The 55,492-nt window shown below is 71.9% G+C and carries 58 protein-coding genes and 1 pseudogene (1 of these 59 running past the window's edge); 30 read left to right on the top strand and 29 right to left on the bottom strand.

Annotated elements, in window-relative coordinates; genetic code table 11:
* The 5 genes from FH610_RS03195 to FH610_RS03175 form a co-directional block, all read right to left on the bottom strand.
* Positions 1-600, bottom strand: partial view of an RNA polymerase sigma factor gene (locus tag FH610_RS03195; protein ID WP_139572691.1) — the start only. The gene continues 663 nt to the left of window position 1, outside the view; only the first 600 of its 1,263 coding nucleotides appear in the window; it begins with the start codon at positions 598-600; the stop codon falls past the left edge of the window.
* A 78-nt stretch (positions 601-678) separates the two neighbouring features.
* Positions 679-1,050 carry a YciI family protein gene (locus FH610_RS03190; RefSeq protein WP_139572689.1) on the bottom strand — a complete coding sequence of 124 codons (372 nt, stop codon included), beginning with the start codon at positions 1,048-1,050 and terminating at the stop codon, positions 679-681.
* A 48-nt stretch (positions 1,051-1,098) separates the two neighbouring features.
* Positions 1,099-1,761, bottom strand: coding sequence for a DUF998 domain-containing protein (locus tag FH610_RS03185; protein WP_139572687.1), 663 nt, complete (start codon positions 1,759-1,761; stop codon positions 1,099-1,101).
* Positions 1,762-1,968: 207 nt separating this feature from the next.
* Positions 1,969-3,234, bottom strand: coding sequence for a sensor histidine kinase (locus FH610_RS03180; protein WP_161627898.1), 1,266 nt, complete (start codon positions 3,232-3,234; stop codon positions 1,969-1,971).
* 74 nt (positions 3,235-3,308) lie between these two features.
* Positions 3,309-3,965, bottom strand: a complete 657-nt coding sequence (locus tag FH610_RS03175) for a TetR/AcrR family transcriptional regulator (protein ID WP_205825496.1) — start codon at positions 3,963-3,965, stop codon at positions 3,309-3,311.
* A 534-nt stretch (positions 3,966-4,499) separates the two neighbouring features.
* Here FH610_RS03175 and FH610_RS03170 point away from each other — a divergent pair.
* Together FH610_RS03170 and FH610_RS45830 are read left to right on the top strand one after the other, a co-directional pair.
* On the top strand, positions 4,500-5,204 hold the full coding sequence (locus tag FH610_RS03170; protein WP_338104513.1) for a sensor histidine kinase: 705 nt from the start codon (positions 4,500-4,502) through the stop codon (positions 5,202-5,204).
* Between the two features lie 109 nt (positions 5,205-5,313).
* Positions 5,314-5,574, top strand: coding sequence for an SDR family oxidoreductase (locus FH610_RS45830; protein ID WP_240808714.1), 261 nt, complete (start codon positions 5,314-5,316; stop codon positions 5,572-5,574).
* A gap of 98 nt (positions 5,575-5,672) precedes the next feature.
* Here FH610_RS45830 and FH610_RS03160 read toward each other — a convergent pair whose 3' ends face one another.
* Positions 5,673-6,080 carry a nuclear transport factor 2 family protein gene (locus tag FH610_RS03160; protein WP_139572678.1) on the bottom strand — a complete coding sequence of 136 codons (408 nt, stop codon included), beginning with the start codon at positions 6,078-6,080 and terminating at the stop codon, positions 5,673-5,675.
* Between the two features lie 129 nt (positions 6,081-6,209).
* On the opposite strand from FH610_RS03160, the gene FH610_RS03155 reads away from it, so the two are divergent.
* On the top strand, positions 6,210-6,806 hold the full coding sequence (locus tag FH610_RS03155; protein ID WP_139572676.1) for a TetR/AcrR family transcriptional regulator: 597 nt from the start codon (positions 6,210-6,212) through the stop codon (positions 6,804-6,806).
* Positions 6,807-7,021: 215 nt separating this feature from the next.
* Positions 7,022-7,882 (top strand): pentapeptide repeat-containing protein, encoded by an 861-nt coding sequence (locus FH610_RS03150; protein WP_240808725.1) that lies wholly within the window; start codon positions 7,022-7,024, stop codon positions 7,880-7,882.
* A gap of 17 nt (positions 7,883-7,899) precedes the next feature.
* Here FH610_RS03150 and FH610_RS03145 read toward each other — a convergent pair whose 3' ends face one another.
* Positions 7,900-8,274, bottom strand: a complete 375-nt coding sequence (locus FH610_RS03145; RefSeq protein WP_152313691.1) for a hypothetical protein — start codon at positions 8,272-8,274, stop codon at positions 7,900-7,902.
* Positions 8,275-8,293: 19 nt separating this feature from the next.
* Entirely contained in the window at positions 8,294-10,315 is a 2,022-nt protein-coding gene (locus FH610_RS03140) for an AfsR/SARP family transcriptional regulator (protein WP_139572670.1), read from the bottom strand.
* Between the two features lie 124 nt (positions 10,316-10,439).
* On the opposite strand from FH610_RS03140, the gene FH610_RS03135 reads away from it, so the two are divergent.
* Positions 10,440-11,318: an alpha/beta fold hydrolase gene (locus FH610_RS03135; protein ID WP_139572668.1), complete on the top strand. Its 879-nt coding sequence runs from the start codon at positions 10,440-10,442 to the stop codon at positions 11,316-11,318.
* A 163-nt stretch (positions 11,319-11,481) separates the two neighbouring features.
* Here FH610_RS03135 and FH610_RS03130 read toward each other — a convergent pair whose 3' ends face one another.
* Positions 11,482-12,786, bottom strand: coding sequence for a tetratricopeptide repeat protein (locus FH610_RS03130; RefSeq protein WP_161627897.1), 1,305 nt, complete (start codon positions 12,784-12,786; stop codon positions 11,482-11,484).
* 410 nt (positions 12,787-13,196) lie between these two features.
* A complete protein-coding gene (locus FH610_RS03125) occupies positions 13,197-14,753 on the bottom strand; it encodes an alpha/beta fold hydrolase (protein ID WP_161627896.1) in 1,557 nt (518 codons plus the stop codon).
* Positions 14,754-15,030: 277 nt separating this feature from the next.
* Between FH610_RS03125 and FH610_RS03120 the strand changes: the two genes are divergently transcribed.
* Together FH610_RS03120 and FH610_RS03115 are read left to right on the top strand one after the other, a co-directional pair.
* Positions 15,031-15,444, top strand: coding sequence for a YciI family protein (locus tag FH610_RS03120; RefSeq protein ID WP_240808724.1), 414 nt, complete (start codon positions 15,031-15,033; stop codon positions 15,442-15,444).
* Positions 15,441-16,685, top strand: a complete 1,245-nt coding sequence (locus tag FH610_RS03115) for an RNA polymerase sigma factor (RefSeq protein ID WP_139572659.1) — start codon at positions 15,441-15,443, stop codon at positions 16,683-16,685. The genes FH610_RS03120 and FH610_RS03115 overlap by 4 nt, the downstream gene beginning before the upstream one ends.
* 30 nt (positions 16,686-16,715) lie before the next feature.
* On the opposite strand, the gene FH610_RS45075 is transcribed toward FH610_RS03115, so the two are convergent.
* Positions 16,716-16,841 (bottom strand): hypothetical protein, encoded by a 126-nt coding sequence (locus tag FH610_RS45075; RefSeq protein WP_276607619.1) that lies wholly within the window; start codon positions 16,839-16,841, stop codon positions 16,716-16,718.
* A gap of 80 nt (positions 16,842-16,921) precedes the next feature.
* Here FH610_RS45075 and FH610_RS03110 point away from each other — a divergent pair, with 80 nt between their 5' ends.
* From FH610_RS03110 to FH610_RS03100, 3 genes are all read left to right on the top strand, one after another.
* Positions 16,922-18,181: an NAD(P)/FAD-dependent oxidoreductase gene (locus FH610_RS03110; protein WP_139572656.1), complete on the top strand. Its 1,260-nt coding sequence runs from the start codon at positions 16,922-16,924 to the stop codon at positions 18,179-18,181.
* Between the two features lie 62 nt (positions 18,182-18,243).
* Positions 18,244-19,278, top strand: coding sequence for a hypothetical protein (locus FH610_RS03105; RefSeq protein ID WP_139572654.1), 1,035 nt, complete (start codon positions 18,244-18,246; stop codon positions 19,276-19,278).
* A gap of 82 nt (positions 19,279-19,360) precedes the next feature.
* Positions 19,361-20,311 (top strand): sigma-70 family RNA polymerase sigma factor, encoded by a 951-nt coding sequence (locus tag FH610_RS03100; RefSeq protein WP_240808713.1) that lies wholly within the window; start codon positions 19,361-19,363, stop codon positions 20,309-20,311.
* Between the two features lie 36 nt (positions 20,312-20,347).
* On the opposite strand, the gene FH610_RS03095 is transcribed toward FH610_RS03100, so the two are convergent.
* From FH610_RS03095 to FH610_RS03085, 3 genes are all read right to left on the bottom strand, one after another.
* The gene (locus tag FH610_RS03095; protein WP_139572650.1) at positions 20,348-21,055 is read right to left on the bottom strand and encodes a hemerythrin domain-containing protein; all 708 of its coding nucleotides are present in this window, start codon (positions 21,053-21,055) and stop codon (positions 20,348-20,350) included.
* A 149-nt stretch (positions 21,056-21,204) separates the two neighbouring features.
* Entirely contained in the window at positions 21,205-21,591 is a 387-nt protein-coding gene (locus tag FH610_RS03090; RefSeq protein WP_167538663.1) for a VOC family protein, read from the bottom strand.
* Entirely contained in the window at positions 21,588-22,361 is a 774-nt protein-coding gene (locus FH610_RS03085; protein ID WP_139572647.1) for an arsenate reductase/protein-tyrosine-phosphatase family protein, read from the bottom strand. Before FH610_RS03085 ends, FH610_RS03090 begins: the two co-directional genes overlap by 4 nt.
* Positions 22,362-22,474: 113 nt before the next feature.
* On the opposite strand from FH610_RS03085, the gene FH610_RS45070 reads away from it, so the two are divergent.
* The 8 genes from FH610_RS45070 to FH610_RS03050 all read left to right on the top strand — a co-directional run bounded on the left by FH610_RS45070 (position 22,475) and on the right by FH610_RS03050 (position 29,749).
* Positions 22,475-22,603, top strand: a complete 129-nt coding sequence (locus FH610_RS45070) for a hypothetical protein (protein ID WP_276607618.1) — start codon at positions 22,475-22,477, stop codon at positions 22,601-22,603.
* A gap of 21 nt (positions 22,604-22,624) precedes the next feature.
* A complete protein-coding gene (locus tag FH610_RS03080) occupies positions 22,625-23,881 on the top strand; it encodes an APC family permease (RefSeq protein WP_139572788.1) in 1,257 nt (418 codons plus the stop codon).
* A gap of 75 nt (positions 23,882-23,956) precedes the next feature.
* Complete coding sequence (locus FH610_RS03075; RefSeq protein WP_139572645.1) at positions 23,957-24,673, top strand: MerR family transcriptional regulator; 717 nt, start codon at positions 23,957-23,959, stop codon at positions 24,671-24,673.
* 80 nt (positions 24,674-24,753) lie between these two features.
* The gene (locus FH610_RS03070; RefSeq protein ID WP_139572643.1) at positions 24,754-25,146 is read left to right on the top strand and encodes a GntR family transcriptional regulator; all 393 of its coding nucleotides are present in this window, start codon (positions 24,754-24,756) and stop codon (positions 25,144-25,146) included.
* The gene (locus FH610_RS03065; protein ID WP_139572640.1) at positions 25,143-26,033 is read left to right on the top strand and encodes an ABC transporter ATP-binding protein; all 891 of its coding nucleotides are present in this window, start codon (positions 25,143-25,145) and stop codon (positions 26,031-26,033) included. The genes FH610_RS03070 and FH610_RS03065 overlap by 4 nt, the downstream gene beginning before the upstream one ends.
* Complete coding sequence (locus tag FH610_RS03060) at positions 26,030-27,091, top strand: ABC transporter permease (protein WP_139572638.1); 1,062 nt, start codon at positions 26,030-26,032, stop codon at positions 27,089-27,091. Before FH610_RS03065 ends, FH610_RS03060 begins: the two co-directional genes overlap by 4 nt.
* Positions 27,088-28,518, top strand: coding sequence for a S41 family peptidase (locus FH610_RS03055; RefSeq protein WP_139572636.1), 1,431 nt, complete (start codon positions 27,088-27,090; stop codon positions 28,516-28,518). Before FH610_RS03060 ends, FH610_RS03055 begins: the two co-directional genes overlap by 4 nt.
* 46 nt (positions 28,519-28,564) lie before the next feature.
* Positions 28,565-29,749 carry an alpha/beta hydrolase family protein gene (locus FH610_RS03050; protein WP_139572634.1) on the top strand — a complete coding sequence of 395 codons (1,185 nt, stop codon included), beginning with the start codon at positions 28,565-28,567 and terminating at the stop codon, positions 29,747-29,749.
* Between the two features lie 19 nt (positions 29,750-29,768).
* Here FH610_RS03050 and FH610_RS03045 read toward each other — a convergent pair whose 3' ends face one another.
* Positions 29,769-30,725, bottom strand: coding sequence for a phosphotransferase family protein (locus tag FH610_RS03045; RefSeq protein WP_139572633.1), 957 nt, complete (start codon positions 30,723-30,725; stop codon positions 29,769-29,771).
* A 222-nt stretch (positions 30,726-30,947) separates the two neighbouring features.
* Here FH610_RS03045 and FH610_RS45570 point away from each other — a divergent pair, with 222 nt between their 5' ends.
* A complete protein-coding gene (locus FH610_RS45570; protein WP_205825494.1) occupies positions 30,948-31,244 on the top strand; it encodes a transposase family protein in 297 nt (98 codons plus the stop codon).
* 127 nt (positions 31,245-31,371) lie between these two features.
* Here FH610_RS45570 and FH610_RS03035 read toward each other — a convergent pair whose 3' ends face one another.
* From FH610_RS03035 to FH610_RS03025, 3 genes are read right to left on the bottom strand one after another with little or no spacing between them, the layout of a single operon-like run.
* Complete coding sequence (locus tag FH610_RS03035; RefSeq protein WP_139572630.1) at positions 31,372-31,665, bottom strand: DUF1330 domain-containing protein; 294 nt, start codon at positions 31,663-31,665, stop codon at positions 31,372-31,374.
* A gap of 33 nt (positions 31,666-31,698) precedes the next feature.
* On the bottom strand, positions 31,699-33,132 hold the full coding sequence (locus tag FH610_RS03030; protein WP_139572628.1) for an MFS transporter: 1,434 nt from the start codon (positions 33,130-33,132) through the stop codon (positions 31,699-31,701).
* Entirely contained in the window at positions 33,129-33,587 is a 459-nt protein-coding gene (locus tag FH610_RS03025; RefSeq protein ID WP_240808711.1) for a MarR family winged helix-turn-helix transcriptional regulator, read from the bottom strand. The genes FH610_RS03030 and FH610_RS03025 overlap by 4 nt, the downstream gene beginning before the upstream one ends.
* A gap of 394 nt (positions 33,588-33,981) precedes the next feature.
* Between FH610_RS03025 and FH610_RS03020 the strand changes: the two genes are divergently transcribed.
* On the top strand, positions 33,982-34,989 hold the full coding sequence (locus FH610_RS03020) for an RNA polymerase subunit sigma-70 (protein WP_139572626.1): 1,008 nt from the start codon (positions 33,982-33,984) through the stop codon (positions 34,987-34,989).
* 259 nt (positions 34,990-35,248) lie between these two features.
* Here the strand turns inward: FH610_RS03020 and FH610_RS03015 are convergent, their stop codons facing one another.
* The 4 genes from FH610_RS03015 to FH610_RS03000 form a co-directional block, all read right to left on the bottom strand.
* The gene (locus FH610_RS03015; protein WP_139572624.1) at positions 35,249-35,833 is read right to left on the bottom strand and encodes a dihydrofolate reductase family protein; all 585 of its coding nucleotides are present in this window, start codon (positions 35,831-35,833) and stop codon (positions 35,249-35,251) included.
* A gap of 352 nt (positions 35,834-36,185) precedes the next feature.
* Entirely contained in the window at positions 36,186-37,070 is an 885-nt protein-coding gene (locus FH610_RS03010; RefSeq protein ID WP_139572622.1) for a fructosamine kinase family protein, read from the bottom strand.
* A gap of 79 nt (positions 37,071-37,149) precedes the next feature.
* Positions 37,150-37,947 carry a putative protein N(5)-glutamine methyltransferase gene (locus tag FH610_RS03005; RefSeq protein ID WP_205825493.1) on the bottom strand — a complete coding sequence of 266 codons (798 nt, stop codon included), beginning with the start codon at positions 37,945-37,947 and terminating at the stop codon, positions 37,150-37,152.
* Positions 37,948-38,113: 166 nt separating this feature from the next.
* Positions 38,114-39,055: a sigma-70 family RNA polymerase sigma factor gene (locus FH610_RS03000; protein WP_139572621.1), complete on the bottom strand. Its 942-nt coding sequence runs from the start codon at positions 39,053-39,055 to the stop codon at positions 38,114-38,116.
* Positions 39,056-39,119: 64 nt separating this feature from the next.
* Between FH610_RS03000 and FH610_RS02995 the strand changes: the two genes are divergently transcribed.
* Positions 39,120-39,857 carry an FMN-dependent NADH-azoreductase gene (locus FH610_RS02995; protein WP_139572619.1) on the top strand — a complete coding sequence of 246 codons (738 nt, stop codon included), beginning with the start codon at positions 39,120-39,122 and terminating at the stop codon, positions 39,855-39,857.
* Here the strand turns inward: FH610_RS02995 and FH610_RS02990 are convergent.
* The 3 genes from FH610_RS02990 to FH610_RS02980 all read right to left on the bottom strand — a co-directional run bounded on the left by FH610_RS02990 (position 39,854) and on the right by FH610_RS02980 (position 42,237).
* Positions 39,854-40,903, bottom strand: a complete 1,050-nt coding sequence (locus tag FH610_RS02990) for a DUF418 domain-containing protein (RefSeq protein WP_139572617.1) — start codon at positions 40,901-40,903, stop codon at positions 39,854-39,856. The two genes, FH610_RS02995 and FH610_RS02990, sit on opposite strands and share 4 nt — an antisense overlap.
* A gap of 244 nt (positions 40,904-41,147) precedes the next feature.
* Positions 41,148-41,738 carry a DinB family protein gene (locus FH610_RS02985; RefSeq protein ID WP_139572616.1) on the bottom strand — a complete coding sequence of 197 codons (591 nt, stop codon included), beginning with the start codon at positions 41,736-41,738 and terminating at the stop codon, positions 41,148-41,150.
* 190 nt (positions 41,739-41,928) lie between these two features.
* Positions 41,929-42,237, bottom strand: a complete 309-nt coding sequence (locus tag FH610_RS02980; protein WP_139572614.1) for a MiAMP1 family antimicrobial peptide — start codon at positions 42,235-42,237, stop codon at positions 41,929-41,931.
* Between the two features lie 244 nt (positions 42,238-42,481).
* Between FH610_RS02980 and FH610_RS02975 the strand changes: the two genes are divergently transcribed.
* From FH610_RS02975 to FH610_RS02955, 5 genes and pseudogenes are all read left to right on the top strand, one after another.
* The gene (locus FH610_RS02975) at positions 42,482-42,967 is read left to right on the top strand and encodes an FBP domain-containing protein (RefSeq protein WP_139572612.1); all 486 of its coding nucleotides are present in this window, start codon (positions 42,482-42,484) and stop codon (positions 42,965-42,967) included.
* Between the two features lie 373 nt (positions 42,968-43,340).
* The gene (locus FH610_RS02970) at positions 43,341-43,700 is read left to right on the top strand and encodes a membrane-associated sensor domain-containing protein (protein ID WP_139572611.1); all 360 of its coding nucleotides are present in this window, start codon (positions 43,341-43,343) and stop codon (positions 43,698-43,700) included.
* Positions 43,697-43,837: pseudogene (locus FH610_RS02965) on the top strand (ATP-binding cassette domain-containing protein); the annotation flags it as partial. The gene FH610_RS02970 and the pseudogene FH610_RS02965, both read left to right, overlap by 4 nt.
* Before the next feature lie 52 nt (positions 43,838-43,889).
* A complete protein-coding gene (locus FH610_RS02960; protein WP_139572610.1) occupies positions 43,890-45,143 on the top strand; it encodes a sensor histidine kinase in 1,254 nt (417 codons plus the stop codon).
* Positions 45,140-45,790, top strand: coding sequence for a response regulator (locus tag FH610_RS02955; protein ID WP_139572609.1), 651 nt, complete (start codon positions 45,140-45,142; stop codon positions 45,788-45,790). The genes FH610_RS02960 and FH610_RS02955 overlap by 4 nt, the downstream gene beginning before the upstream one ends.
* Before the next feature lie 79 nt (positions 45,791-45,869).
* Here the strand turns inward: FH610_RS02955 and FH610_RS02950 are convergent, their stop codons facing one another.
* Positions 45,870-48,281 carry an ABC transporter permease gene (locus FH610_RS02950; protein WP_139572608.1) on the bottom strand — a complete coding sequence of 804 codons (2,412 nt, stop codon included), beginning with the start codon at positions 48,279-48,281 and terminating at the stop codon, positions 45,870-45,872.
* Positions 48,281-48,985 (bottom strand): ABC transporter ATP-binding protein, encoded by a 705-nt coding sequence (locus tag FH610_RS02945; RefSeq protein WP_139572607.1) that lies wholly within the window; start codon positions 48,983-48,985, stop codon positions 48,281-48,283. Before FH610_RS02945 ends, FH610_RS02950 begins: the two co-directional genes overlap by 1 nt.
* Positions 48,986-49,113: 128 nt before the next feature.
* Between FH610_RS02945 and FH610_RS02940 the strand changes: the two genes are divergently transcribed.
* Genes FH610_RS02940 through FH610_RS02930 form a run of 3 tightly spaced genes read left to right on the top strand, consistent with a single transcriptional unit; the run spans position 49,114 to position 51,780 of the window.
* Positions 49,114-49,788: a response regulator transcription factor gene (locus FH610_RS02940; protein WP_139572606.1), complete on the top strand. Its 675-nt coding sequence runs from the start codon at positions 49,114-49,116 to the stop codon at positions 49,786-49,788.
* A gap of 10 nt (positions 49,789-49,798) precedes the next feature.
* Positions 49,799-50,905, top strand: a complete 1,107-nt coding sequence (locus tag FH610_RS02935; RefSeq protein ID WP_139572605.1) for a sensor histidine kinase — start codon at positions 49,799-49,801, stop codon at positions 50,903-50,905.
* Positions 50,893-51,780, top strand: coding sequence for an aminoglycoside phosphotransferase family protein (locus FH610_RS02930; RefSeq protein WP_139572604.1), 888 nt, complete (start codon positions 50,893-50,895; stop codon positions 51,778-51,780). The genes FH610_RS02935 and FH610_RS02930 overlap by 13 nt, the downstream gene beginning before the upstream one ends.
* A gap of 111 nt (positions 51,781-51,891) precedes the next feature.
* Here FH610_RS02930 and FH610_RS02925 read toward each other — a convergent pair whose 3' ends face one another.
* A complete protein-coding gene (locus FH610_RS02925; protein ID WP_139572603.1) occupies positions 51,892-52,791 on the bottom strand; it encodes a helix-turn-helix domain-containing protein in 900 nt (299 codons plus the stop codon).
* A 242-nt stretch (positions 52,792-53,033) separates the two neighbouring features.
* Here FH610_RS02925 and FH610_RS02920 point away from each other — a divergent pair, with 242 nt between their 5' ends.
* On the top strand, positions 53,034-53,795 hold the full coding sequence (locus FH610_RS02920; protein ID WP_139572602.1) for an SDR family oxidoreductase: 762 nt from the start codon (positions 53,034-53,036) through the stop codon (positions 53,793-53,795).
* A 182-nt stretch (positions 53,796-53,977) separates the two neighbouring features.
* Here FH610_RS02920 and rox read toward each other — a convergent pair whose 3' ends face one another.
* Positions 53,978-55,402, bottom strand: a complete 1,425-nt coding sequence (gene rox, locus FH610_RS02915; protein ID WP_205825521.1) for a rifampin monooxygenase — start codon at positions 55,400-55,402, stop codon at positions 53,978-53,980.
* Between the last annotated feature and the right edge of the window lie 90 nt (positions 55,403-55,492).

The raw sequence follows: 55,492 nt of genomic DNA, 5'->3' as shown, positions 1-55,492 counted from the left end.
GATCAGGTAGACGACTTCCAGCACCGAGGCCAGCCGCTCGGCCAGGTCGTCGGGGGCAGGCATCTCGAACCTGACTCCTTTGGCGGCCAGGGTGCGCTTGGCGCGGACGATCCGCTGCGCCACCGCCGGCTCGGTGGCCAGGAACGCGCGGGCGATCTCCCCGGTGGTCAGGCCGCCGAGCAGGCGCAGCGTGAGCGCGACCCGCGCCTCGGTGGTCAGCGCGGGATGGCAGGCGGTGAAGACGAGCCGCAGCATGTCGTCGCGGATGTGGTCGTCCATGCCGGCGTCCGGGTCCGGCTGCGGCCTGCTCTCGATGTCACGGCCGATCTCCTGGAGCTTGCGCTCGTAGCGGCTGCGCCGCCGCAGGTGGTCGATCGCGCGGTGTTTGGCGGTGGCCATGAGCCAGGCGCCCGGGTTGTCCGGGACGCCCGCCTCCGGCCACTGCTCCAGCGCGATGAGCAGCGCGTCCTGGGCGAGTTCCTCGGCCAGGCCGACGTCGTCGACGAGGCGGGCAAGCCCCGCGACGAGCCTGGCGGACTCGATCCGCCAGACCGCCTCGATCGCGCGGTGCGCCGCGAGCAGCGCCTCGGTGCCGGTCATCGGAGTGCTCAGCTCACAGGGGCTCAGGCCGTCGGATGTCAGGCCGGGGGCCAGGCAGGGGGACGGTCAGGGGGACGGTCAGGCAGGCGGGGCGAAATCCTCGGGGCCGAGCACCTTGACCACCTCGGCCTGGCCCTCCCAGCCCGCCCACAGGTCGCGGTGCAGGCGCATGAAGCGCGCGGTCCACTCGACCGCCTCCTCCTTCGAGCGCACGTCGTACATGGCGTAGCTGATCAGTTCCTTCGACTCGGTGAACGGGCCGTCGGTCACGCTGAGCTCGCCCTCGGCCATGCGCACCCTCGCCGCGGACGCGCTGGGGGCCAGCCCGGCGGTGTCGAGCAACGCCCCGGCGACGGTCGCCTCCTGGCCGAGCTTGGCGATGGCCTCCATGAGGTCGGCCGGCGGCGGGGTGGCGGGCTGGGCGGCCCTGAGCAGAACCATGTAACGCATTGGTCGTCTCCTTCCAGACAATGATTTATCAGGTAAACGCGGGACGGGTCAGGCGTTCCGGTAGGTGTGCACGGCCAGGGCGCTGATCCAGGACCAGCCGAGCACCACGGCGCCGGTGAAGGCGAGGTTGGCCCAGGCCGCGCCCGCGCCGGAGGCCACGGCCAGGAACCCGGCCGCGAACAGCGCGCCGGTCGCCCGCGAACTCCACGCCCAGGCCGCCCGCCCGCGCCGGGCGAAACGGCGGGCGAGGACGAAGCAGGCCGCGACCAGGCAAGCGAACCCGACGCCGCCGGAGGCCAGGTGCGCGAGGCCGTGCCAGCTCACCTCGCCCGCCGGCACGCCGCGGGGGAAGCCGCCGGCCGGGTCGGCCCGGAAGGCCCCGGCCGCCAGCAGGCTCAGACCGTACACCGCCAGCAGTCGGGGGGCCCAGCCGCCGCCGTGGGCCCGGCGCAGGCCCACGGCGAAGGCGATGGTCATCGCCCCGGCCAGCACGAAGTTCGCGATGTGGATCCAGCCGAGGTCGCCGTTGGCGAGCAGGCTCCAGGCGTGCCGGGACAGGTCGAAGCCGTCCCGGGTCAGGGCCTCGGTCAGCGACACCCCGACGTAGACCGGGCCGGCGATCACGCCGTACCCCAGCAGGCTGCGGGTGACGCTGGTCTCACGGTCGCAGGTGCGGGCGGTGGCGCCGGCGTGAACGGTGGCGGTGGTCATGGGGGTTCTCCCTCCGGCCGGGGCCGGTCCTTCACCGGCCCTTCACCCACGCCTCGAACGGGACGCCCCCGGATCGACACGCCTCCGGGATTTTTTTCAAGATTTTTTCCGGCGGTCTTCGCGGGGAGCGCCATGTCCGGCTATGGGCGCGCGTATGGCCTGGTGAGCGGCGTGATGCCAGGGCGGAGCGGTGGCGCCCGCCACCGGTCACCGGTCGTCAGCGGTCTGTCTTGCGGTCGTCCGCTCGGTGCGGACGAGATGCCGCCCGCCGATCGCGTTGCGGTCGAGGAGCGGCAGTCGGAGGACGAACCGCGCTCCGCGGGGGGAGTCCTCGATGCGCAGGGTTCCGCGATGGGCGTGGGCGATGTCGCGGGAGATCGCAAGCCCCAGCCCGGTGCCGCCGGCGTCCCGGCGCCGCCCCTCGTCCAGGCGGGTGAATCGCTCGAAGACCCGCTCACGGTCGGCGGCCGCGATGCCGTTCCCGTCGTCGGTCACTGTGAGGACCGCCTGGCCGTCGGCGGATCCGACGCAGACCGTGACGCCGGTCGCCGCGTGGCGTCGCGCGTTGCTCAGCAGGTTGCCCACCAGCCGGATCAGTTGGATCCGTGAGCCGTGCACCCACACGTCTCCGGTCGTGTGGATCTCCACCGGTGTGCCGCCGGAGTGGGCGTCCGCCTCCTCGGAGACGAGCGCGGCGAGATCGATCGGCTCGCGCGGCGCCGGCTGACCCCCGCGTAGCCTGGCCATCGTCAACAGGTCCTGCACGATCGCCTCCAGGCGGCCCGTGGCCGACAGCGCCCGCTGGATGGTGTCGCGGGGGTCGACGTGATCGGGGTGGAGCAGCGCTTCCTCCAGTTGGACCCGCAGTCCGGCGATCGGTGTCCTGAGCTCGTGGGAGGCGACGGAGGCGAGCCTGCACTGCTGCTCGGCCGGGCGCAGCGCCCGGCCGATGATCCACCACATCAGGCGGCCGCCCAGCAGGACGATGAGGAGTGCGGCCCCGGCGATGAGGTATTCGAGGCGGTGTGACGCGATAAGGGGCGGCTCGACGGTTCCGGCGTAGACGACGGGAGCGTCGGGGGCCGGCGACACCCGGTTGGCCATGAGCAGGACGCACGGCTCGCCCGGGCGGCACTCCACGCGCCGCTGGAGCCGGTCGTCGGGTGCGGGCCTGAACGTGCTCAGCCGTGGCCGCCCCGTCGCGCCCGGGCTGGCCTCCACGACGCTGCCCCGCGCGTCCACCAACTGGACCAGGTCGACGATGCCGGATACGGAGGTAGGACTCGGCAGCGCGCCGCCGCGCACCTGCGCGCTCCACTGGGCGGCGACCTGCTCGGCGTCGAAGAACACCTGGTCCTGGACCCTGTATCGGATCGCCAGGTCCAGGCTCACGCCGCCCAGGACCGTGAGCAGGAGCAACAACATCGTCGCCGCTGTCGTGTAGCGCGCCTGCATCGAGTGCAGAGACGGCATCGGTCTCACCATTCTCCTGCCGCACCCGGTGGACCACCACCAAGGGCAATTGGACGATTTCGTCCACTTTGGGGTTAGGTGTCCGGTTGTGTCAAATTGGCGACAGGGGTCCTGACGTGGGCTTTCACGTGGTCCAGTGCCATGTCGAGGGCGACCAGGAAGGGCTGTTCGTCCTGCATGGTCTCGGCGAGCAGGTAGCCGCCCTGCAGGGCGGCGATGACGGCGACGGCGAGTTCCGCGGGGTCCGCGCCGGGGTCGAGTTCGCCGCTCTCCCGCATCCGGACGAGACCGTCCGCGAGCAATCCCTGCCACCTGCTGAAGATGGCCGCCAGGGACTGGCGGGCGTCGTCGTAGCAGGAGAGTTCGTTGGCCAGGGAGCCGATGGGGCATCTGTAGGGCACGTCGCGCTCCCGATGGCCCGTCACCAGCGAGTCGCGCCACCTCTCGAGATCCCGCATCGAGCGCACCTGGTCGAGCTGCGGCTTCTGGGAGGAGACCATGCGGCGCTCCCGCATCGCGATCACCTCGGTGATCAGTGCGTCCTTGTCCGGGAAGTAGTGATAGAGCTGCGACTTGCTGATGCCGCAGGCGTCCACCACCTGATCGAGGGTCGTCGCCGTCACCCCCTGCCGGAACATGAGGTCCGCGGCGGTCGCGACGATGCGCTCGCGAGTGGCCGCGCCGCGTGCGGTGAGCCTCGGAGAATCCTTCCTCGGCCCTCGAACGGCCATGTGACAACCCATCTTCGGATGTGGGAGCCCGCCGGAGCCATGCCGGAGGAACAGCCTTGACAACTTAGGACATACCACCACAAACTGGACGAAATCGTCCAGTCCTCCGCCGGGATCACCTGACGGCCGCCCGCGCGGTCACGACCACCCCGGTGTGTGGGGAGGCCGACACCACGCCGGGCGACACCGCGCTCGACGGCCCGCGCCCGCGGGCCGCGAACTCGACTCCCCGACAGTACGACCAGTGGTGGGCAGGAGCGCGGTCATGACAGTGATCTTTCGCGGTGGCAACGGGCACGTACGGGCACTCGCCGGCAGCCTGCGGAGGATCCGCGCCGGGCGGGTCGCCGACGCCCTCCTGATCGGGGTCCCGGCGGCCGTGAAGGCGCGGCGAGCGGGGGACGGGTCGCTGCGAGCGGTGGCGTCCATCCGCCTCGAACTGGACGCCATCAACCTCACGGGTGTGAGCACCGGGGTCTCCGAGACAGACGGGGGTGAGGAGGTCGCCCGGCTCGCCCGGGCCGTCAACAGGAGCTGGAACGGCTGCGCGAGGCCGGCGATCGCGCCGAACGCGCCCGGGAACGGCAGCGGCAGTTCGCCTCGGACGCCTCGCACGAGCTGTGCACCCCCATCGCCGCGCTGCGCATGCGGTTGGAGGAGGCGCAGCTGCATCCGGACGAGACCGATCTGGACGACCTCCTCTGCCACACGTTGCATGACCTGGACCGGGTGCAGGCCATCGTCACCGACCTGCTCCTCCTGACCCGGCTGGGGACCGCGCCTCGGAGAGTGGAGCGGGTGAACCTCGCGGCGCTGGTCCGGGCGGAGGCCGCCCGGCAGGTGGACGGGCGCCACATCCACCTCCGGCTCGATCCCGGCGTGATCGTCGACGGCGATCCCGAGCAGATCATCCGGATGCTCGGCAACCTGCTCGACAACGCCCGGCGGCACGCCGCCCGCACGATACGGATCGGCCTGCGCCGCACGAGGGGCGGCGCCGAGCTGACGGTCGCCGACGACGGAGAGGGCATCCCCCTGGCCGACCGCGAGCGGATCTTTCACCGTTTCGTGCGGTTGGACGCCGCCCGCAGCCGGGACAGGGGAGGCGCCGGCCTCGGCCTGGCCGTCGCTCGCGGCATCGCCTCCGCGCATCACAGCAGCCTCCACGTCGAGGAGTCCGTATGGGGCGGAGCGTGCTTCGTCCTGCGGATGCCGCTCTCGCCGGGCCGCCGCACGTGATCCGCCCGGCCCTGGCGTCAGAGCGCGCGCCGTACTCGTCCGGCACGACCGCGGACGATGGCCGCGTACACGAGCGGGGACGGTGAGGCCCCGCGGGTGGGGATTCCCCTTGAGCTGCCGTCCGACCTGCTCGGACCGGCGCTGGAGCAGCTCGCGATGGCCCATCCCGGCACCCGCGTGCAGGCTCGCCATCTGTCCACGGCGGCGCAACTGGCCGCGCTGCGGGCCGGCGAGCTCGCTGGCCGGGCCCGCCGGACGCCCCGCGAGCCCGGAGGAGATCGCCGAGGCCGTCGTGTTCCTGGCCTCGCCGCGGGCGAGCTTCATCCATGGGACGACCCTTCACGTGGACGGCGGCCGCCCGGCCGTGTGACCGGTGTCCCCGTCCGGCGGCCGGCCGCGTCACGGGCCGGCCGCCGGACGGGGAATGCCAGGTGATGCCCGCGGCCGGACCGGCCAATCCGGGACGGGTCAGGCCGCGTACGCCGCGCTGATCGCGTGGCTGTCCTCATGCATGCGATAACCGGTGATCTTGCCGTCGGCGACGGTGAAGTGCAGGGCGAACTCGTTGAGGAACGACCTGCCGGTCGACAGCACGCGGAAGCGGCTGCGGCCGGTCGTCACCGCGTGCCCGCCCTCGACGAGGGTGGTGTCGATCGTGAACTCCTCGGGGGTGAGCTCGGTGCCCAGCAGCGTGAAGAACTCGGCGATCTCGTCCCTGCCGGATCGGGCCCCCGTCCAGGGCACCTCCGGGTCGCCCGGGACGAGGAAGTCCACCCGGTCGGCGAACAGGTCGAGCAGCCCCGGCATGTCACCGGCGGCGAAGCGGGCGAAGAAGGCGTCGACGACCTCGCGGGTGGTCGGGGGTGTGGCGGTCATGCCGTTTTCCGATCTGTCGTGGCGGTGTGGAGCGAGGCCGGCCGGCAAATCTCCAACTGATCGGTTGGAGTATGGCATGGGTGCGACATAAATCCAACTGGTGAGTTGGAGTTGTGTAGGCTGCCCGTCATGGCATGGGACACCGCCAGGACGAAACGGCTGCTGCTGGAGGCGGCGGTCGAGGAGTTCGCCGAGCACGGACCGCAGGGCGCGCGGGTGGACCGCGTCGCCACGCGTGCGGGGGTGAACAAGGAGCGCATCTACCAGTACTTCGGCGGGAAGCGGCAGCTGTTCACCGCCGTCCTGGAGGCCGAGCTGGCCAGGGTCGCGGGCGCCGTCCCGCTCACCGCCGAGCAGATGGCCGACCTGGGCGAGTACGCCGGGCGCGTGTTCGACTACCACTGCGCCCATCCCCACTTCCTGCGCCTGCTCGCCTGGGAGGGGCTGGAGGACGGCCGGACGGGGGTGGCCGCCGAGGACGAGCGGGCCGCCCACTACGCCGACAAGGTCGCCGCCTTCGCCGCCGCGCGTGAGAACGGCCTCCTCACGGCCGAGGTCGAGCCCGCACACCTGGTCTACGCGGTGTACGCGCTGGCGACCTGGTGGTTCACCGCTCCCCAGGTCGTACGCATGATCATGGCCGGCGCCGAAGGCGACAGCCCGGCTGCGCGGCGCGCCGGGCTGGTCCGGATGGTTCGCCGCCTCACCGCTTCCGCTGAGGACTGATCCGGGACGGGAGCTCGCACGCGTGAGCCGCCACCTCCCGGCGGAAGCCGGGCGCCGGGCGCTCGTTCGGTGGGATACGTTCTAGCTGGGCGCCGGGACGGCGAGCGGCCGCGCGCCCATGGAACACGAGGAGATCAGGCACGTTGCCCGACACGCACGACCGCGGGGACACCCGCGGAAAGGCCCCGGCCGACTCCGGCGGCGGACGGACCGACCTGCGGGCCGACTGCGCGAACTGCTTCGGGCTGTGCTGCGTCGCGCTGCCCTTCGCCGCCTCGGCCGACTTCGCGATCAGCAAGGACGCCGGGCGGCCGTGCCCCAACCTGCGGGACGACTTCCGCTGCGGCATCCATTCGCGTCTGCGGGACAGCGGCTTTCCCGGCTGCACCGTCTACGACTGCTTCGGCGCGGGGCAGAAGGTCTCGCAGGTCACCTTCGGGCGCAGCTGGCGGGACGATCCGCGGACCGCGGCGCGGATGTTCGAGGTCTTCCCCGTCGTACGGCATCTGCACGAGCTGCTGTGGTACCTGGACGAGGCGATGTCCCTGCCGGTGACCCGCCCGATCCACGCCGAGCTGCGCGGCGCGTTCGAGGAGACCGAACGCCTGACCATGGGCACTCCCGACGACCTGCTGGGCGTGGACGTCGCCGCCCACCGCGAGAAGGTCAACGTGCTGCTGCTGCGGACGAGCGATCTGGTGCGGGCGTCGACCGGGGGCCGTGCCGCCGACCGCAGAGGAGCCGACCTCATCGGCGCCCGGCTCAGGAAGGCCGACCTGCGCGGAGCCAACCTGAGGGGCGCCTACCTCATCGGCGCGGACCTGCGCGAGGCCGACCTGCGCGGCGCGGACCTCATCGGGGCGGACCTGCGCGGGGCCGACCTCGGCGGCGCCGACCTCACGGGGAGCGTCTTCCTCACCCAGGCCCAGGTGAACGCGGCCAGGGGAGACGACGCCACGAAACTGCCCCCGGCCCTCACCCGTCCGGCGCACTGGTCGGGCCCGGCGGCCCGCCCGGCCGCCGCGGCGGGCCGGGCCGTCGCCCGCCGCCCGCGCCCCCGCCGAGGGGGCGGATAGAGACTCCTTACCGGCGGCTAGGGTGTCCTCCTGTCGCCGGCCGAGGCGGGCGGCGAGCCCGGGGTCTTCTCGCGGATGTGCCAGGTCTCTCCTGGGCACATGGGCCGCCCGTAGGTGTAGCGCTTCCCGGTCTCCGTCGTCGCCGTGAACCGGTCGTCGGGCAGGGGAGTGACCCGGCAGTGGTTTGGCAGCGGAATGGTTTCGGTGGATCGGCCGGGAGGAAGGCTGGCGTACACGCCGCCGTCCCAGGTGACCACAACGTTCTCGCCAGTTTCATTGACGATCAGGAAGATCTCGTCCCGGTAGGGCTGGCACGCGGCCAGGGCGAAGGTCACCAGGACCACCGCCCCGGCCAGCGGCCGAATGCGCAAGCGGCTCGCGCGTGATGCCACGTGTCCTCGTCTCTGCCGGCTACGTGTTCTTGGAGAAGAACGCCGATGGGGTAACCCTGCCTGACGAAGGGCCGAGAGCGGCGGCGAGGTCGTCCAGGTGCGCGGCCACCGGGCCGAGCGTCAGCACGCCGCTGCCCGCCCCGGCCAGCTCGCCCGCGGCGGGCAGCAGCGCGGCGTGGGCGCGTTCCATCGTCGTGCGGTCCCCGAGTGTGCGGGCCGCCCGGGCGGCGAGGCACCACAGGGCCTCCGTCAGCAGGTCGTGCGGCGGCTCGGGCAGGGCGCGCAGCGCTGCGGCCGCCTCGGCGCGGCGGTCGCGCGCCAGCAGAACCAGAGGCCGGGCCCACGGCGCGTACGGCCCCCAATCGGCATGTTCGACGTCGGGCGGGGGCTGCCCGTGCCGCAGGCGCAGGCACAGCAACGCGAGCGGCAGCAGGCCGCGCTCCATGCCGGGCATGCCGGCGCCGTCCAGCCGGGCGGCGGCCTCCCGGTAGGCGGCCTCGGCCTCCTCCGCCGTCGCCCGGCCGGTCGCGTCCAGGCGCAGCGCCCGATACCACGCGGTGAACACCCCCACCAGGGGCCGCTCGTGCCGTACGGCCAGGCGCTCGGCCTCGGCGGCGTGGGCGTCGGCGGTCGTGAAGTCCGCGAGCGCCGACCTGGCCTGCATCCGGATGAGATGCCCGAGCACCTCGAAGGTGACCAGGCCCTGCCGGGCGGACAGCTCCACCAGTTCGGCGCCGATCTCGTCGCGGCGGGCGGCCAGGCCCGTTCGATCGAAGGTCTGCATGAACAGGCCGCTCAATGCGAACGCCAGCAGCGCGGGGTCGTTCAGTCGGCGGGCGATCTCCTCGGCCTGCCGCGCCGCCCGCGGCCCCTGGCCGGAGCGGTCGCCGCGCGACTCCAGCGCGATCGTGGCCAGCAGGCGGGCCCGGGCCGCCTCGTGACCGGCGGCCGCGTGACCGGGGACCAGCGCGGCCAGCGTGCGCCCGGCCGCCGCCACGATGCGCGCCGCCTGCCCGGGGTCGTCGGACCGGGTCCAGATGGCCGGGACGTCGAAGGCGCCGATCACCCTGGCGGTCAGCTCCGCGTCGCCGAGTTCCTCGGCCGCCTCGACGGCGGCCACGCGGTGCTCGCGCGCCGCCCGCAGGCCGCCGCCCCCGGTCACGGCGAGATCGCGCAGCAGTCCTGCCGTCGTCTCAAGGCGGGCCCGCGCCCCGGAGGCGACCGCGCGGTCGTAGGCGGCGGTCGCCTCGGCCCACACCCGGTCGGCCGCGCCGCGCACCGAGGAGTCGAGATGATCGGCCTGGCGCAGGATGTCGGTCTCCAGGCGGCGCAGCCCCGGGCCCGGGTCCACTCCCAGCTCGTCCACCAGCAGTGCCCGCGCCCGGCGCAGCACGGCGAGCGCGTCGCCCTGCCGCCCGCTGCGGTACAGCGCGAGCGCGAGCAGCCGCCAGGCCTCCTCCCGCCAGGGGTGCCCGGCCGCGTGCGCGTCCAGGTCGGGCACCGCCTCGGCCGCCCGTCCCAGGGCCAGCCGCATCTCCGCGTGACGCTCGACCGCGTGCAGCCGGAGCTCGGCCAGGCGGGAGCGCTCGGCGCGGGCCCAGTCCTGGTCGGCGAACTCCGCGTAGGCGGGGCCGCGCCACCACCCCAGCGCCTCCTCCAGCCGTCCGAGCCCGTCTTCGGGGGACAGATCCGCGGCGGCGGCCACCGCGTGTTCGAAGCGCCAGGCGTCCACCGTGTCGGCGCCGGCCCGCAGCGCGTACCCCGGTCCCTCGGTGACCAGCAGCCGTGCGGGGGTGCGGGGCGGCCGGTCGGGTTCCAGGGCGCGGCGCAGCGCCGCGACGAACGTCCGCACGGCCCCGACCGCGCCCGCCGGCGGTTCGTCCCACAGGTCGTCGATCAGGCGGGTGACCGGGACGACGCGGCCGCGGGCGACGATCAGCCGGGCCAGCACCGCGCGGTGCCGCGGCCCCTTCAGGGCGATCGCGCCGCCGGTGCCGTCCCAGGCCGTCACCGGCCCCAGCACTCCGAACGCGATGCCCACCTGCGGCCCCCTTTCCGCGCGTACCCCCAGGTCAAAGCAACTGCCACGGTAGCGCGCTGATCGGATGCTCATTCACGCCCGGCAGCCTGGGGGCATCTGATCCCGTACAGAAAGGGGGCGCGTGATGGCGCCTGTCCTTCCCGGTTTCGACTACCTTCGCGTGCCGGTCGCCGACGGCGTGTCGCTGAACGCGGCCGTCGCCGGGTCGGGGAGCCCGATCGTGCTGCTGCACGGTTTCCCCCAGACCCACCTGATGTGGCGGCACGTCGCCGCCGACCTGGCCGCCGACCACACCGTGATCTGTCCCGACCTGCGCGGCTACGGCGCCAGCGACAAGCCGGCCGAGGCCGGTCGCGAGACCTATTCCAAGCGCACGATGGCCGCCGACGTCGTCGCCGTGGCGCGGGCGCTGGGACATGAGCGGTTCGCGCTGGCCGGCCACGACCGCGGCGCGCTGGTCGCCTTCCGCGCCGGGCTCGACCACCCGGCCTCGATCAGCCACCTGGCGTGCCTCGACGTGCTGCCCACGCTGGACATGTGGGACGTGATGCACGGCGCAGGCGCCGCCGTCGGATTCCACCTGTACCTGATGGCCCAGCCGCCCGGCCTGCCCGAGCGGATGATCGGCGCGAGCGCGGACGCCTTCTTCGGCCACTTCCTCGACGTCTGGACCCTCGACCGCGAGGCGATCCCCGCCGGCGTACGCGCCGCCTACCTGGACGCCTGCCGTGCGGCGGTGCCCTCGATCGTGGCGGACTACCGCGCGTCGGCGGGGATCGACGTGGACCACGACCGGGCGGACCGGGAGGCGGGGAACCGCCTGCGGATGCCGGTGACCGTGCTCCAGCAGGACTGGGGGGCCGCCCTCGGGTACGACGCCGAGGCGCTGTGGGGCGGCTGGGCCCCCGACCTGGTGCACACGACGGTCAAATGCGGGCACTTCATGGCCGAGGAGGACCCGGCCGGCGTCGCCGGGGCCCTGCGCGCCCTCCTCGCCCGCTGATCGAGGCACCGGTACGCCCGCGGGATCGGCCCCACGTCGGTCGCGACGGTCACCGTGGTTGGCGATGATGACGGCGAACGGCGGGATCACCAACGCCACCGCGGACATCACCAGGGCGGCCACGGGCGAGGCCGCTCTCATGACGCTCGCGCGGTCGCGGTGATCAGGTGGCCTTACCGCGGGCGATGTAGAGGTTCATGCCGGTGAAGTCGAGAGTGACGTTGTAGGGCTTGTAGAAGCAGTGGAAGAAGGTGGCCGGCACGTCGAACCCCAAGGGGGCGAGCTCGGCCCCTGGGTGGTTCTCGCAGTAGATCTCCTCGGCGGTGGCGTTGCCGAGGCGGATCTCCTTCGGGTAGCAGGGGTAGGTGACGGCTGGGTGGCTGTGGGCGAAAGTCCCGATCGGGCGGTCGTGGTCGGTGCGGATCCCCAACCGCTTGGCAGTGTCCCCGAACACGACCGCGGCCATCTCGCCCCTTCCGCCGAAGTTCACGCCCACCACCCCTGTGCCGGAGCCGGCGACGCCGGCGATGCTGCCCCTGCTGTGCAGATATTGCTCACGGGCCAGCCACAGCGGCAGGGGTTTGGCACCCGCCCGGATGGCGTCGGCGCGTGCCTTCCTGGCCGTTTCGGGGGTCCGGCGGCGCAGGATCAGCGACCGCCCCGCGTAGTCGAAGGTGGTCAGCAAGTGGTAGAAGACCCACGTGCCGATCAGGCCGTCGCTGTCAGTGTCGACATCCTCGCCCGACTCCGTCGACGACCAGCCCACGGGTACGTTGCGCAGTTCGATGCCGCCCAGCTTGAAGGAGTCCAGCACCCCGTAGTACGCCCATATGGTGTCGTTCTCGTACTCGATCTTCTGACTGGCGACCGGGCTCAGCCCGGCCTCCTTGGCCACCGACGCACGCATGCTCAGATTCGGGGCGCCGGTGTAGAACATGAAGCGCTTCGCCGGCCCGCCGTTGACCGAGGCCTCCACCAGCGGAATCGGGTCCATCTGCTGGAACGGCACACGCGCGATGTCGCCGTGGATCTGATACGGCTCCCCGCTGACCGCCGCGAACCACTTGGCGTAGCTGTCCTCGCCGGCTGCTTGCCAGTGCGGTGCGGACAGGGCGAATTCGTCCTGCCGGATGTAGCAGTCGGCCAGGAAGTAGTTGGCGTCCTTGTCGTCGGGTGCCAGCTCGACGGCCATCTTGAGGTATTTCTCGGCGTCGGGGAACTTGTTGGCCAGTAACGCTACATAGCCGCGCCGCCGGGCCGCGTGCAGGTTCGTGGGGTCTGTCTTCAGAATCTCCTCGTACGCGCGGCCGGCCTGCTCGAACTTCCCGGCCTTGAACAGCGCGTCCGCGTCACCGCTGCCGGCCAGCGCCGTGGCCGCCCCGCCGAACAGCGGCGCCGTCGCGGCCGCACCGGCCAGCACCGCGGCGCCCCGCAACACCGAACGCCGGTCCCATTCTCCGTCATTCACCAACGCCTTCTCCTTTTCGCGATCACCTTCGCCGGAACTCTCATCCAACGGACGGTCACAGCAGCTGCGGCCGGCTCATCGCGCCGTGCTTGACGAGAGCGACGCCGGAGTCGCCGGGGCCACAGCCGCCGACCCCACCCACTGTCGGCCAGCGGTGTCCCCGCCTCGTCCGCGCCGTGTCATGGTCGTGTCACGGCCGCGACCGACGGTGGTCGCCGGCGAGAAGCCACGGCATGCGGAAGGCAACACGCGCACATTCGGCACCAACCGTGGTGCGTAATGAAAGAGCAACGCGCTCTTCCACCCCGGCCACGAGACCGGCTGTACGCCGCGCGGTCACGCTGCAGGTGTTCCGCCCATGACCGCGGAGGGCCCGGCACCCTGTGCCGGGCCGACCCGTTCCGACGGGGTCAGCAGGCGACGTCGGCGGGCGGGAGCGTCCCGGTGGTGAGGAAGGCGTCGACCTGGCCGTTGAGGCAGGCGTCGCCGAAGGCGGGGTACGGCGCGTGGGTGTGCGCGTCGACGGTGACCAGGCGCGAGCCCCGGATGCCCGCCGCCACGGCGCGGCTGTTGGCCACCGGCGCCGCCACGTCCCGCAGCGCGGCGGTGACCAGGACCCCGGGCGTCCGATCGGCCGGCAGCCGCACCGGCTCGTCCTTGATCCGGGGCCAGAAGGCGCACGGCGTGATGTTGGCGTTGGCCGGGCCGAACAGCGGATACCGTGCGCTGTAGGAGGCGAGATCACGCTGGTAGTCGCGGAGGTCACGCGGCCAGGGACCGTCCCCGCACCGGTAGGCCATGTTGGTCGCCGTGTGGTTGTCGGCCGGGACGCCGGGCACCCCCGCGGGCGGCAGCGGGCGGACGGGGAACGGCACGTAGGGCTCCCGCCCGGCGGCGATGTCCGCGAACGCCGCAGCGACCAGCCCGAAGGAGCGCTCGTCGTAGATGCCCGCCACGAGGAGCGTCCCGAGTTCGCCCGACGTCCAGGCGTGACCCGCGACGACGACCGGGGCCGTCGCGGCGCGCCGGATCAGCCCCGAGACGGCGTCGGTGACCTCCCGCGCCGTGCCGCCGAGGCCGTACACGGTGTCCCGCTCGGCCGTCCAGGCGGCGAAGGCGACCGTCCCGGCCTCGAACGCCGGGGTGCGGTCCAGTTCGTACGGCCGCCACGCGTTGTCCGGGTTGACCGGGCTGTCCAGCACGAACCTGTCCACCCTGCCGGGGAACAAGACGGCATAGACCGCCCCGAGCATCCCCGCGTACGATCCGCCGAGGTAGGAGATCTTCTCCTCGCCGAGCGCGGCCCGGATGGCGTCCATGTCCCTGGCGGCGTTCGCCGTGGTGGCGTACGGCAGGGCCCACCCGGCCGCGCGCACGCAGTCGCGGGCGTACGCGCGGGCCTCGGCCGCGTCGGCCGGGAGGCTTCCGGGGGTGGCGGTGCGGACCCAGTAGCCGCCGGGCTCCTCCACCTCCTGGCCGCAGCCGATGGGCGTGCTCCGCTCGACGAATCGGATGTCGAAGCCGATCAGGTCGTAGCGCGCCCGCACCTCGGGGGACAGCAGGGGTGCCAGGCTCGACGGCAGCGGCACGCCCGGCCCGCCGGGGCCGCCTCCGGTGGTGAGCAGCACGCCGTGGCGCCGGGTCGGGTCCGTCGCGGGCAGCCGCGAGATGGCGATCGTGATCGTCCGGCCGCGGGGACGGCGGTGGTCGAGCGGCACGGTGACCTCGGCGCAGCGCAGGGCGGGATCGTCGACCCCCGCGCAGTCGCCCCAGCGCAGATCCCGCGTCGGATGCCGGCGCGGATCCCGCTGTGGGTCCTGCGGGGGATTCTGCTGCGGATTCCGGCCCGAGGAGGGGTCCGCCACGCCCGCCGGCGCTTCCGCCGCCGGCGCCGGGAGCGCCGGCGAGAGCAGCACGATCGATGCCGCGACGGCCGCGATCCGCGCCGCGCCTGCCCAGTTCGTCATGCCGCACACACTGATCAACGGGAGCCGCGCGCGCCAACGGTCCGCCCCAGCGTGCCGTCCGGCGGGGGAGTGCGCGCTGCTCCGGGGCGCGGCCCTCGTGCCCGCGCGTGAAACTTTCCCAGCGTTCCCTCGCTTGACAGGGCCCGCGGCCGCTCCGGCACAGTGGCCGGACGGTCTTTCGTGCTCACGGGTGTGTCCGGATCCGGGGGCCGGCTTCGACGTCCTTGGTGAAGCGGTGCCGACGATGCCCGCCGGAGAGGAACGAACCGTGAAATACATGATCATGCTGTACGGCTCACAGCGGGACTACGACGTCCTGGCGGGACGGCCGGGCCACGGACCCGCCTGGTCGGCCGAGGACGCCGCGGCCATGCACGCGTTCATGACGGAGTGGAACGACGACCTGGTGAAGTCGGGGGAGTTCGTCGACGCCCAGGGCCTGACCGCCCCCGTCCACGCTCGCAGGATCCGGCTGCGTGAGGGCGTCCCCGTCGTCACCGAGGGCCCGTACGCCGAGACCGAGGAGGTCCTGGCGGGCTACACGATCGTCGAGTGCGACAGCTTCGACCGGGCGACACAGATCGCCGCGCGCCTGGCGCACACCCCGCATCCCGAGAACGCGGCCCTGGCGCACGAGTGGTACGTGGACGTGCGTCCGATCGCCGAGTCACAGGCCGAGCTGGAGCTGTGACGACGCCTCGCGGCGAGGCCGAGGACCTGCTGCGCGGCCTGGCGCCGCGGGTCCTCGGCGCGGTCGTGCGACGGTACGGCCACTTCGACACCGCGGAGGACGCCGTGCAGGAGGCGCTGCTCGCCGCCGCCGTCCGCTGGCCGGAGGACGGCCTGCCGGACAACCCGCTGGGCTGGCTCGTCACCGTCGCCGCCCGCAGGCTCACCGACCTGCTGCGCGCCGAGCAGGCCCGGCGCGAACGGGAGGACGCCGCCGGCAGGCGGGCGCTTCCCGAGTGGCGGCTCGCGCCCGTGTCGGACACGTCGACCGCCGGGTCCGACGACACGCTGATCCTGCTGTTCATGTGCTGCCATCCCGCGCTGTCGCCCGCCTCGCAGATCGCCCTCACCCTCCGCGCGGTCGGCGGCCTGACCACCGCGCAGATCGCCCGGGCGTTCCTGGTGCCGGAGGCGACCATGACCCGCCGCATCACCCGGGCCAAGCAACGCGTCAGGGACAGCGGCCTCCCGTTCGGCATGCCCGCGCGAGCCGACCACGACGCGCGCCTCAGCGCCGTCCTCCACGTGCTCTACCTGGTCTTCACCGAGGGGTACGCCGGGGAGGCCGGGCTTCGCCGTGAGGATCTGACCGCCGAGGCGATCCGGCTGGCCCGCATCGTCCACCGGCTGCTGCCGGACGACGGCGAGGCGGCCGGGTTGCTCGCGCTCATGCTGCTCACCGACGCACGCCGCGCCGCGCGCACCGCCCCGGACGGCACGCCGATCCCGATGGCCGAGCAGGACCGGACGCTGTGGGACGCCGCCCGCATCGCCGAGGGCGTGGCGCTGGTCGACGCGGCCCTGGCGCGGGGTGCGCCCGGGCCCTATCAGGTCCAGGCGGCGATCGCCGCCCTGCACGACGAGGCGCGGAGCGCGGACACGACCGACTGGCCGCAGATCGCCGCGCTGTACGAGGTGCTGACGGGGATGTCGGACAACCCCGTGACGCTGCTGAACCACGCGGTCGCGGTGGCGATGAGCCGGGGGCCGCGGGCGGGGCTGGACCTGCTCGACGGGCTGGAGGGCGACGAACGGCTCGCCCGCGACCACCGCCTGCCCGCCGTGCGCGCGCACCTGCTGGAGATGGCCGGACAGCGGGCGGCGGCACGCGAGGCCTACCTGGCGGCGGCCCGGCGGGCGGCGAGCCTGCCGCGCCGGCGCTACCTCAACGCCCGCGCCGCCCACCTGGGTGACGACGGCTGACGAGCCGGCCGGAGTCCCGGCGACACCGTCTCACGACCGGATCGCGGTCGACCGGACTCCCGGCCGGACATGGACGCCCGGCTCGACCTCGACCTTCTGCGCCGCCTCGGCGTCGCGAGCATCGCCGGGCGACGCTCCTCCCGCTCTGTGACCCATGCCACACGCAGTTCCTGTCAGCAATCGGGGCGACGTCCCGCTCAACTCACTGAGAGCAAGCGAACCGACAGGAGCGTCACATGAAGCACCACATCGTCGTCCTCGGCGCCGGCTATGCCGGGGCCTACGTGGCCGGGACCCTGGCCCGCCGGCTGTCCCCGGCGAACACCGAGATCACCGTGGTCAACGCCGTGCCTGACTTCGTTCAGCGAATGCGGCTGCATCAGTTGGCGACCGGTCAGGACATCGAGGCTCCGAAGCTCGCCGACGTCTTCTCGGGCACGGGGATACGGCTGCGCGTGGCCCGCGTCGCCGCCGTCGACCCCGAGCGCCAGGTCGTCGCCGTGGCCGACGCCGACGGCGGCGGCGAACTCGGCTACGACACGCTTTTGTACGCGCTCGGCAGCCACGGTGCCGACCACACTGTCCCCGGCGCGGCCGAGTACGCCTTCGACGTCGCCGCCAGGCCATCGGCACTGCGCCTGCGCGAGCGCCTGGACAGCCTGGACAGCCTGGGCAGGCGGGGCGAAGGCGGGCGTGTGGTGGTCGTCGGCGACGGGTTGACCGGCATCGAGACCGCCACCGAGATCGCCGAATCCCGGCCCGGCCTGTCGGTGGCGCTGGTCGCCCGCGGCGAGCTGGGCGGCCGGCTCTCCGCCGGGGCCCGCAGCCACCTGCGCCATGCCTGCGACCGGCTGGGCATCACCGTCCTGGAGCACACCAGCGTCGAAGCCGTCGAAGCGACGCGGGTGCTGTGCGCCGACGGCACCGCCCTGGCATCCGACGCAACCGTGTGGACGGCCGGATTCGCGGTCGACCCCATCGCCGCCGCCGGCGGGCTGGAGGTCACCGAGAACGGCCGGATCGTCGTCGATCGCACCATGCGGTCGGTCTCGCACCCGAACATCTACGCCGTCGGTGACAGCGCCTACGCCATCGGCGACAACGGACGGCCGCTGCCGATGTCCTGCGCTTCGGCCGGCTACACCGGCCGGCAGGCTGTCGAGGCGATCGTGGGAGGCCTGACCGGCCGCAAGATCGCGATCACCAGGCTGGTTTACACGTACAACCACATCAGTCTCGGGCGGCGGGACGGGATCCTGCAGATGGTCGACGACGAAGGGCGAGCAAAGCCGAAGTACATGGGCGGCCGGAAGCCCGCGCGGATCAAGGCGGGCATCCTCAAGATGTCGCTGTGGGCCACCTCGCACCCGACGTTCGGCATGCCCAAGCGCAAGCACCGCCTGGCCGCCGCGCCGGACGCGACCGCCGAGAAGGCCGGTCGTGTCGAGAAGGCCCGCATCAGCGGCGTCTACTACATCCGCAATCAGGAAAGCTGACCCGCGTCGAGTCCGAAACCCCGCTCACCCGGCGATGAACTCCCCTCTCCGAAGGAGAAGGCATGTCCACTCAGGCCTCGCCCGCAGCCAACGCGTCGCCCTCACCCTGGCCGACGGTGGCCGGGGCAGTCGCCTTGCTCACGGTGAGCATCAGCCTGCTGCTCACCGCCTTCGCCTGGCCGTCGGTACGCTCATCGGTGCATGATGTGCCGATCGCCGTCGCCGGGCCCGCCCCCGCCGTCAAGCAGCTCACCGCCGCACTCGACCAACGGCTTCCCGACGGCTTCGAGGTCACCGAGGCCGCCGACACCGCCGCCGCCGAAAAGCTGATCCGCGACCGCATGGTGTACGGGGCGATCGACCTCAGTTCCGGTACCCCACAGGTCATCACCGCATCCGCCGGAAGCGCCGCCGTCGTCCAGGCCCTGAACAGCATCGCGACCGGCCTCAGCCAGGCACAGGGAACCAGTACGGCGGTCGCCGCCCGCGACCTCGTCCCGCTGCCGGCCGGCGACCCGCGCGGTGCCGGACTGGCCGCCGGAGCCCTGCCGCTGGTCATGGGCGGCCTGCTCGCCGCCGTGCTCTTGACCAGGCTCGTCCGCGGCGCCGTCCGCCGCGTCACCGGAGCGTTCGCCTTCGCCGTCACCGGCGGGCTTGCCGTGGCAGCGATCCTGCAGTTCTGGCTCGGCTCACTCAACGGCTCCTACTGGGCCAACAGCGGCGCCATCGCCCTGACCATCGCGGCCACCTCCCTGAGCATCCTCGGGCTCGAGTCACTGCTCGGGTACGCCGGCCTCGGCCTCGGCGCCGCCACCATGATGCTCATAGGCAACCCCCTGTCGGGCACCGCGACCGCGCCCGAGATGCTGCCCGGCTGGTCCGGCACCCTCGGCCAGCTGCTACCGCCCGGGGCCGGTGGCCGGCTGCTGCGCTCCACCGCCTTCTTCGACGGTCACGGCGCCACCCACTCTGTCACGGTCCTGGCGACCTGGCTCACGCTCGGAATGATGCTGTGCCTGGTCGGCGGCCTGCGCACCCGCCCTACCGGCACCGTCGCAGAGGCTGGCGCACAGCCGGCCACGCACGCGACGGCCTGACCCCCACAGCCCCGCCGGCTCAGGACGTGCCATCGATCGGGCCGTGACGAATCTCTGAAACACCTGCTGGAGGGTGGTCCGCGTGGACAGCACCGCCACTGATCGCTTCGGCACCAGCCGGTTCGAGGCCAGCCGGAGCCGGCTGGCCTCACTGGCCTACCGGCTGCTGGGCTCCGCCGCCGACGCCGAGGACGTCGTGCAGGATGCGTTCCTGCACTGGCAGGCCGCGGACCGGCAACGGATCAAGGTGCCGGAAGCATGGCTGGCCAAGGTCGTCACCAACCTGTGCCTCGACCGGCTCCGCTCGGCGCGAGCCCGCCGCGAGCGCACCGCCGGCGCCTGGCTGCCCGAACCGCTCCTCGACGGCGACCCGATGCTCGGCCCGGCCGACTCGTTCGAGCAGCGCGAATCGGTCTCCCTGGCCGTGCTGACGCTCATGGAGCGCCTGTCGCCCCTCGAGCGGGCCGTCTACGTCCTGCGTGAAGCGTTCTCCCACAGCCACGCCGAGATCGCAGAGATCCTCGACATCACCGAGTTCGCGAGCCAGCAGCACCTCCACCGGGCCCGGCGCCGCATCACCGCCGCGCGCCGCGGCGGCGAAGTCGACCCGGCATCCGCCCGCAGGGTCGTCGAGGAATTCCTCGCCGCTGCCTCCTCGGGCCGCACCGAACGGCTGGTGGCGCTGCTCACCGACGACGCGATCGCGATCTCCGACGGCGCCGGCCTGGCCGAGAAGCTGCTGAGGTACGACACTCCGCAGCGCATCGCCGCCGTCGTACGGGCCGGCCTCAGACCCACACCCGCCAAGCGGCGATTCGCCGGCGGGACGCCCGCCATCCACTACGCGCTCGTCAATGGCGCCTCCGCCATCCTCTTCGTGATCGGCGACCAGGTCATCGGCGCCGTGACGTTCGACATCACGGGCGGCAAGATCGCGACCGTGCGCGGCATCGCCGCCCCCACCCGCCTCGTCCGCCTCGCCGAAGCTTGGCGGCGGCACGGGCCGGACACGCCGCTCATCAGCCAGTGGTGACCCGACGCCGACCGCAGCCAGGCGCAGCCGCCCGCGTCATCCGGCGGGAGTGAAGCGGGACAGGTCGTAGACGCCGAGCGCCTTCTCGATGTCGGCGACCTGGTCGACCACGCCTTCGAAGCCGCGCGGCCCGAAACGCCGGTGCTCCTCGTCTTCGAAGAGCTCGGCCAGGCGGAGGAACTCCTTGGCGGGCACGACCTCACGGAAGGCGGGGAACACCACCGTGTCCTCCCGCGCCTCGTGCGGCTCGTACATGCGGACGAACGCCGCCATGTCGGCGACCAGGGTAGGGGCGGCCCTGGCCCCCCTGGCATGCCGGGTGGCGGTGAGGATGCGCTCGGTCAGCTCGCGTCCTCGGCGGTGCTGCAGCAGCAGGACCGAGACGGTGCCGGTGAGCCTGCCGACCTCGCGTAGCCGGGGGAAGACGTACTTCTCCTCCAGGTGCTCGTGGTAGTCCTCGATGAAGCCGCGGATGATGCGGGTGGCGGCGTTCAGCGGCTGCGTGGGCGCCCGCTCGCCGCCCTCGATCCGCCGGATGCCCTCCCGGTAGACGAGCAGGAGACGCTTCAGCACGCCGTGCTCGCGCATGAGGTCCTCGGGCGGAGTCACCTCCGCCTCCTGTTCAGGGGCGCGCGGCGCGGCCGCCGCCGCGGGGGCCGTGACGGTCGCCGCCCCCGCGAGGGCGGCGGCGGACAGGCCAAGCAGGTCGCGGCGGCGCACCGCCGGTGAGTCACGATCGTCCACGCCTTCTCCGTCCTCGCCCGGTCGTCGGGCGCCGCCCGCGTGCTCGTACGCGATCGGAGACTCCCCCGCACGGCCGGACGCCACGCGGCGGCGCGGGTAAACGCTTCGCCTGGCGATCCGTGTGACGCGACCGGCCTGGCCGGCCGAGGTCAGGACCGATTGGCGGGCTCGAACAGTTCGACGAGGTTGCCGGCGGGGTCGGGGAGCAGGATCTGCCGGCCGCCGGGGCCGGTGACCACCTCGCCGTGGAACGACAGGCCCGCGGCGTGCAGCCGGCCGATCTCGGCGTCCAGATCGTCGACGACCAGCTGAATGCGGTTGCGGCCCGCGCCGCCGGCCTCGGCGGGTGTGGCGCGGGCGCCGGAGCTGGCGGGTCCGGACAGCAGCAGCCGCAGCGGCCCGCGTACCACGTCGGCGAAGGCGGGTGCGGCGCTGCTGTTCAGGGTGAAGCCGAGATGGCTGGTGTAGAAGCCGACGGCCGTCCGGACGTCGTCGACGATGTAGCGGACGCAGGCGTAGTGGTCGGTCACCGTCATGAGTGAGCCTCCGGAGTCTGAGCCAGGACGGGCAGTAGGTAACGGACGCGCGTGTCGATGTCCGCCGCCGCTCGGGCGAGCGCGGCATGGACGTCCTGCTCCGACCGGCCCGCCGCAGCCGGATCGGGGGTGCTCCAGTGGATCCGCCGCGCGTGGTCGCCGAACTCGGGGCAGGCTTCGCGGACCTTGTCGCACAGGGTGATGACGTAATCGAACCGGCGCCCGCGCAGCGTGTCGAGATGGCGGGGCCGCCGGTCGGCGATGTCGATGCCGTACTGCTCACGCAGCACGCGTACGGCGTGCGGGTGCACCCGTGCCGCGGGCCGGCTGCCGGCGCTGGTCACGGTCACGCGACCGGCGGTGTGATGGCGCAGCAGAGCTTCGGCGATCGGTGAGCGGGCGCTGTTTCCCGTGCAGGCGAACAGCACCGAGAGACGGGGCCGGCCCGGCGGAGGCGCCGGCGGCTCGGGGACGCCGCGCAGTGCGGGATGCAGGGCGGCGCCGGCGCTTGCCAGGGCCTGGGCGCAGCGGTCCAGGTTGAGCCGGTAGTAGCTGTCGCGGCCGTCGCGGCTGCTGCGTGTGACGGTGACCAGGTCGCCGTCGCGCAGCAGCCGCAGGTGGTAGGAGACCAGATTCTGCGGCGCCCCGACCAGCGTCATCAGCTCGCGGACCCGCAGGTCGCCCGCCGCGAGCTCGGACAACAGCCGCCAGCGCAGCGTGTGGGCGGCCAGGCGAACGAACGCCGGAAGGGCTTGCTCGGACGACGCCATGACCCGGACAATACATCAAACCCATTTGATGCAACACTGCCGAGGAGGCAGGCTCCGGGGCCGCGGCCTCGTCGTGTGTCCGGAACGGGCGGCGTGAGGTGGAGGGAGTGATCGTGGGGGAGAACGTCGCGGTGGGGACGATTCGTGATCTGTTGCGGGGGCTTGCGGTCTTCGACACCGAACTGCCGGGGTTCGACGTCGACGCCGTGCCGTCCGAACCCGCAGGCCGGGAAGTACGGTGATCGATGTCACTGGAGGTGGACATGGGCACACCGGCCCGCGCTGGGCAGGGACCGCTGGAGCGCCGGCTGGGCCTGTCCGACGCCGTGGTCATCGGGCTGGGTTCGATGATCGGCGCGGGGATCTTCGCCGCCCTGTCGCCGGCGGCGCGGGCGGCCGGGTCCGGACTGCTGCTCGGGCTGGCGGCGGCCGCGGTGGTCGCCTACTGCAACGCGACCTCCTCGGCCCGGCTGGCCGCGCGCTACCCCGCCTCCGGCGGCACCTACGTGTACGGGCGGGAGCGGCTGGGGGACTTCTGGGGCTACCTGGCGGGGTGGGCGTTCGTGGTCGGCAAGATCGCCTCGTGTGCGGCGATGGCGCTGACCGTCGGCTCCTACGTGTGGCCGGAGCAGGCCCACGCGGTGGCGGCGGCGGCCGTGGTGGCGCTGACCGCGGTCAACTACGCGGGGATCCACAAGAGTGCCTGGCTCACCCGGTTCATCGTCGGGGTGGTCCTCGCGGTCCTGGCCGCCGTGGTGGTCGCGGGCCTGACCTCCGGCGCCGCGGACACGGGCCGGCTGGACGTCGGAGCCGACGCCACCGCCGGCGGGGTGTTGCAGGCGGCGGGTCTGCTGTTCTTCGCCTTCGCCGGTTACGCCCGCATCGCCACCCTCGGCGAGGAGGTGCGCGACCCGACGCGGACCATCCCCCGCGCGATTCCGCTCGCGCTCGGGCTCACCCTGGTCGTCTACGCGGCGGTCGCGGTGTCCGCGCTCGCCGTGCTGGGCGGCGCGGCCCTGGGCGACGCTGCCGCACCCCTGGCCGCCGTCGTGCGGGAGGCAGGGCATCCCGGCCTGGCCCCGGTCGTACGGGCGGGCGCCGCGCTCGCCGCGACCGGCTCGCTGCTCGCACTGATCCTCGGGGTGTCCCGCACCACGCTCGCCATGGCACGCGACCGGCACCTGCCGCACGCGCTCGCCGCCGTCCACCCGCGCTTCGCGGTGCCCCACCGCGCCGAGCTGGCCGTCGGCGCGGTCGTGGCGATCCTGGCCGCGACGGCGGACCTGCGCGGCGCGATCGGGTTCTCCTCCTTCGGCGTGCTGGTCTACTACGCCGTCGCCAACGCCGGCGCCTGGACCCTCGGCCGCGATGAGGGACGGCCGCCGCGTGCCGTGCCCGCCGTCGGCCTGGCCGGGTGCCTGATCCTGGCCTTCGCCCTGCCGCTGTCCTCGGTGGTCTCCGGTGCCGCCGTGCTGGCGGCCGGCGCCGCCGTCTACGCCCTGCGCCGGGCCGTCACCTGACGAGCGGCACTTGAGACTCGCAGGCGCTTATCATGAGCGGATGCGACCCGAAGCCTCAAGTCCGGTGAGCCACAGGTGAGTCACAGGGCGCTGCGCCCGGTCGATCTGGCGCGGGAGGCGGGGGTCTCCACCCAGCAGATCCGCAACTACGCCGACGCGGGAATCCTCCCGCCTGCCGAGCGGACGGCCGCCGGCTACCGCAGGTTCGACACGCGGCACCGCGAGGCCCTGCTCGCCTATCGGGCGCTGGCCAAGGGGTACGGGTGGGAGGCCGCCCGAACGATCATGCTGGCCGTCCACGACGGCGACCTGACGGGCGCGCTCGCCCTCGTGGACGCCTGCCACGCCGCGCTGCACCAGCAGCGGCTCGCCCTGCGGGCGACGGGGGAGGCGCTCGAAGCGGTGGCCGGGCAGGATCCCGGCGGCCCGGCCGCGCCGCAGTCCGCCCTGCGCATCGGGGAGGTGGCCGCCCTCCTCGGCGTACGCACCTCGGCGTTGCGGGTGTGGGAGGCCGCCGGGCTGCTGACGCCGCAGCGCGAGCCCGGCACCGGCTACCGGTGGTACGGCCCGGCCGAGGTCCGTGACGCCCGCATGATCCACATGCTGCGGCAGGGACGGTATCCGCTCGCGCGGATCGGAGACGTGCTCGACGGCCTGCGCCGCACCGGCAGCACCGAGGCGCTGCGCGCCGCCCTCGCCGAACGCGGCGCCGCACTCGCCTCCACCGCCGTCGCCATGCTCGAAGGATCGGCGCGCCTGCACGAGTACGTCACCGGCGCCGCCGGGCGCTGACACACCTATCCATTGATCCTTACGACCGCTTAACATCTACATACCTAAAGTGCTAGGAACCTAGATGAATAGAGGTTGTAATGATCGAGTTCTACCTGGACGGCCGGTCCGGCGTCTCGCCGTACCTGCAGCTCGTCCAGCAGGTGCGGCACGCGCTGCGGCTGGGCCTGCTGCGTGAAGGCGATCAGCTTCCGACCGTCAAGGACGTGGTGGCGCAGCTGGCGATCAACCCGAACACGGTGCTCAAGGCCTACCGGGAACTCGAGCACGAGGGCCTGGTGGCGGCCCGGCCGGGAGTCGGGACGTTCGTGACCAGGACGCTGACCGACGCCTCACTGGCCGCGCACGGCCGGCTGCGTCAGGACCTGCGCCGATGGCTGACCAAGGCCCGTCTGGCCGGCCTCGACGACGAAAGCATCGAGGCGCTGTTCATGACCACCTTCCGGACCGCCGCTCAGGAGGACATCGCGTGAGCGCCGTCCTGCAGGCCCGCGACCTGGGCAAGAAGTACGGCAAGCGATGGGCGCTGCGCGAGTGCACCGTCGACATCCCGGCCGGCCACGTCGTGGGGCTGGTGGGCCCCAACGGCGCCGGCAAGACCACCCTGCTCAAGCTGGCCGCCGGCCAGCTGACGCCGACCTCGGGAACCATCGCCGTGCTCGGCGGCCGTCCCACGGGAGACCCGGCGCAGCTGGCCAGGATCGGATTCGTCGCCCAGGACACCCCCGTCTACGCGGGCCTGAGCGTCGCCGACCATCTGCGGCTGGGTGCCCGGCTCAACCCCGGCTGGGACGCCGCGCTCGCGCGAGAACGCGTCGAACGGCTCGGCCTCGATCCCCGGCACCGGGCGGGGAAGCTGTCGGGCGGGCAGCGCGCGCAGCTCGCCCTCACCCTCGGCCTGGCCAAACGGCCCGAGCTGCTGATCTTGGACGAGCCGGTCGCCGCGCTCGACCCGCTGGCCCGCCGCGAGTTCCTGCAGGGCCTGATGGAGGCCGTCGCCGAGCACGAGCTCAGCGTGGTGCTCTCCTCCCACCTGGTCTCCGACCTGGAACGGACCTGCGACTACCTGATCGTGCTGGTCGGCTCGCGCGTGCGGCTCGCGGGGCAGGTGGACGACCTGCTGGCCACCCACCACCGGCTCACCGGCCCGCGCCGCGACCCCGGCCGGCTCCCGGCCGGTCAGCACGTCGTCTCCGCCAGCCACACCGACCGGCAGAGCACGTTCGTCATCCGCACCGGGGACCCGATCCACGACCCCGCCTGGGCCGTCAGCCGGCTCACCCTGGAAGACCTCGTCCTGGCCTACATGGAAGGGCCTGCTCCCGCCCAGGGACGACCGGTCCTGGAGGTGCAGCGATGATCTGGCTGACCTGGCGCCAGTTCCGCGTCGCGGCCGCGACGACGGCCGCCGCGCTCGTCGTGCTCGCCGTCGCCCTGGCACTGACCGGGCCGGAACTGGCCTCCGACTACTCCGCCGGCATCACCGCCTGCACCCGGGACGGCGGCTGCGCGCACTTCTTCGACCGGTTCTTCGACGACTACCAGGCCCCCTTCCAGGCCGCCACCGTCGTCGTGCTGGTTCTACCGGCCCTGATCGGTCTCTTCTGGGGCGCGCCGCTGATCACCCGCGAGCTGGAGGCCGGCACGCATCTGCTGGTGTGGAACCAGAGCATCACCCGCGCCCGCTGGCTGGCCGTCAAGCTCACGGTCACCGGCCTGGCCGCCGCGGCGGCCGCCGGGCTGTGCAGTCTCGCGGTGACCTGGTGGTCCGCCCCTCTCGACAAGTCCGCCGCGCCGGGCTTCACGCTCATGGATCCCCTGGTGTTCGGCGCGCGCGCCATCGTCCCCATGGCCTATGCGGCGTTCGCGTTCGTGCTCGGCGTAACCGCGGGACTGATCGTCAGGCGCACCCTGCCCGCCATGGCCCTCACCCTGGCCGTCTTCGCGGCGGCTCAGATCGTCATGCCGTTGACGGTCCGGCCCCACCTCCTCCCTCCGGTCAGCTCATCCTTCGAGCTCGGCCCGGACAACGTGGACTCGTTCAACAAGTCCGGAGACGAGGCGTTTCCGCAAGTGATCCTGGATGAGGCGATACCCGGTCACACGGGCGCCTGGGTGCTGTCCAGCCGCCTCACCGATCCGTCCGGACACGTGGTCGGCGGCGACGGCGCCCCCGTCACCGTTCGCGTGTCCATGACGTCAGGACCGTGCGCGCCGTCCCAGCAGGCCCAGGATCCGGCACAGGGCTTCGACGCCTGCATCGCCGAGATCAACCGGCTGGGCTACCGGCAGGAGGCGATCTACCAGCCGTTCGAGCGCTTCTGGCCGCTCCAGTGGATCGAGACCGGGATCTACGTCCTCGTCACCGCCGGCCTCGCCGGTCTCTGCTTCTGGTGGATCCGCAGGCGCCTGTCATGACCGCCAAGTCCATGACGGCCGGGCTCGTGCTCTTCCTGGCGGTCGCCTGCACCGCGACGCCGCCGCGCACCCAGCCCGCCGCGACGACCGCCGGCGGATCGTCCGTCTGCACCGAGCCGCAGGGAAATCCCCAACCGGAGACGCCCACCACGATCGACGTCGTCGAGCAGGCGTACTTCTGCATCCTCGCCAACTACTACGGCAGGGCCACGCTGGACGCCCGCGCACTGCTGATCGCGGGATTCGCCGCCTTCACCCGGGAGCTCAACCGGGGCGGGCGCGACCTGCCCGAGGCGACGATGCCGGCGTTGACCGGTGACCGTCACGCCGACTGGGCCGCGTTCGAGGCGGCGTACCGGCGCGTCACCAGCCGGCTGCCGGACGACGCCGGCCTCCAGGGGAAGCTCGCCGCCGCCACCCTGCAGGCCATCGTGGCCGGCCTGGGTGACGACCACGCCCGCTGGACGCACGGCGTCAAGCGGCCGCCGGACTTCTACGACGGCGACCAGTACGGCCTGGGCCTGCGCGCCAGCGTCGGCCCCCAGGTGAGGGTCGACCCCGGAACCGCGCTGCCCCCGCTGTTCATCACCGGCGTCCTGGGCGGACCGGCGAAGGACGCGGGGCTGCGCCCCGGCGACGTCATCGAGTCGATCAACGGATCGGCGCCCTTCGTCGACGGAGAGGTCACCCCGGCCGCCGTCACCGCGCTGTACCCGCAATATCCGGAGGCCAGAGCGGTCCGGCTCCACATCCTGCGGCAGGAAACCGGCCGGCGCCGGACCGTGACGTTGAAGCCGGGGCTGTACCAGCCCGATCCGGCCACCCAGCAAGTGGTGACGACGAAGCTGCTGCGAGACGGCATCGCCTACGTACGGCTGAGCGGTTTCGCGCCCGACGCCGCGGACCGGGTCTTCAGGGCGATCTCCAGGCTGGGTGCGAGCCGCACGCTCACCGGCCTCGTGCTCGACCTGCGGGGCAACGGCGGCGGCAGCCCCGGCGAGGCGATCCGGCTGCTGAGCGGGTTCGCCCACGGCAAGGTCACGGCCTACCAGTGCGCGGCGGACGGCGCGTGCGACCCCATGCGGACCGACGACAGCGTCGCGCTGCTCGGCCTGCCACTGGTGGTGCTCACCGACCGCGGCTGCGCCTCGGCCTGCGAGCACTTCAGCTCCGCCGTCAAGGACCTGCGTCTCGGCCGGCTGGTCGGAACGCGAACCGCGGGCGGCGTCTCGGGCCCGGCGCAGCCGTACCTCCTCGGCGACAACACCACCCTGGCGTTCCCGTCGACGCATCACCTGGCGCCCAGCCGTGAGGTGATCGACCGGGTCGGCGTGGCACCCGACCACTACGTGCCGCTGACCCCGCAGGACGCCGCCGCAGGGCGCGACCCCGCCCTCGACGAGGCCCTGAACCTGCTGCACAAATGACCGGCGCGCACGTGAGCACGTGCCGCATGAAAGGACGGACCGCTTCATGAGTCATGCCGTCAAGGACCTGGCGGTCGCCGGGCTGGTCGTCCTCGCCGCGGCCGCCTGCACCGCGCCGGCCCCGCCCAGGTCCGTCGCCGCCGCGACCTCCCCGTCGGCCGCACCCACCGGCGCCGCGGCCCTGCCCGCGCCCACCGGCCCCCATCCGGTCGGCGCGACCACCCTGTATCTGAAGGACACCTCCCGCCCCGACCCCTGGGTGCCCGAAGTGAGGGCCAGGGAGCTCATGGTCACCCTGTGGTACCCGGCCCGGGCAGGGGAGGGATCGCGGGCCTTCTACATGACCGCCAAGGAGTCCGAGCTCACGCTGAAGGGCAAGAAGGTGACCGGCGTGCCGTACGACGCGCTGAGCCGCGCCCGCACCAACGCCCTCAAGGACGCGAAACCGGCCGGGCGCAAAGGCGGCCTGCCGCTGGTGGTGCTGTCGCCGGGGTTCACCCTGCCCCGGAGCACGCTCACGGCCCTGGCCGAGGAACTGGCCAGCAGGGGGTATGTGGTGGCCGGCGTCGACCACACCTACGAGAACTACGCGACGACGTTCCCGGACGGGCGGGTCGCCGAATGCGTCGCGTGCGACAGCGACACCGACCCCGGCTTCGGCACGAAGGTGGCCGGGGTCCGCGCGGCCGACGTCTCCTTCGTGCTCGACCAGCTGACCGGACCGGACGCGAAGTGGGAGGGATCCTCCCTGATCGACGCGTCCGAGATCGCGATGGCCGGCCAGTCGATCGGCGGTGCCGGCGCCGTGGCGGCCATGCTGAAGGACTCCCGGGTGCGCGCCGGGATCGACATGGACGGCACCACCTATGCCCGGATCCCGAAGAGCGGGCTGTCGCGGCCGTTCCTGTTCATGGGTTCTGCCGGACACCGGCCCGCGGGCCGCGACAACTCCTGGGACCGCGACTGGAAGCTTCTGACCGGCTGGAAGCGCTGGCTCGTCCTGCCCGGAGCCGACCACCAGTCCTTCACCGATGTGCCGCTCCTGGCGGACGCTCTCGGCATCGCCGTCCCGGGCGACCTGTCCCCGGCCCGCTCCATGGAGATCACCCGCACGTACGTCCGCGCGTTCCTCGACCGGCACCTGCGTCACGAGCCGCAATCCCTGCTGGACGAGCCGTCTCCGCGCTACCCCGAGGTGCGGTTCTGCACCCCGGGCGAGAGGTGCCGGTAGCGCGCGGGACGCTCCCGGCCTACAAAGCCCACCAGTGCGCGGCCAGGCAGTCGAGAGTGGGCCGCGGCGGCGCGGGCATCCGGGTCAGATACCAGGCGAGGCTGCTGTAGCGGTGCAGCAGGGCGTAGGCCAGCAGCCTCCTGCTCAGCTCCTCGCCCAGGTCGCACTCGCGGTAGCCGTACGCGAGGAGCAGACGGCGCAGGATCTCCGGCTCTCCGCAGGAGAAGAACAGCCCCACCGAGGCGAACTCGTACTCCCGCGCGCCCCGCATCGCGGGTTCGAAGTCGAACAGGCCCGACAGCCGCCAGCCGTCGCCGTCCCGCACCACCCGCAGATGCTCGCGCATCACCTCCGTGTGCAGCAGGACGGGCGTGGACGGCGGGAGTTCGACGCTGTCGAGGAAGTCGGGGATCTGCGCCAGCCACGCCTCGTCCAGCCCGTCGGCCCGGTGGTGGGCCACGCACGCCTCCCGCCGCGCACGGAGGAAAGCGTCCCAGTCGGGCGGCTTCACGACCGCGCCGACCTCGGGCGAGGACACCGAATGGAGCGCGGCCAGCGTCTCGCCCACGGCGGCGGCGAGTTCCAGCCGGTTGTCGCGAGGGATGCGTGGCCACGCTACGGCGAGGCTCTCACCGCGCAGACGGGTCATCAGGATGTAGCTCCATCCGTCGAGATGCTCCGCCCCCAGGACTCGCGGTGTCGGGATCGGCAGGCGTCCCTCGACGGCCCGCAGGACGGTCAGCTCCGTGTCGTACTCCTCGGGCAGGTAGACCTCGGGGTAGAGCTTGAGCACATGCCGGTCGCCCACCGAGTAGACCGGCAGCGACCCGTCGGCGAAGCGCTCGACGCGTTCGTCACCGAGCCCGAGACTCCTCACCAGGGCGGAGACGGCCGGGGCGAGACGGGACTCGTCTCGCCGGACGGCCATGAACTGCTCCTGGGTCTCGGCCGTCGGCAGCCGCACGTCGGAAAACATGGCCCGACGATAGACGAACACCCGGGAAGCCGATCAACCGGTTATCGGCCGGTGAGGAACAAGTCCGCGAGATCGGTCGTAAGGGCCCTCGTTGTGGGCTGTTCAGGCAGGTCCGCGGTCATGTCGCCGTGATCAGCCAGGGGCTGGAGAGCTACGTGTTGGGCGCGGAGAAGATGTCAGTGACAGCGCCGACTCAATGTCAGTGCCACGCCCTACTCACCGATGCACATCACGGACAACCGCAAGAACTATTCGGGGAAGCACAAGCGCCACGGCCTGCACTTCCTCGCGCTCACCGGCGAACGCGGACGCCTGATCCGGATCTCCGCCGCGAGGCCCGGGCGCACCCACGACCACATCGTCGAGCACCTGAAAGCCGCCGGCCGCGCCCCCGTCGAGCACGGCTTCGCGCACCTGAAGACCTGGCGCATCCTCGCCAAACTCCGCACGAGCCCCGCCCGCGCCACCAACCTGCTGCGCGCCCTGCTCGTCCTGACGAACCTCGAACCCGACCGCTGACAGACGATCAAGACCGAAGACAGCCGCCCACGACCAGCACGAGCACCCACGAACCCCGCCACGCCAGCAGCCGCACCAGCGAAGACCAAGATGGCGGGTCTTCAGTGAAGATCCGACTGGACCTCGGTCAGTCGATGCCTTCGACGATGCGGAAGTCGCGCTCGACACCGTCGGAGAGGGCGGCCAGCGCCTCCTGGTAGGCCGCACTTTCGTACGCCGCGACGGCCTGCTCGAAGCTGTCGAACTCGACCAGGACGGTGCGCTCGGCGAGTCCGGCGTCATGCGCCACGACCCGACCGCCACGGACGAGGGTCCGACCGCCCCCGGCCTTGACGGCCGGACCGGCCAGCTTGTTGTAAGCAGCCAGCTTCTCAGGGTCTGAAATGGTGCGGTAGGCGCTGACCCAGTAGCCCTTGGGCATGGAACCTCCAGTGTTGGAATGAGTGGATCTTACTTACGGGTTGGTCTCGGACGAGCGTCGGCGGGCGAGAGCGAGGCTTGTCAGCGTCGTGATCGCCATGGCGCCGATGCCGACCAGCGCCGCGGTGGTGTAGGCGCTGTCGTCGGGGAAGAGGTGGCCGGGGCCGGTGCCCGCGGCGAGGATCAGGCCGCCGATGGCGCTGCCCAGGGAGTACCCGACGCTGCGGACGACGTAGTTGAAGCTCATGGCGCTCGACGTCTCGCTCTTGGGGGTGACGGCCAGGATGACGCCGGGCATCGCGGCCGAGAAGCCGCCGACGCCGAAGCCGAGCACGCCCATCGCCGCGAACAGTTCGGCCAGGTCTGACCGGGCCGCCGCGAACAGGGCGAACCCGCCGCCGACCACGACGGCGCTGCCGGCCAGGAGCAGGGGGTCGGCGATCCGCGTCCGGACCCGCGGCGTGAGCTTGCCGGCGACGAACCCCAGCACCGAGAACGGGATGAGGACCAGCCCGGCGACGAAGGTCGTCAGCCCGAAGCCGTAGCCGGCGCCGTGCGGCGTCTGCGCGTACCGGGTGATGAGCGTGAGCAGGAGGTACATGCCGATCCCGCCGACGAACATGGCGAGGTTCGCCCCGGCGACCGCCGGGTGCCGCACCGCCCGCACATCGACCAGGGGCGTCGTGCTGCGCAGCTCGATGACGGCCCAGACGCAGAGCAGCACCACCGCGACGACGGCGAGGCCCGCCGCCACGGCGAGGTGCCGGCTCCACAGATTCCGTTCGCCGGCGAGGAACAGCACCAGGAGCAGCGCGGCGGCCAGGACGACCGCGCCTGCCACGTCCACATGGGCGGAGCGGCCTTCGGGGGCTTCGGGCACGGAGCGCCACGCGGTCAGGAGGGCGGCGGCGGTGACGACCAGGCCGAGGCCGTAGGCGGCCCGTACCCCGCCGAGCTCGGCGAGCAGTGCGGCCAGCGGGTAACCGACGCCGGCCCCGATGATCGAGACCACCGAGATCAGGGCGATCACGGCCGCGCTGCGCTCCTCGGGGAGGTGGTCCCGGGCCACGCCCATCATCAGCGCCGTCAGCCCGAGCCCGACGCCCTGGGCCGCCCTGCCGGCCAGCAGCCACGCGAACGGCAGCGGCAGCACGGTGAGCGCGCTGCCGGCGACGACGACCGCCAGCGTGGCGAGGATCGCGGCCCGCCGGTGCGGGCCGGCTCCGAGCCGGCCCAGGACCGGCGTGGCGACGGCGCCGCTGAGCAGCGCGACGGTCAGCGTCCACTGCGCGCTGCCGAGTGAGACGTGGAACGAGGTCGCCACGCTGGTGATGAGCGGCGTCCCGAGGCTGGCGACCGCCGCCACGACCAGAGCGATGAACATCAGGGCGGGGACCAGCAACCGCGCCTCGGAACGCGCCACCGGGAACGCCTTCGCCGCGACCCCGCCGACCGGCTGCCCGGTCACTGCTTCGGCCCTTCGCGGTCCTGGCTTTCGAGCTCTGCCAGATGCTTCAGCGCCGGAAGGGCCGCCACCAGCGCCTCGACCTCGTCGCCGGTGAGTTCGTCGATCAACCGCTCGAACGCGTGGATGCCCGCCTGGCGCCGCGTCCGGACATAGGAGGCGCCGGCCTCGGTCAGGCACACCAGCGTGACCCGCTTGTCGGACGCGTCGCCCCGCCGCTCGACCAGGCCGGACTCCTCCATCACCCGGACCAGGGCGGTCATCGCGGGCTGGGTGACGCCCTCGACCGCGGCCAGATCGGTGATGCGCCGCGGGCCGGTCCGGTCCAGGGTGGCCAGGGTGGCGGCGGACGTCAGGCTCATGTCCCGGGGCAGGCGCCTCGCGGTCCTGGTGGCCAGGCCGTAGAGGGCTGCCCCGATGGCGGCGGACGCGCCAGGAGCGGTGACTTGACGACTCATGCTCGAAGCATAGCATTTTTATATTCACAGTTTATGTAAATGGTCGACGGCGGTCAGCCGCGCGAGCCATCTCTGGGGGCGGTCGTGCCCGACCTCCTGCGCCAAGGCTGGGCCGGAGCTCGGCCGCTCGCGCTGCGCATCCTGCAGGAGGTCTTCGCCCGGCAGCTCACCCCGGCTGAACGCGCAGCCTGGCGCACCGGAGAAGAAAACCGCCCCCAGGCGTCGGCCGCTGGCCGGCCGGGATCGTGTGCCCGACCCGAACACGTCCCCTGGATCGACCCCGACCTCTCCGGCCTGACGAACGGCCGGGTGTCAGCGGCTTCACCGATCAGAAATCCTCCGCCACGTCGTCAGTTCTGGTAGCCCCTCGCCACCGGTGGAAGGATCGACGACCATGACCGACGCCAGACTGCTAGGCGACGACGAGGCCGCGTTCATCGCGGCGGCCCGCTCAAACGACGCAGCACAGTTCGCTCTCATCACGGAGCGCTACCGGCGTGAGCTGCAGGTGCACTGCTACCGGATGCTCGCGAACTACGAGGACGCCCAGGACATGACGCAGGAGACGCTCCTGCGGGTGTGGAACAAGCGGGAGTCGTTCAAGGGCCACGCTGCGCTGCGGACCTGGCTGTACCGGATCGCGACGAACGCCTGCCTCGACTTCCTGGAGAAGCGCAACGACCGCACACCCGTGCCTGCCGAGCTGCCGGGCGCGGGCTCGGAAGTGCGCTACCTGCAGCCCTACCCGGACCGGATGCTCCCGGAGGACCCGCAGGAATCGGTGGTGGCGCGGGAGACGATCGAGCTGGCGTTCATCGTCGCCGTCCAGCACCTGCCGCCGCGGCAGCGGGCGGTGTTCATCATGCGCGACGTCCTCGGCTGGCCGGCGTCGAAGGCCGCCGACGCCCTCGAGCTGACCGTCGCATCGGTGACCAGTGCACTGCAGCGTGCGCGCGTGACGATGCGCGAGCAGCTGCCCGACCGCCGCCTCGACTGGCGGAGCCCTGCCACGTACGAGCTGTCGGATGACGAGCGCGGCGTGGTGAAGTCGTATATGGACGCCCATGAGCGCAACGACCTCGACGGGCTGACGGCCCTGCTGCGCGACGACCTGCGCTTCGCGATGCTGCCCGAGCCGGGCACCTTGATCGTCACGGCCAAGGACGCGGTGGACGGCTGGGTCTCCGGTGGGCTCTTCCAGCGCGGCTACGACGACTGGCGCTGCATCGCCACGACGGTCAACCGCATGCCTGCCGCCGTGCTGTACCTCCGCACCCCCGACGACCCGGAATACCGTTTGTTGAACATCGCGGTCCTGCACATCGTCGACGGGAAGATCGCCGAGCTCACCGGATTCGACGTCACCGGCAAACAATGGCTGGGCCTGCCCGCGACGCTGTGATCAGACAAGTCCCCATCGTCGACGAGTCCAGCGCACGGGCAGGCGTCACCGAAGTCACCGCGGAATGAGCACCCCGACCAGCTGAACACCAACGCGGCACGATCAACGAGGCGTCGTCCTCATCTTCAGCGAGTCGGTCAACAGCTCACTCGGAACGCAAGGAAGGGCCGGGAAAAGGTTCCCTCATGGCCGAGGGTCACGGTGAGCACGCCAGGAAGGATTTCGACCTGGCCTTACGAGCCGAGCATTTGGCCCGTGCTCATCGCCTCGTCTCGTATCGGGTCAGCACCACGCCGCCGGGAAATGTCCGTGTCTCGACCAGGTTCAGGTTCACCCAGCTGTCCAGCGCGGTGAAGAACGGCGTGCCGCCGCCCACCAGGACCGGCACGGTGACCAGCGCGTACTCGTCGATCAGACCGGCCCGCATGGCCGCCCCGGCGAGCGTCGCGCCGCCGATGTCCATCGGGCCGCCGTCCTCGGCCCTGAGCCGGGCGATCTCGGCGACCGCGTCGCCGGTGACCAGACGGGTGTTCCAGTCGACCGTGCGGGTCGTAGAGGAGAACACCACCTTCGGCATGTCCCGCCAGCGGCCGGCGAACTCGATCACCGCCGGTGTGGCACCCGGTTGCTTGTCGGCGGTCGGCCAGTGGGAGCTCATCGTCTCCCACAGCTTGCGCCCGTACAGCGCCAGGCCCGTCGCGTCCACCCGGTCGGACCACCACTGGAACAGCTCGTCGCTCGGCGACGAGTCCGGTCCCTCCCCCCCACTCCAGCCGAGGTCGTCGCCGGGCGCGGCGATGTAGCCGTCCAGGGTCACGTTCATGCCGAAGATCAGTTTCCGCATCGTGCCAGCCTTCCGTGAGTCGATCTCACACGTACAGACGGGCGCGGCGCGGAAACCTAATCGGTGCGCGATCTGCGTCCGCAGGTAGTCCTCGCGTTCCGGACTCGGCACGACGTACTCGGCGGGCTCGAGCACCACCGGCCGGATCTCGATTTCACCCTCGTAAACGCCTGGTCACACAGCTACAGCTCCGGGCCCTCTCACCGCGCTGGAGATCGCCAAGCAGTTCCCGACGCTGGGCATCTCGCTCGGCGACCAGCGGCCGCACGTGCGCCGCAAGATCCGCGGTCGGGTCAAGCCGCACGCCGAGTGACACCGGCCCAAGAGGCCGGCCTGCACAGGGGAAGAGAGCTCACGGCCGCCTCCGGAACGGGGCGAGCGTGGCGCGCACCAGGTCGGCGGCGCCCCAGTCGGGGTCGAACTGGGCGATCACGGCCAGGTGCTGGCGTAGCTGGAGGATCGGCATGCGTTCGCGCCAGTCGCGGTCGAGCCCGGTCAGCTCGGCGTACAGCTCGAAGAACACGTGCGCCTCGGGCGGCGGCGCCGTCGTCCAGAGGTGCGCCAGGTCGACCTCGGCCCACGTGTACGACACGGCCGGGTCGATCAGGGCGGGCCGCCCACCGGGGGTGGCCATGACGTTCAGCGCCCACAGGTCGCCGTGCGTCAGGCACGCGGGCCTGACCGGCAGCAGCTCGGGCAGCCGATCGCACAGCCGCTCCAGCGCCGCCCGGTCCGCGGTGTCGAGCGCCTCCTGGACGCGACGCTCGCCGAGCCAGCGCAGCAGACGATGCCGGGCGAAGAACTCGAACCCGTCGTCATCCCAGGTGTTGACCTGCCGACGTCGGCCCAGCCAGTTGTCCCGGTGCCACCCGAACCGGGGGTACCGCGTGGTGGTGTGCAGGTGGGCGAGCACATGCGCGAACCGCTCCCAGAAGGCCTCGGTGCCCGGCCGGGCCTGCAGCACGGACAGCACGAGCAGGTCGCGGTCCGCGAGGATGATCTCGGGCGTGGCGACGCCGCCCGCCTCGCGCAGCGCGGTGAGCCCTTCGGCCTCCGCGGCGAAGGCGTCGTCCGACGGCGGCTCGCCGAACGCCTTGACGAACACCGACGTGCCGTCACCGCGGCGCGCGAGCCCCGCGGTCGCGGCGAGGCCCCCGGTGGCCGGCTCGACCGCGACGACGTCGGTCAGGCCGGCCGCGTGCAGGCGTTCCAGCAGGAAGGACGTCGCGTCTGTCACGGGTATGCTCCTTTACTCCCCGAGGGCCCGGACAAGGGCACCCGGAGCCGATCAGCCGGTTTTGCGCCGCCGTGGCCGCTCAGTGAGCGGGGCTCGGCCGGGTTCCGATCACGGCGGTCGCGTCCAGTTCCTCGTCGTGTGTCAGGCGGGCGGCGAGCCCCGCACGGGCGACAGCCTCGGCGGTCTCCTCCGCCTGGCTCTCGCTCGTCTCCACGAGCAGATGGCCGCCCGGCGCGAGCCAGAGGTCCGCCCCGGCGACGACCCGGCGCACGACGTCGAGCCCGTCGGCGCCGCCGTCGAGCGCGACCTGCGGCTCGTGCTCGCGCGCCTCCGGCGGCAACAGCCCGATCGCGCCGGTGGGCACGTACGGCGGGCTGGCGACGAGGACGTCCACCCGGCCCCGCAGCGCGGCCGGCAGGGCCGCGTACAGGTCGCCCTCGTACACCCTGCCGCCCGCAGAGGCGAGGTTGCGGCGGGCACAGCGTACGGCGGCGGGGTCGACGTCCACGGCGTGCAACTCCACCGGCCCCGCGGTGGCGGCCAGGGCCGCGCCCATCGCACCCGAGCCGCAGCACAGGTCGACGACGACGGCGCCCGGCCGGGCGAGTGCGGCGGCCTGGCGGACCAGGAACCCGGTGCGCGGCCGGGGCACGAAGACCCCCGGATCGACGGCCAGCCGAAGACCGCAGAACTCGGCCCACCCGATGACGTGTTCCAGGGGCAGGCCGCGGGCGCGCCGGTCCACCATGTCGTCGAGCTCGGCGGGCGTACGCGCGGCGGAGACCAGCAGACGGGCCTCGTCCTCGGCGAACACGCATCCGGCGGCCCGCAGCCGGGCCACGATCGAGGGAAGAGCGGGGGAGAAGGACAGTGACAAGGGAGAGCCTTTCGGAGTGCCGAGGGCGCTCCCGCGGTCGTCTGTCTCTACGCGACCGTACGCATGGGGAGAAGGGAGCACCCGACGTGTTCAGCGGTAATGGGGCTCACCTCCTCGTGTCGTCGCCGCCGTGACCGGCACCCTACACCAGGCCGTAGGTGCACCCTCACACGGCCTGGCCCACAAGAGCGAGGTCCAGAAGAGCGAGGTCCAGCGCGCGCAGCCGCGCGGGGTCGGCCACCACGTCGATCTCGGCGATCCGCTCGCCCTCGACCGCCAGGGCGAGGGCGAGCAGCAACCGGCCGCGCGGCGCCACCACGACGCCCACGGCTCCGTTGACGAGCGCCGGTTCGGCGAACCGGGCCCGCCGGCCGAGGACGACGGTCTCCCGCGCGACAGCCCCAGCACCACGCACCACCGCCGGCACACCCGGCGGCAACGCGGCCGGATCGGCCCGGCGCACCACTCCGGGCGCCAGCACCGCCATCAGCCCGTCCATGTCGCCCTCGCGTGAGGCGGTGAGGAAGGCGTCCACGACGCGCCGGTGCCGCACGGCCTCCGCGCCGGTGGTCTCTGACCTGCCCCGCAGCCGGTGACGTGCCCGGCTGGCGAGCTTCTTGGCGGTGGCCGGCGACCGCCCCACGATGGGGCCGATCTGGTCGAACGGCACGGCGAAGACGTCGTGGAGCACGAACGCGACCCGTTCGGCGGGAGTCAGCGTGTCCAGCACGACGAGCAGCGCCCGGCCCACGGAGTCGGCCAGCACGGCCTCCTGCTCGGGGTCGCCCGCGCCGTTCCACACCGCGCCGTTCCACACCGTGCTGTCCACTGCCCGGTCGTCCCGCGCCTGGTCGTACGGCCGCGGCGCGGCCTCCTCCCGGCGGGCGGCCCGGGCGCGCAGCATGTCGAGGGACACGCGGGAGACGACCGTGGTCAGCCATCCGCCGAGGTTGGCGACCTCGCTGACGTCGGAGCGGCTCAGCCGCAGCCAGGTCTCCTGGACGGCGTCGTCGGCCTCGCCCCCGGTGCCGAGCATGCGGTGGGCGACCGCACGCAGATGGGGACGGTGCGTCTCGAACAGTTCCGCCAGCCCGTCGTGCTCGCCCATCGGTCACCTTTCCCCCGCGTGTTTCGTCACCACCATGACGTACACGAGGCAGGAGAGGTGACAGGTGACGTCATTGCTGCATGTCGATTCCAGCGCGAGCCTCGCGGGCGATTCGGTCACCCGGCGGCTGACGGCGTCGTTCGCCGAGGTCTGGTGCCGGCGGCACGGCACGATCGGGTACCGCTACCGGGATCTGGCGGCCGACCCCGTGCCGCTGGTGTCTCACGCCTACACGACGCTCGGCCGCCGGGTGGAGCGGCACGGGGTCGTCCCGCTCGCGCGGGTGGCCGCGATGGTCACCGGCCCGGGCGAGGAACGCGAGTGGGCGCTGACGCTGCCGCTGATCAGGGAACTGCTGGCGGCGGACACCGTGCTGGTCGGCGTCCCGATGTACAACTTCACGGTGCCCGCCGCGCTCAAGGCGTGGATCGACCGTGTGACCTTCCCGGGGGCGTACGCCGATCCCGCCACGGAGAGCAGCCGCCTGCGCGGCACGAGGGTGGTGGTGGTCACCGCCAGGGGCGGCGCCTACGGTCCCGGCACCCCGCGGGAGGGCTTCGACTTCCAGACGCCCTACCTGCGGACGTACTTCCTCGAACTCGGGGTGGCCGAGGAGAACCTGCACGTCGTGCAGGCCGAGATGACCCGCGCCGGGGACGTCCCGGCGCTGGCCCGCTTCCGGGAGCTGGGCGACAGGTCACTCGCCGAGGCGTACGCCGCGGTGAGTGCGCTGGCCGGGGAAGGGGAGGGTGACCGGGCGTTTCCGCAGGCTCTCTCGGCTCGCGGTCGTGGCGTCGTCTAGTCACGGCGAAGGGGCGGGCGGTGGGCCCAGGTGGCCCAGCGCCACAGCCACTCCAGCGGGCCCTGCCGGTAGCGGCGCAGCCACAGGGTGGACCACACCCACTGGACGGCGAGGATGACGCCGGCGATCAGGGGCACGGCCGGGGCCGGCCAGGTGTGCGGCGGGCCGTCGAGGGCGCGGCCCGCCGCCAGCACGAGGACAGTCGCGGACAGATAGTTGGTCAGCGCCATCCGCCCGAGCGGCGCGAACACGGCCCGCAGCACCGGCCGCAGCGGGGTCCTGAGCACAAGCAGCAGGGCGCAGACGTACACCCCGGCGATCAGCAGTCCGGCCCCGGCCAGGGAGATGCTGAAGCCGCGGTCGGCCGAGTCGAACCGGGTTTGGAGCCACAGCACGGGCGCCGCGGCGGCGGCCAGGACCAGCCCGAGCACGGCCGGCACACGCGCCGACTGCTCCAGCCGGTCGATCACGCCGTACCGGACCAGTGCCGAGCCCAGCAGGAACAGCCCGGCGATCAGGGCGAACCGGTCGCCTCCGACGAGCAGCGACACCGCGACGAACGCGGGAGCGAGGGCGGCGACGGCCAGCCGGGGCAGCCAGGTCGAGGGCAGCAGCACCAGCAGGCCGATGACAGCGTAGGTGCTCAGGATGTCGCCGTGCCACAGCAGCACGAAGTGCGCCACGCCGAGCGCGAGCAGCGCCAGGAGCCGGCGCAGCAGGACCACGCGCGGGCGGGCGGTGCGGGCGGCCGCGGAGTCCAGCAGCAGCGAGAACCCGACGCCGAAGAGCAGGGAGAAGATCGGGAAGAAACGCTGCTCGACGAGCAGGCCCAGCCAGGCGGCCTCACTTCCCCCGGGGGTGGACGGCGCGACGAACGCGCCGGTCGCGGCGATCGGCTGGACGTTGGCGAGCAGGATCCCGCACAAGGCGAACCCGCGCACGACGTCGAGCGCGGCGATGCGCGGGCGGCCCGCCGAGGTGGTGGCGTGGCCGGCCTCGCCGGGCCGGAGGCGCACGGCGGGGGAGGTGGCGTTCTCACGATGCATGGGGCCTCATCCTGCGGGCGGCGGCCCCCTGCCGTTATCGGCCGGAAGCATGGTTCGCGCCGCCCGCGACCGTACTTCCGGCCAGTTCCGGAGGCCGGACTCAGCGTGGCGTTCCCCTGGTACGGCCAGGCCGGCGGCGCACCCCGACGCCCCTCGTCCCGCTCGGGCGGGCCGCCCGGCACGTCACCGGGCACCGACAAGGCGCTCCCGGCCGCCGCGACGATCCGAGTGGCGCGAAACGCGATCAGTTCTGGCCGGCTTGCCGCGCCGTCTGCTCCAGCCGGTTCCGGTAGCTCTCCCACCACTCCTGATCGCCGGAGGGCAGGTTGAGGTTGCCGTCCCGCATCCCGGCCTCCCCGTCGATGAGCTCCCTGACGATGTCGGCGTGGCCGGCGTGCCGGTTGGTTTCGGCGATCACGTGCACCAGGATCTGGTGCAGCGTCACCTCGTTCCGCTCGTCCGGCCACCACCGCACGCGGCCGGTCGCGTCGAGCGCCAGCGCGGCGATCGTGCTGTCCGCGTGCTGCCATACCCGGCGGTACAGCCCGACGATGTCGTCACGCGACTCGTCCGCCGTGGCCCACATGTCCGCGTTGTCCTCGGCGTCGTCCTCCATCCACGGCAGCGGTTCGCCGAACGGCCGCCCGAAGGTCTCGCCGAAGTAGCCCGCCTCCACCCCCGCGAGGTGTTTGACGAGCCCCAGGAGGTTGGTGCCGGTGGGGGTCAGCGGGCGGCGGATCTCATACTCGGAGAGCCCGTCGAGCTTCCACAGCAGAGCGTCGCGGGCGGCTTGCAGATAGCGGTGCAGATCATTCTTCGGTTCCCATGCGATCATCCGCGCAGTCTTTCAGCCGGCGTCGGCAGCCGCATCGGCGTTTCTCGGGCGCGGGCGTCGAGTCGCGCGACGGTGGGAGCGATCGCCGGCATGGCCCGGCCGGGGCACGGCCGGGAGGCGGTGGTCCTCCCGCAACGCGGAACGCCCCGCCCCCGGAGGGTCCCGGGGACGGGGCGTGGCGGAGCCGGGGTCAGCAGACGATGAAGATGCTCTTCCAGCCGACCGGAGTCCTCTGCTCCGCGTTCCTGTCGGCGGCGAGCGTGAAGTGGGCCACGCCCTGAGCGTCGGGCTGGTTGTACATCCGGCCGCTCTGGCCGTCGCCGTACCACCGGTACGACCCGTGGAAGGGGATGTTGGACACGCCGCAGCGGTCGATGACCACCGACCTGCCGCTGAAGCCGGGTCCCTCATAGGCGACGTACTGGGAGGCGTAGGCGGCGCCGGCGCTGATCGCGATTGTCGCGGCCGTCAGGGCGGGGACGAGGACGAACCTTCTCATGACGCTCCTTGGGCGGGCCGAACTTCTCTCTTAGTAATCGAACGGTAACGGAGAGTGCTCACTCCGTCACCCCCTGCACATGGGGAGCTCAGGTGATGGTCGGCGTCGGGCGACCTGCACCGCGGAACGGCCAGTGAACGGACCCGCGGTGACGGTGCCGGTGACACATGATGGCCTGCCTAGGGCTCCTAGGAGGATGCATAATCGATTGCCCATAAAACCGGCCATCGGTAGGTTCGGGCCTATGAGGCCAATTGCCGAGCGCGAGATCCGCGCCTCGTTCGTCAACTGCACCAAGGGCGAGGTCAAACGCCTTGCCGTACCGAGGGACCTGGATATGCGGCCCTGGGACGACCTGGACTTCCTGGGCTGGCAGGATCCCTCCTCGCCGGGTCGCGCATACCTGGTCGCCGAGCAGGGTGACCGTCTGGTGGGGGTGGCGCTACGACGGGCCACCTCCAATGCCGGACACGTACGGCGCAGCATGTGCTCGCTCTGCCTGACCACGCACACCGGCGACGGGGTGTCGCTGATGACCGCCCGCCGCACCGGCGGCAGCGGCAACTCCGTTGGCGCCTACATCTGCACCGACCTGGCCTGCTCCCTCTACCTGCGGGGCAAGAAGGACGTCGGGCCCGGCGGGCGGATGCCCGAGTCGCTCACGCTCGAAGAGAAGATCAGCAGGACCGCGGTCAACGTGGGCGAGTTCCTCCAGAAGGTGACCGCGTGACCGCCGCCTTCCACACGCGCGGCCTCCTGAGTACGCCGAGGCGGCCGGTCGGCTGTCCCACGCCCTCGACCGGTATCAGCGGGCGCCGCCACGCCGGTTGATGCCGGTCACGTCGGCCGGCGCGCTGCTCTTCGGCGACCGGATGCCGGAGGGCGGCCGCGCTGCCGGGCTCCTGGAACCGCGCCCGTCTCGACCTCGACCTGCCGATCCCGCCCTGCCTGAACGCCCCTACTCCACCGATCGGTGGAGTCGCTCCACCACGTGGGCGAGCGGCCGATTCCACCGCCCGCTCGGGAGATCGGGCGATCCATATGGGGTGCCTCCGTTGCGACGCTGATTCCCGTCAGGGAACGAAGAGACGGAGGCAACCGACATGCGCAATGTGGTCTGGCTGATCAGCGGGTACGCCGCGGTCAGCCTGCTGACACTGGTGGCGGTGATCGTGTTTCGGCACGACGCGACGATGGTCACCACCGCGGTCTGGATCCGCAGCACCATCGTCGCCGCCTCCTCGCTGCTCACGCTGTTCTTCGCGGTCCGGGCGGCCCGCGGCGACCGCCGGATGCTGCTGCGGCTGCGCGTCGTCACCGCGGTCATGCTGGTCGCGATCGTGGTGATCATCGCGCTGCCCGACACGTTCCCGCTCTGGCTCAAGTTCGAGCAGGGCATCTGCGGCCTGCTCCTGCTGGCCGTGGTCGTGCAGATCAACCGGCGCCGGGCGGTCCGGCCGTGAGTGCGGTGATCGAGGTGGAGAACCTCCACAAGAGCTACGGGGGCACGGTGGCCCTGGATGACGTCTCGTTCACCGTGAGGCAGGGGGAGATCTTCGGCATCCTCGGGCGTAACGGCGCAGGGAAGACCACGGCCGTGGCGGCGGCTAGATTGTTCCGCTGGGAGTAGGTACGCGATGCAGAGTTGGCAGATGGCCGGGCCGGCGGGCTGGGAACAACGGTTCCGGCCCATGGTCACCGTGGTCCCGTACGTGCTGCTGGCCGTCATGGCCGCCCTGACCATCGCCTTCAAGCACGACCAGCCGGGCTCCCTCGCCATCGACCTCGCGCTCTGCGCGGCGGCTGCGGTGTGGAGCCTGGCGCTCTTCACGCTGCGTCCGGCATGGCGCGACCGGATCGGCGTGATGGGCGTCTTCCTGGCGGGCCTGATTCTGTTCGGCCTGGTCATGGTCGTGCGCAACCCGTGGTTCGGCTTCTACACGCCGGTGCTGTACTTCTACGCGTACCGGATCATCGGCTGGCCGCGCGAGCTGTACTTCATCGCCGGCGCCGCGGTGGTGGCCGGCACGGCACAGTCGGCCGGCCTGGACCCCGGCTCCTGGATCGGCCGCTTCGAGTACCTGGGGATCCTGGTCGTCAACATCGCGCCGATGTGCCTGGTGGCCTGGATGGGCGAGATCGGCACGCGGTACTACGCCTCCCGGGAGGCGGCGCTGCGCGAGGCCCGGGAGGCCAACGCTCGGCTGGCCGCGGCGGTGGCCGAAAACGCGGCGCTGCAGGAACGGCTGGTCGAGCAGGCCCGCGCGGCCGGAGTCCTGGACGAGCGGGCCCGGATGGCTCGGGAGATCCACGACACGCTGGCCCAGAGCCTGACCGGCATCGTCACCCAGTTGCAGGCCGCCGAGCATGCGGCCGACGATCCGGCCGCGTGGCGCCGGCACCACGCGGCGGCGACCTCGCTGGCCCGGGAGAGCCTGACCGAGGCGCGGCGCTCGGTGAACGAGTTGCGCCCGGAGCCGCTCGAGACCGGCCGCCTCGCCGACGCCATCACCGAGGTGGCGGCCAAGTGGTCGGCCCGCCACAGCATCCCGGCCCAGGTCACCGTCACCGGCGAGCCCCGCACGATGCGCCCGGAGGCCGAGGTCGCCCTGTTACGGGTCGCCCAAGAGGCCTTGGCCAACGTCGCCAAGCATGCCGGCACCGCCACCCGCGTCGGTCTCACCCTTTCCTACATGGACCGGCAGGTGGCCCTCGACGTCCGCGACGACGGCCGCGGTTTCGACTATCCGACCACCCAGGTCGAGCGCGCCGGGGGCTTCGGGTTGGTGGCGATGCGGCAGCGGATCGAGGCGTTGTCGGGCACGTTGCAGATCGAATCGGAGGTGGGGGGTGGGACCGGGATCTCGGCCTGCCTGCCCGCCGAGGCGCCGGAGGTGCGTTCGTGAGTGACCCGATCAAGCTGCTCATCGTCGACGATCACCCGGTGGTACGGGACGGGCTGAGCAGCATGTTCGCCCGCGACCCCGAGTTCACCGTGGTCGGCGAGGCGGCGGACGGGGCGGAGGCGATGCGGCTGGCCGAGGCGCTCGGGCCGGACGTGATCCTGATGGACCTGCGGATGGCCGGCATGGACGGCGTCACCGCGATCGGCGAGCTGACCCGGCGCGGCGTACCGGCCCGGGTGCTGGTGCTGACCACCTACGACACGGACAGCCACGTGCTGCCCGCGATCGAGGCCGGCGCCATCGGATACCTGCTCAAGGACGCGCCGCGGGACGAGTTGCTGCGCGCCGTACGCTCGGCCGCTCGCGGCGAGGTCGCGCTCTCTCCGTCGGTCGCCGCCCGCCTGATGAGCCGGCTGCGCACCCCGGCCCCGTCGACCGGCCCGTTGAGCCAGCGCGAGCTGGAGGTGCTGCGCCTGGTCGCGGCCGGCAACACCAACCGGGAGGCGGCCGCCCGGCTGTTCATCACCGAGGCCACGGTCAAGACTCACCTGCTCAACATCTACGCGAAGCTCGACGTCAACGACCGTGCGGCAGCGGTCGCGGAGGGTTACAACCGCGGCCTGCTCGCTGCTCCCGAGCGTCCGTGACAGGGGTGCCGTCGTTGTACGCAGTGCCCGCATGACTGGCGGACGTCAGCGGCCGCCGGCCAAGCGACTGACGAGGGCATCAGTCAAGGGACAGCCCTGCGGCCGGAGTCACCCGGGCGGCCCGGCGCGCCGGGAGAACAGCGGCGAGGAGTCCGGCCATGACGGCGATGAGGACGACGACGGCGAGTGATAGCCAGGGGACTTGCATGGTGGCGTCGCTGAGAGCCCGCGTCACGAACGTCTCGTAGCCGACCCAGGCGAACCCGATGCCGATCAGGGTGCCGAGCAGGGTGGCCACCACCGACAGCAGCACTGCCTCGATCGCCAGCATCCGCCGTAGCTGCCTGCGGGTGAGCCCGAGCGCGCGCAGCATCGCGTGTTCGCGGGCGCGTTCGAGTACGGAGAGCCCCAGGGTGTTCGCGATCCCGATCAGGGCGATCACGACGGCGATGCCGAGCAGGCCGAGCGCCGACCAGGTATAGATTCCCAGCTGCCGGTCCAGCGACTCCCAGGTCCGCAACCCGTTCTCGATCGTCGCGCCAACCGGATCCGCCAGCTCGTCCAGGTCGCCGCCGAGTCGAGCCGGGTCGGCGCCGGAGGAGGCGCGGATCCAGATGGCATGCGGCTCGGGGGCGTCGGTGAGCGTCGCCAGCGTCTCGGGCGCGACCACGCCCGCCGGGCCCCAGCCGGTGCCGACGGCGACTTGCAACTGGGCTCGCCGGTCGCCGACGCGCACCGTGACCCGGTCACCGGGCCGGAGACTCAGGTCCTTGCCGAACGCCTCGGGATCGACTCTGATCTTCCCCGGCTCGACCCGGGCGAACGCCCCGCCGTCGCGGGCCACCTGCTGCGCGGCCGGCGCGGTGACAACCGCGATCGGCTCGTCGAGCCCGGCCATTCGGGCCACGGCGCCGTCCACTGGGACGGCCCGCTCCACACCGGGAGTGCGACGCACCCGGTTGAGGAGGTCGGTGGTGACCGGCTCCTCGGGCGAGGTGAGCGCGATATCGATGGGGTGGTCCCTACCGATTCGCTCATTCACCGCCGAGCGCCACGTGGCCATCCCGGTGAGTACGGCGGTCGCCAGGGTGACGCCGACCAGCAGGGAGGCAGTGGTGGTGGCGGTCCGGCGCGGATCGCGTACAGCGTGCTCGGTCGCCAGCCGCCCGGCGGGGCCGAGCAGCGCGCCGGTGATCCGGACCAGGCGGGGGACGAGCACCGGCCCGAAGAGGAGTACGCCGGCGAACACCGATCCTCCGCCGGCCAGCATGAGCGCCGTACTGTCCTGGATCATCGCCACTCCGAGCAGGGCCAGCCCGACGACCAGGAGGAGCGCAGCGAGCGCCAGCCGCACCAGGCCGGTGGCCGTGTGTACGCCGACCGCGGCATCCGGGCGCAGCGCCGCCAGCGGGCTCACCCGGACCACACGCCGGATCGGCAACCAGGACGCGACCATGGTGACCACCAGGCCGACGGCGAACCCGCCCAGCAGCCAGAGCGTGGGCAACTCGGCGGCGCCCATCGGGGCGGTGGGCGCGAGGGCGTTGATCAGGGCGACCAGCCCGTAGCCGAGACCGACGCCGACCAGTGCCCCGGTCGACGACGCGAGCACCCCGACGGCGGCCGCCTCCCGGCGTACCGAACGCACCACCTGCCGCCGGGTCGCGCCGATGCAGCGCAGCAGTGCGAAGTCGCGAAGTCGTTGCGCGAGCAGGATGGAGAACGTGTTCGCGATGACCAGGACCGAGACGAAGAGCGCGATGCCGGCGAACAACAGCAGCATCACCGACAAGCTGTTCACCCTGTTCTGGACATAGGTCAGCCGCTCCGCGGCGAACCCCTCCGGCGACTGCGCCTTCGCGCCTTCCGGGAGCCGACCTACCTCCCCGTGCACCGCCACCGCGTTCAGATGAAGGTGGTCGCGCCACTGCAGCAACTGCGGCCAGGTGACGTACATCGAGGCCTGGGCCGGGGGCGAGGGCGACTGCACGAGACCCACCACTCGTACGTCACGCGCGGCGGCGCCCTCGCCGATCCGAACCCGGTCACCGACCGCGATGTTCTCGGCCAGGGCGAAATACACGTCCACCACCGCCTCGCCCGTGCGTGCTGGGAAGCGACCCGAGCTGAGCTCCTGCCAGCGCCACTTCTCCGAGGTGGCGATCGGCCCCACGGTCGTTTCGGAGAGTCGCCGGCCGCTCGCGCGCGCCGGCAGCGTTGCCCGGCCGGTCGCGGCCGCGTTCTCACCGTGTCGCTCGGCGAATGCGATCACGGCCTTCGGGTCCATCTCGGACGATGGCCACCCCGCCGCCGAGACCACGTGGTCGGCATTGCGGTACGGCGCCCCCAGTCCGTCCATGAGTCCGCTGTGTGCCCCGGACGTGAGCACGCCGACCACGACGACGAAGGCGACTCCGACGGTGATCGCGACCGCCGCGGCGACGTACCTGCGGATGTGGGTGCGCAGCGACGCGAGGAAGACGGTACGCATCAGACGATCCGCCCGTCCTGCATGGTGACCACACAGTCGGCGTACGTCGCCGCGTCCCGTTCGTGGGTGACCATCACGACGGTCTGGCCGAGTTCGCGCGCCGACCGGCGCAGGTGATCCAGCACCTCCGCCGACGTGGTGCTGTCCAGGTTTCCGGTGGGCTCGTCGGCGAACAACAGGTCCGGCTGGGTGATCAGGGCCCGGGCGATCGCGACCCGCTGCTGCTGGCCGCCGGACAGCTCCGCGGGCCGGTGGCCGAGCCTGTCGGCCACGCCGAGGGTGTCTGCGAGCATGTGCGCGCGCTCGCGCACGGCGTCGTCGATCCGGCGACCGCCCAGCTCAAGCGGGAGCACGATGTTCTCGCCCGCGGTGAGCATCGGCAGCAGGTTGAACGACTGGAACACGAAGCCGACGTGCTCGCGGCGGAAGATCGTGAGCGCGTCGTCGTCGAGTGATCCGAGGTCGGTGCCGGCCACGGTGACGGTGCCGCCGCCTGCCTGGTCGAGTCCGGCCAGGCAGTGCATCAGCGTGGACTTGCCCGACCCGCTCGGCCCCATGATCGCGGTGAACCTCCCTCGCGGGAGGTCGAGGTCGACGCCGCGCAGGGCATGCACCTGGGCATCGCCTCGGCCGTATGTCTTGGTCAGGTCCCGCGCGCTGGCGGCCACGGGTTCCTGAGCGCCTTGCCGGATGGTGGTCGTCATGGCAGAGAGGCTTTCGTTCGTGCTGGTTCGCCGTAGGCCATGCCTGCAGTCAAGGCAGCGCGGTGTTGCCGGCACGTATGAGGTTTTCGATATGCCGACGATATGCGCCGACTCGTAGCCTCGAGAGTGTGCGTGTGTTGATCGTCGAGGACGAGCCCTACCTGGCAGAAGCCATCCGCGACGGCCTACGCCTGGCAGCGATCGCCGCCGACATCGCCGGTGACGGCGACACCGCTCTGGAACTGCTGAGCATCAACGCCTACGACATCGCCGTCCTCGACCGCGACATCCCCGGCCCCTCCGGCGACGAGGTCGCCAAACGCGTCGTCGCATCCGGCAGCGGCATGCTCATCCTCATGCTCACCGCTGCCGACCGGCTCGACGACAAGGCCTCCGGGTTCGAACTCGGCGCCGACGACTACCTCACGAAGCCGTTCGAGCTTCGAGAACTCGTGCTCCGTCTCAGAGCACTCGACCGCAGGCGCGCCCACAACAGACCACCCGTGCGAGAGATCGCAGGTCTGCGGTTGGATCCGTTCCGCCGCGAGGTGTACCGCGACGGCCGTTACGTCGCGCTCACCCGCAAACAGTTCGCCGTGCTCGAAGTCCTCGTCGCCGCCGAAGGCGGTGTCGTCAGCGCGGAAGAACTCCTGCAGCGGGCGTGGGACGAGAACGCCGACCCCTTCACCAACGCCGTCCGCATCACGGTCTCGGCGCTGCGCAAACGGCTCGGCGAACCGTGGCTCATCGCCACCGTGCCCGGCGTCGGTTACCGCATCGACGCAGGAGGCGAGGGTGGATAGGGCGCGCGGGATGAGCGTCCGGCTCAGGCTCACCCTCAGCTACGCCGGATTCCTCATGCTCGCGGGCGCGTTGCTGCTCGCCGCCGTGTGGGTGTTCCTCCTGCGGTACGTGCCCGACGGCTGGCCCGCCCTTCTCTACGTGGCGCCCAACCGCATCCTCCTCCTGGGGGCCTTCGCCCCTGCGGCGGCCGCGGTGATGGCGTTCCTGCTGGTGTTCGGCCTGCTGGGAGGATGGATTCTCGCCGGCCGCATGCTCGCCCCCCTGACCCGCATCACCGACGCCACGCGCATGGCCGCGAACGGATCGCTCTCCCACCGGATCCGGTTGCCTGGCCGCGCGGACGAGTTCCGCGAACTCGCCGACGCCTTCGACGCCATGCTCGTACGGCTCGAAGCACACGTCGCCGAACAGCAGAGATTCGCAGCCAACGCCTCTCACGAACTACGCACCCCGCTGGCGATCTCGCAGTCACTTCTCGACGTGGCCCGCAATGATCCGGCACACGACCACGGCGAACTCGTCGACCGCCTTCACGCCGTCAACGCCCGGGCGATCGACCTCACCGAGGCGCTACTCGTGCTCACCCGCGCTGAGCAGAGGTCCTTCACCCGAGAACCTGTCGACCTGTCCCTACTCGTGGAAGAGGCCACGGAAACACTGCTCCCGCTCGCCGAGAAACGCGGTGTCACCATCCATACCTCCGGTGACATGACCCCGGCTGTCGGGTCGCAAGCGCTCCTGCTGCAGATGACGACGAACCTTGTGCACAACGCCGTCGTCCACAACCTGCCGGAACAGGGCACCGTGCGGGTCATGACCGGCGTCCGCCCCGGGACCGTCGTGCTCACTGTCGAAAACAGCGGCGAGAAGCTGTCCCCTCAGGTGGTCTCGACACTCACCGAACCGTTTCAGCGCGGCACCGGCAGAATACGCAACGACCACGCAGGCGTCGGCCTCGGCCTGGCAATCGTCAAGCGCATCGCCCAAGTGCACGACGGGTCCCTTACTATCGTCCCGCGCCCTGGGGGCGGACTCCGCGTCGTCGTGCAACTGCCCACCCCGCAACCGCGTGGCCCGCGCATGCCAGTATCGGAGGCTCATCGTTGGACGAGTTGAAGTTCGAGCAGGGCCTGGTGCGCGCGCTGCTGTGGGATCAGCATCCGGATCTCGCGGACCTCGAGCTGCGTGATGTCAGCGGAGGCTGGGACAACCAGCAGTGGCGCCTCGGGGAGGAGCTGGCCGTGCGCCTGCCGCGCACCGAGCGAGCGCCGGCTCTGCTGCTCACGGAGCAGACGTGGCTGCCGATGTTGGCCGAGCGCCTGCCGCTGCCGACGCCCGTCCCGGTGCGCATCGGCAAGCCTTCGAGCCTGTTCGAGCACACCTGGACGATCGCGCGCTGGGTCGAGGGCGAGCCGGCCGATCACGCGCCGATCACGCGCATCGAGGCGGCCGAGATCCTCGCTGGGTTCCTTCGTGCGCTGCATCACCAGGCGCCGGCTGACGCGCCGGCGAACCCTACGCGCGGCATCCCCCTGGCCGGATCGCACAAGGGTGTCGACGGCTGGTTCGAGGTCATTGCCGATTACGCGGACGCCGACGCCGCGCGGGAGGTGTGGCAGAAGGCCGTCGCGGCGCCCGCCTGGCAGGGCGCGCCGCTGTGGCTGCATGGCGACTTGCATCCGGCGAACGTGGTCGTCCGGGACGGGATGCTCGCCGGCGTGATCGACTTCGGCGAGATGTGCGCAGGCGATCCCGCGACCGATCTTTCAGCCGCCTGGATCCTGTTGCCCGCCGGCGCGGCGAACCGGTTCTTCGACGCCTATGAGCGCGCCGATGAAGCCACCGTCGCCAGGGCCCGAGGGTGGGCTGTCTTGCGTGCCCTGGGCCTGATCGGGATCGGCCGGAACGGGAGGCTTGGTCTGCCCGGGGGCAAACCGACCTGGGAACCGGCAGGCTACGCGACGCTTGAACGGGTCCTGGCGGCGAACTGACCGCGGCTGCGCGCCGAGGACGATGCGGCTGCGGCGGCCTTCCCTTGTCCATCGGGAAGACCGCCGCTCGGCGTGGACCGATCGTGATCGAACTCGACGTCGAGGAACACGCTAATGCTCAGCGGTCAGGTCACCGTGGGTTTCGAGATGGCTGTTCAGTTCAGCTGTTTGTGATCCGGCGCCCGTCCGGGTGGGTGTTGTCCGGGCCATGGAGGCGAGGAGGCGTAGTTTCTCGTCGCTCTCGCTGCCCTGATCGGCGTAGTAGAGGACCAGGAGCAGGTCGTCTACAGGGAGCTTGTCTCGGTGCAGGCGCAGCTCACCGACGACGGGATGGTTCACGGTAGTGGTGCCGCCCTCGAGGTTGCGGATGTCGTGGCGCGCCCAGAGGGTTCGGAAGCGCTCGCTCGACAGGGCGAGCTCGCCCACGAGTTCCACGAACCGCGGGTTGTCGATGTCGTCCCCGACGGACTTCCTGAAGGCGGCGACGAATCCTTCCGTGGAGCGCGTCCAGTGCTGCTGGAACGCCTGCTCCTCGGGATCGAGCAGCAGCGACCGCAGACGGTTGTACCCGGGCTGGAGGCGCGGAGAGAACGCGACCGCGAGCCGGTTGGACGCGAGCACGTCGAACGCGCGCCCCTCCACGAAGGCGGGAACCTGCAGGCTCGCCAGGAGCTGGTGCAACCGTGCGGGGACACGTTCGGGCTTCCTTCGCCGCTGAGGCCTTGGGCGCGCGGCGGCCAGGCCGAGAAGGTATTCCTGTTCGAGCTCGTCGAGGTGCAGGACCCGCGCGAGCGACTCGAGGACCTGCGATGAGGGATTCTTGTCGCGGCCGCGCTCCAGCCGCAGGTAGTAGTCGGCGCTGATGCCCGCGAGCATGGCGACCTCTTCACGGCGAAGCCCCGGAACGCGGCGGTTTGCACCCGGCGCGAGCCCGGCCTGCTCCGGGGTGACCAGGGCCCGCCGCGCACGCAGGTAGCCGCCGAGCAGGTTGGCGCGGTCGTCGTCGCTCATATTCGCCATCGTATTTCGGGCCCTCCCGGCTAAGGGGGCCCTGACAGGACCCCGGAAGACGGGGGCACTGCCTCCAGCCGGAGAACGGATCAACACTGAAGGTGCCGCCGTGCGCCCAGGCGGGCGGCAACGGCCGGCTTTCCCGTCCGCGTGACGCGACCGAGGGGAACCGGAACCCAGAACTTCATCGACCGCGCCCACCGGCTAGTCGCTGACCGGCGCGCCCTGAGCAGGAGCAATCAATGGACATCACCAACCGCACCGTCTTCATCGCCGGCGCCACCTCGGGAATCGGTCTCGAGCTCGCCCGCCGCTTCGCCGCGGCCGGCAGCTCCGTCGTCGTCGGCGGCCGACGAGCCGACCTGCTCGGCCAACTCGCAGCTGAGGGACTCGACACCGTTCCCATCGACGTGACCGACCAGGACAGCGTCGACCGTGCCCGCGACGCGATCCTCCGCAGCCACCCGGGCCTCGACACGATCGTGACGATGTCCGGGATCGGGATCCCTGAGGACCTGCGCGATCCCGCGCACTTCGGTGCCGCACAGCGAATGATCGACACCAACCTCCTTGGCACCATCCGCGTCATCGACGCGTTCACCCCGCACCTGGTCGGGCGCGGCGCCGGAAGCATCATCACGGTCACCTCGGGTATCGGGTTCCTGCCGTTCCCGGTCATGCCGACCTACGCAGCCTCGAAGGCCGGCGTGCACGCCTACTCCGAGGCGTTGCGCGCGCAACTGGACGGCACAGGCGTCGAGGTGTCCGAACTCGTCCCCCCGGCTGTCGCCACCACGCCGGAGCAGGCCCAGCGCAACCCCCGCGCGCTCGACCTGGCCGAGTTCGCCACCGAGGTGATGGACCTGCTCCAGACCAACCCCACTCCGCACGAGATCCTCGTTGAGGGCGTGCTGATGCACCGGTGGGCCGAGCGCGACGGCACCTATGCCGATTTGGTCGCCCAGCGGTCGCAGGCGCTCGCGATGCTCCCAAGCCGTCAGTAGGACGACAGCCGCTCGGGGCGTCGAGGCGCGGCGATCTCATCATCGGCGACGGACTCGGACAACTCGCCGGAGGCGACATCGATCGGGGAAGACGGCGACACGGGCACGGCTTTCCGATGGTCGGTCCAGGCCGACGCTTTCGATCTTGGAAAACCGTGCCCGTTTGTCAAACCAGACCGAAATCAGTTGGCGGGCCTGCCGAACCAGCGGGAGAGGTGGCCGTCCAGGTCCTGTTGATCGTCGCCGATCCAGGCGACGTGGCCGTCGGGGCGTAGCAGGACGCACGGGACATCCAGGTCCGCAGTGGGATCCGCGAGGTAATCGACCCGGTCTGACCAGCCGCCGGCGGTCAGGCGTTCGGTGCGGTCCAGCAGCAGGCCGCGGCCGCGATGCAGCAGACCGTAGAGGTGGCCCTGTTTCAGGTCGATGTCGCGCAGGCGGCGGCCGAGCAGGCCGGGGCCCTCGCCGAAGTCGTAGCGGACGCCGATCGCGGTGATCTTCTCGATGAGGTGGCGGTTCACCTCGTCGAAGTCCATCAGTTCGGTGAGCAGTCTGCGCACGGCCTGCGGGCCCGGTTCGGCGGACAGCAGTTCCGTCTGGGCGCGGGTGTTGTCCAGCACGTCCTCGGCGACCGGATGACGTTCGGCCTGGTAGGTGTCCAGGAGTGTGTCCGGCGCCCAGCCGCGGATCTGCGCGGCCAGTTTCCAGCCGAGGTTGAACGCGTCCTGAACGCCCAGGTTGAGGCCCTGGCCCCCGATGGGTGGATGGATGTGTGCCGCATCTCCGGCCAGCAGCACCCGCCCGACCCGATAACGGTCGGCCAGCCGGGTGGCATCCCCGAAGCGGGACATCCAGCGCGGGGAGTGCACGCCGAAGTCGGTTCCGGCAACGGCGCGCAACTGCTGTTGGAAGTCCTCCAGGGTGGGCGGCTGCGTCCGGTCGCCGACTCCCGCGGCGGGGACGACGACGCTGTAGACCCCTTCGCCGAAGGGCCGGAGCCAGAATCGCAGCGGGGTCTCGCGGATTCCGTTCAGCGTGGCGGCGATCTCCTCCTGGGACACGCCCACCTGCATCTCGCCCATCAGCGTGTCGTTGCGTGCGGGCTCGCCGGGGAAGCCGACGCCGAGCAGTTTGCGTACCGTGCTGCGTCCGCCGTCACAGCCGATGAGATAGCGCGTACGCAGCTGCTGCCCGTCGGCCAGCTCGACGGTCACACCCTCGTCGTCCTGTTCGAAACCGGCCACCGCGCAACCGCGCCGGACCTGCGCACCCAGTGCGATCGCATGTTCTTCCAGCAGATGTTCGACGACCGGCTGCGGGATGCCCAGCAGATAGGCGTACGCGGAATCCAGGTCTTTGGGCGCGGGTTTGTTGATGGCGGCGAAGAAACCGCCGGCCGGACGCTGTCTTCCATGCGGGAGAATGCGCTCCAGCAGTCCGCGCATCGCCATCAGCTCGAGGCTGCGGATGTGCAGGCCGACTATGCGGACGAACGACGCGGGCTCGGTCTCCTTCTCCAGGACGAGGACCCGCACGTCGTGCAGCCGCAGTTCGGCGGCCAGCGTCGCACCGGTCGGCCCGCACCCGGCAATGATCACGTCGAACATGGACGAGCGATCGGCGTCGGAGGCCGGCGACCGGAGCCCGGGGACGTCGCCCACGGTGAAGTCGCGCTCGACCGTATCGTTCGACGGCGG

This window comes from Microbispora catharanthi, assembly GCF_006334915.2.
Taxonomy (GTDB): domain Bacteria; phylum Actinomycetota; class Actinomycetes; order Streptosporangiales; family Streptosporangiaceae; genus Microbispora; species Microbispora catharanthi.
The sequence above is the reverse complement of the archived record's forward strand: the minus strand, read 5'-3'. Positions and strand labels throughout refer to the sequence as shown.

Coding starts and splice junctions, on each gene's coding strand:
- FH610_RS02920 (WP_139572602.1), top strand. CDS start 53,034: ATGGACATCACCAACCGCACCGTCTTCATCGCCGGCGCCACCTCGGGA.
- FH610_RS03050 (WP_139572634.1), top strand. CDS start 28,565: ATGAGTCATGCCGTCAAGGACCTGGCGGTCGCCGGGCTGGTCGTCCTC.
- rox (WP_205825521.1), bottom strand. CDS start 55,402: ATGTTCGACGTGATCATTGCCGGGTGCGGGCCGACCGGTGCGACGCTG.
- FH610_RS03175 (WP_205825496.1), bottom strand. CDS start 3,965: ATGGCCGTTCGAGGGCCGAGGAAGGATTCTCCGAGGCTCACCGCACGC.
- FH610_RS03045 (WP_139572633.1), bottom strand. CDS start 30,725: ATGTTTTCCGACGTGCGGCTGCCGACGGCCGAGACCCAGGAGCAGTTC.
- FH610_RS02925 (WP_139572603.1), bottom strand. CDS start 52,791: ATGAGCGACGACGACCGCGCCAACCTGCTCGGCGGCTACCTGCGTGCG.
- FH610_RS02975 (WP_139572612.1), top strand. CDS start 42,482: ATGAGGCCAATTGCCGAGCGCGAGATCCGCGCCTCGTTCGTCAACTGC.
- FH610_RS03120 (WP_240808724.1), top strand. CDS start 15,031: ATGATCATGCTGTACGGCTCACAGCGGGACTACGACGTCCTGGCGGGA.
- FH610_RS02950 (WP_139572608.1), bottom strand. CDS start 48,281: ATGCGTACCGTCTTCCTCGCGTCGCTGCGCACCCACATCCGCAGGTAC.
- FH610_RS03180 (WP_161627898.1), bottom strand. CDS start 3,234: ATGCCGTCTCTGCACTCGATGCAGGCGCGCTACACGACAGCGGCGACG.
- FH610_RS03060 (WP_139572638.1), top strand. CDS start 26,030: ATGATCTGGCTGACCTGGCGCCAGTTCCGCGTCGCGGCCGCGACGACG.
- FH610_RS02985 (WP_139572616.1), bottom strand. CDS start 41,738: ATGATCGCATGGGAACCGAAGAATGATCTGCACCGCTATCTGCAAGCC.
- FH610_RS03020 (WP_139572626.1), top strand. CDS start 33,982: ATGACCGACGCCAGACTGCTAGGCGACGACGAGGCCGCGTTCATCGCG.
- FH610_RS02935 (WP_139572605.1), top strand. CDS start 49,799: ATGAGCGTCCGGCTCAGGCTCACCCTCAGCTACGCCGGATTCCTCATG.
- FH610_RS02960 (WP_139572610.1), top strand. CDS start 43,890: ATGGCCGGGCCGGCGGGCTGGGAACAACGGTTCCGGCCCATGGTCACC.
- FH610_RS03185 (WP_139572687.1), bottom strand. CDS start 1,761: ATGACCACCGCCACCGTTCACGCCGGCGCCACCGCCCGCACCTGCGAC.
- FH610_RS03015 (WP_139572624.1), bottom strand. CDS start 35,833: ATGCGGAAACTGATCTTCGGCATGAACGTGACCCTGGACGGCTACATC.
- FH610_RS03080 (WP_139572788.1), top strand. CDS start 22,625: ATGGGCACACCGGCCCGCGCTGGGCAGGGACCGCTGGAGCGCCGGCTG.
- FH610_RS02990 (WP_139572617.1), bottom strand. CDS start 40,903: ATGCATCGTGAGAACGCCACCTCCCCCGCCGTGCGCCTCCGGCCCGGC.
- FH610_RS03160 (WP_139572678.1), bottom strand. CDS start 6,080: ATGACCGCCACACCCCCGACCACCCGCGAGGTCGTCGACGCCTTCTTC.
- FH610_RS02980 (WP_139572614.1), bottom strand. CDS start 42,237: ATGAGAAGGTTCGTCCTCGTCCCCGCCCTGACGGCCGCGACAATCGCG.
- FH610_RS45075 (WP_276607619.1), bottom strand. CDS start 16,841: ATGGGTCACAGAGCGGGAGGAGCGTCGCCCGGCGATGCTCGCGACGCC.
- FH610_RS03085 (WP_139572647.1), bottom strand. CDS start 22,361: ATGGCGTCGTCCGAGCAAGCCCTTCCGGCGTTCGTTCGCCTGGCCGCC.
- FH610_RS03190 (WP_139572689.1), bottom strand. CDS start 1,050: ATGCGTTACATGGTTCTGCTCAGGGCCGCCCAGCCCGCCACCCCGCCG.
- FH610_RS03105 (WP_139572654.1), top strand. CDS start 18,244: ATGTCCACTCAGGCCTCGCCCGCAGCCAACGCGTCGCCCTCACCCTGG.
- FH610_RS03000 (WP_139572621.1), bottom strand. CDS start 39,055: ATGGGCGAGCACGACGGGCTGGCGGAACTGTTCGAGACGCACCGTCCC.
- FH610_RS03110 (WP_139572656.1), top strand. CDS start 16,922: ATGAAGCACCACATCGTCGTCCTCGGCGCCGGCTATGCCGGGGCCTAC.
- FH610_RS03125 (WP_161627896.1), bottom strand. CDS start 14,753: ATGACGAACTGGGCAGGCGCGGCGCGGATCGCGGCCGTCGCGGCATCG.
- FH610_RS03135 (WP_139572668.1), top strand. CDS start 10,440: ATGGCGCCTGTCCTTCCCGGTTTCGACTACCTTCGCGTGCCGGTCGCC.
- FH610_RS02970 (WP_139572611.1), top strand. CDS start 43,341: ATGCGCAATGTGGTCTGGCTGATCAGCGGGTACGCCGCGGTCAGCCTG.
- FH610_RS03090 (WP_167538663.1), bottom strand. CDS start 21,591: ATGACGGTGACCGACCACTACGCCTGCGTCCGCTACATCGTCGACGAC.
- FH610_RS02945 (WP_139572607.1), bottom strand. CDS start 48,985: ATGACGACCACCATCCGGCAAGGCGCTCAGGAACCCGTGGCCGCCAGC.
- FH610_RS03070 (WP_139572643.1), top strand. CDS start 24,754: ATGATCGAGTTCTACCTGGACGGCCGGTCCGGCGTCTCGCCGTACCTG.
- FH610_RS45570 (WP_205825494.1), top strand. CDS start 30,948: ATGCACATCACGGACAACCGCAAGAACTATTCGGGGAAGCACAAGCGC.
- FH610_RS03155 (WP_139572676.1), top strand. CDS start 6,210: ATGGCATGGGACACCGCCAGGACGAAACGGCTGCTGCTGGAGGCGGCG.
- FH610_RS03025 (WP_240808711.1), bottom strand. CDS start 33,587: ATGAGTCGTCAAGTCACCGCTCCTGGCGCGTCCGCCGCCATCGGGGCA.
- FH610_RS03055 (WP_139572636.1), top strand. CDS start 27,088: ATGACCGCCAAGTCCATGACGGCCGGGCTCGTGCTCTTCCTGGCGGTC.
- FH610_RS03035 (WP_139572630.1), bottom strand. CDS start 31,665: ATGCCCAAGGGCTACTGGGTCAGCGCCTACCGCACCATTTCAGACCCT.